Source organism: Streptomyces sp. NPDC079167, assembly GCF_040686735.1.
Lineage (GTDB): Bacteria > Actinomycetota > Actinomycetes > Streptomycetales > Streptomycetaceae > Streptomyces.
The window spans coordinates 165,037-222,707 of sequence record NZ_JBFBLO010000011.1; the positions used below are offsets into that span (position 1 = coordinate 165,037).

Annotated in this window: 44 protein-coding genes (2 of these 44 only partly in view); 22 read left to right on the forward strand and 22 right to left on the reverse strand. The window is 71.5% G+C overall.

What is annotated here, in order from left to right; translation table 11 throughout:
- Nucleotides 1–337, reverse strand: partial view of a metalloregulator ArsR/SmtB family transcription factor gene (locus tag AB0P41_RS23930; RefSeq protein ID WP_356710979.1) — the 5' portion only. The gene continues 47 nt to the left of window position 1, outside the view; only the first 337 of its 384 coding nucleotides appear in the window; the start codon lies at nucleotides 335–337; the stop codon falls past the left edge of the window.
- Nucleotides 338–433: 96 nt separating this feature from the next.
- Between AB0P41_RS23930 and AB0P41_RS23935 the strand changes: the two genes are divergently transcribed.
- The 4 genes from AB0P41_RS23935 to AB0P41_RS23950 all read left to right on the forward strand — a co-directional run bounded on the left by AB0P41_RS23935 (nucleotide 434) and on the right by AB0P41_RS23950 (nucleotide 5,894).
- Nucleotides 434–2,461, forward strand: coding sequence for a heavy metal translocating P-type ATPase (locus AB0P41_RS23935; protein WP_365934050.1), 2,028 nt, complete (start codon nucleotides 434–436; stop codon nucleotides 2,459–2,461).
- 144 nt (nucleotides 2,462–2,605) lie between these two features.
- Nucleotides 2,606–4,060: a basic amino acid/polyamine antiporter gene (locus AB0P41_RS23940; RefSeq protein ID WP_365934051.1), complete on the forward strand. Its 1,455-nt coding sequence runs from the start codon at nucleotides 2,606–2,608 to the stop codon at nucleotides 4,058–4,060.
- 79 nt (nucleotides 4,061–4,139) lie between these two features.
- Entirely contained in the window at nucleotides 4,140–5,405 is a 1,266-nt protein-coding gene (locus tag AB0P41_RS23945; RefSeq protein WP_365934053.1) for an arginine deiminase, read from the forward strand.
- A gap of 108 nt (nucleotides 5,406–5,513) precedes the next feature.
- Nucleotides 5,514–5,894: a DoxX family protein gene (locus AB0P41_RS23950; protein WP_356710986.1), complete on the forward strand. Its 381-nt coding sequence runs from the start codon at nucleotides 5,514–5,516 to the stop codon at nucleotides 5,892–5,894.
- A gap of 63 nt (nucleotides 5,895–5,957) precedes the next feature.
- Here the strand turns inward: AB0P41_RS23950 and AB0P41_RS23955 are convergent, their stop codons facing one another.
- Both AB0P41_RS23955 and AB0P41_RS23960 read right to left on the reverse strand, forming a co-directional pair.
- The gene (locus tag AB0P41_RS23955; protein WP_356710988.1) at nucleotides 5,958–6,848 is read right to left on the reverse strand and encodes an endo alpha-1,4 polygalactosaminidase; all 891 of its coding nucleotides are present in this window, start codon (nucleotides 6,846–6,848) and stop codon (nucleotides 5,958–5,960) included.
- Between the two features lie 115 nt (nucleotides 6,849–6,963).
- Nucleotides 6,964–7,371, reverse strand: a complete 408-nt coding sequence (locus AB0P41_RS23960) for a helix-turn-helix domain-containing protein (protein ID WP_356710990.1) — start codon at nucleotides 7,369–7,371, stop codon at nucleotides 6,964–6,966.
- A 98-nt stretch (nucleotides 7,372–7,469) separates the two neighbouring features.
- Between AB0P41_RS23960 and AB0P41_RS23965 the strand changes: the two genes are divergently transcribed.
- Nucleotides 7,470–8,339: an alpha/beta fold hydrolase gene (locus tag AB0P41_RS23965; protein WP_365934056.1), complete on the forward strand. Its 870-nt coding sequence runs from the start codon at nucleotides 7,470–7,472 to the stop codon at nucleotides 8,337–8,339.
- Here the strand turns inward: AB0P41_RS23965 and AB0P41_RS23970 are convergent.
- From AB0P41_RS23970 to AB0P41_RS23980, 3 genes are all read right to left on the reverse strand, one after another.
- Complete coding sequence (locus AB0P41_RS23970; protein ID WP_365934220.1) at nucleotides 8,332–9,327, reverse strand: adenosine kinase; 996 nt, start codon at nucleotides 9,325–9,327, stop codon at nucleotides 8,332–8,334. The two genes, AB0P41_RS23965 and AB0P41_RS23970, sit on opposite strands and share 8 nt — an antisense overlap.
- A gap of 116 nt (nucleotides 9,328–9,443) precedes the next feature.
- Nucleotides 9,444–10,823 (reverse strand): alpha-amylase family protein, encoded by a 1,380-nt coding sequence (locus AB0P41_RS23975; protein WP_365934058.1) that lies wholly within the window; start codon nucleotides 10,821–10,823, stop codon nucleotides 9,444–9,446.
- A gap of 196 nt (nucleotides 10,824–11,019) precedes the next feature.
- Entirely contained in the window at nucleotides 11,020–11,781 is a 762-nt protein-coding gene (locus AB0P41_RS23980; RefSeq protein WP_365934060.1) for an IclR family transcriptional regulator, read from the reverse strand.
- A gap of 250 nt (nucleotides 11,782–12,031) precedes the next feature.
- Between AB0P41_RS23980 and argB the strand changes: the two genes are divergently transcribed.
- A complete protein-coding gene (gene argB / locus AB0P41_RS23985) occupies nucleotides 12,032–12,922 on the forward strand; it encodes an acetylglutamate kinase (RefSeq protein ID WP_365934062.1) in 891 nt (296 codons plus the stop codon).
- A 10-nt stretch (nucleotides 12,923–12,932) separates the two neighbouring features.
- On the opposite strand, the gene AB0P41_RS23990 is transcribed toward argB, so the two are convergent.
- Nucleotides 12,933–13,427 (reverse strand): GNAT family N-acetyltransferase, encoded by a 495-nt coding sequence (locus AB0P41_RS23990; protein WP_365934063.1) that lies wholly within the window; start codon nucleotides 13,425–13,427, stop codon nucleotides 12,933–12,935.
- A 181-nt stretch (nucleotides 13,428–13,608) separates the two neighbouring features.
- Here AB0P41_RS23990 and AB0P41_RS23995 point away from each other — a divergent pair, with 181 nt between their 5' ends.
- Entirely contained in the window at nucleotides 13,609–14,754 is a 1,146-nt protein-coding gene (locus AB0P41_RS23995) for an alpha/beta hydrolase-fold protein (RefSeq protein ID WP_365934065.1), read from the forward strand.
- Between the two features lie 3 nt (nucleotides 14,755–14,757).
- On the opposite strand, the gene AB0P41_RS24000 is transcribed toward AB0P41_RS23995, so the two are convergent.
- The 7 genes from AB0P41_RS24000 to AB0P41_RS24030 all read right to left on the reverse strand — a co-directional run bounded on the left by AB0P41_RS24000 (nucleotide 14,758) and on the right by AB0P41_RS24030 (nucleotide 33,459).
- Nucleotides 14,758–16,458 carry an ABC transporter ATP-binding protein gene (locus AB0P41_RS24000; RefSeq protein ID WP_356711005.1) on the reverse strand — a complete coding sequence of 567 codons (1,701 nt, stop codon included), beginning with the start codon at nucleotides 16,456–16,458 and terminating at the stop codon, nucleotides 14,758–14,760.
- Nucleotides 16,445–27,400 carry an amino acid adenylation domain-containing protein gene (locus AB0P41_RS24005; RefSeq protein WP_365934066.1) on the reverse strand — a complete coding sequence of 3,652 codons (10,956 nt, stop codon included), beginning with the start codon at nucleotides 27,398–27,400 and terminating at the stop codon, nucleotides 16,445–16,447. Before AB0P41_RS24005 ends, AB0P41_RS24000 begins: the two co-directional genes overlap by 14 nt.
- Nucleotides 27,401–27,458: 58 nt before the next feature.
- Entirely contained in the window at nucleotides 27,459–29,249 is a 1,791-nt protein-coding gene (locus tag AB0P41_RS24010) for an ABC transporter ATP-binding protein (protein WP_356711009.1), read from the reverse strand.
- Between the two features lie 43 nt (nucleotides 29,250–29,292).
- Nucleotides 29,293–30,345, reverse strand: a complete 1,053-nt coding sequence (locus AB0P41_RS24015) for an iron-siderophore ABC transporter substrate-binding protein (protein WP_356711011.1) — start codon at nucleotides 30,343–30,345, stop codon at nucleotides 29,293–29,295.
- 116 nt (nucleotides 30,346–30,461) lie between these two features.
- Entirely contained in the window at nucleotides 30,462–31,301 is an 840-nt protein-coding gene (locus tag AB0P41_RS24020; RefSeq protein ID WP_356711013.1) for an ABC transporter ATP-binding protein, read from the reverse strand.
- A 41-nt stretch (nucleotides 31,302–31,342) separates the two neighbouring features.
- Nucleotides 31,343–32,404: an iron chelate uptake ABC transporter family permease subunit gene (locus AB0P41_RS24025; RefSeq protein ID WP_365934067.1), complete on the reverse strand. Its 1,062-nt coding sequence runs from the start codon at nucleotides 32,402–32,404 to the stop codon at nucleotides 31,343–31,345.
- Nucleotides 32,401–33,459 (reverse strand): iron ABC transporter permease, encoded by a 1,059-nt coding sequence (locus tag AB0P41_RS24030; protein WP_356711017.1) that lies wholly within the window; start codon nucleotides 33,457–33,459, stop codon nucleotides 32,401–32,403. Before AB0P41_RS24030 ends, AB0P41_RS24025 begins: the two co-directional genes overlap by 4 nt.
- A gap of 230 nt (nucleotides 33,460–33,689) precedes the next feature.
- Between AB0P41_RS24030 and AB0P41_RS24035 the strand changes: the two genes are divergently transcribed.
- The 6 genes from AB0P41_RS24035 to AB0P41_RS24060 all read left to right on the forward strand — a co-directional run bounded on the left by AB0P41_RS24035 (nucleotide 33,690) and on the right by AB0P41_RS24060 (nucleotide 40,714).
- Nucleotides 33,690–34,037, forward strand: coding sequence for a VOC family protein (locus AB0P41_RS24035; protein WP_356711019.1), 348 nt, complete (start codon nucleotides 33,690–33,692; stop codon nucleotides 34,035–34,037).
- Between the two features lie 176 nt (nucleotides 34,038–34,213).
- Nucleotides 34,214–35,668: a glycosyltransferase gene (locus tag AB0P41_RS24040; protein WP_365934069.1), complete on the forward strand. Its 1,455-nt coding sequence runs from the start codon at nucleotides 34,214–34,216 to the stop codon at nucleotides 35,666–35,668.
- A 6-nt stretch (nucleotides 35,669–35,674) separates the two neighbouring features.
- The gene (locus tag AB0P41_RS24045; protein ID WP_365934071.1) at nucleotides 35,675–37,207 is read left to right on the forward strand and encodes a DUF6056 family protein; all 1,533 of its coding nucleotides are present in this window, start codon (nucleotides 35,675–35,677) and stop codon (nucleotides 37,205–37,207) included.
- An 83-nt stretch (nucleotides 37,208–37,290) separates the two neighbouring features.
- Nucleotides 37,291–38,238: a DUF1648 domain-containing protein gene (locus AB0P41_RS24050; RefSeq protein WP_365934073.1), complete on the forward strand. Its 948-nt coding sequence runs from the start codon at nucleotides 37,291–37,293 to the stop codon at nucleotides 38,236–38,238.
- Nucleotide 38,239: 1 nt separating this feature from the next.
- Nucleotides 38,240–38,635, forward strand: a complete 396-nt coding sequence (locus tag AB0P41_RS24055) for a GntR family transcriptional regulator (RefSeq protein ID WP_356711027.1) — start codon at nucleotides 38,240–38,242, stop codon at nucleotides 38,633–38,635.
- 201 nt (nucleotides 38,636–38,836) lie between these two features.
- Nucleotides 38,837–40,714, forward strand: coding sequence for a CocE/NonD family hydrolase (locus tag AB0P41_RS24060; protein ID WP_365934075.1), 1,878 nt, complete (start codon nucleotides 38,837–38,839; stop codon nucleotides 40,712–40,714).
- A gap of 158 nt (nucleotides 40,715–40,872) precedes the next feature.
- Here AB0P41_RS24060 and AB0P41_RS24065 read toward each other — a convergent pair whose 3' ends face one another.
- A complete protein-coding gene (locus AB0P41_RS24065; RefSeq protein ID WP_356711031.1) occupies nucleotides 40,873–41,976 on the reverse strand; it encodes an AI-2E family transporter in 1,104 nt (367 codons plus the stop codon).
- Nucleotides 41,977–42,116: 140 nt separating this feature from the next.
- Nucleotides 42,117–42,686 (reverse strand): TetR/AcrR family transcriptional regulator, encoded by a 570-nt coding sequence (locus AB0P41_RS24070; RefSeq protein ID WP_356711033.1) that lies wholly within the window; start codon nucleotides 42,684–42,686, stop codon nucleotides 42,117–42,119.
- Nucleotides 42,687–42,797: 111 nt separating this feature from the next.
- On the opposite strand from AB0P41_RS24070, the gene AB0P41_RS24075 reads away from it, so the two are divergent.
- Complete coding sequence (locus AB0P41_RS24075) at nucleotides 42,798–43,709, forward strand: NmrA family NAD(P)-binding protein (RefSeq protein WP_365934077.1); 912 nt, start codon at nucleotides 42,798–42,800, stop codon at nucleotides 43,707–43,709.
- Between the two features lie 47 nt (nucleotides 43,710–43,756).
- On the opposite strand, the gene AB0P41_RS24080 is transcribed toward AB0P41_RS24075, so the two are convergent.
- Nucleotides 43,757–44,953, reverse strand: coding sequence for a macrolide family glycosyltransferase (locus AB0P41_RS24080; protein WP_365934079.1), 1,197 nt, complete (start codon nucleotides 44,951–44,953; stop codon nucleotides 43,757–43,759).
- Nucleotides 44,954–45,037: 84 nt separating this feature from the next.
- Nucleotides 45,038–45,691: a CatB-related O-acetyltransferase gene (locus AB0P41_RS24085; protein WP_365934081.1), complete on the reverse strand. Its 654-nt coding sequence runs from the start codon at nucleotides 45,689–45,691 to the stop codon at nucleotides 45,038–45,040.
- 107 nt (nucleotides 45,692–45,798) lie between these two features.
- On the opposite strand from AB0P41_RS24085, the gene AB0P41_RS24090 reads away from it, so the two are divergent.
- From AB0P41_RS24090 to AB0P41_RS24100, 3 genes are all read left to right on the forward strand, one after another.
- Nucleotides 45,799–46,416, forward strand: a complete 618-nt coding sequence (locus tag AB0P41_RS24090) for a TetR/AcrR family transcriptional regulator (protein ID WP_365934083.1) — start codon at nucleotides 45,799–45,801, stop codon at nucleotides 46,414–46,416.
- A gap of 178 nt (nucleotides 46,417–46,594) precedes the next feature.
- On the forward strand, nucleotides 46,595–48,127 hold the full coding sequence (locus tag AB0P41_RS24095; RefSeq protein ID WP_356711044.1) for an FAD-dependent oxidoreductase: 1,533 nt from the start codon (nucleotides 46,595–46,597) through the stop codon (nucleotides 48,125–48,127).
- Between the two features lie 167 nt (nucleotides 48,128–48,294).
- Nucleotides 48,295–48,669 (forward strand): VOC family protein, encoded by a 375-nt coding sequence (locus AB0P41_RS24100; RefSeq protein ID WP_356711046.1) that lies wholly within the window; start codon nucleotides 48,295–48,297, stop codon nucleotides 48,667–48,669.
- A 143-nt stretch (nucleotides 48,670–48,812) separates the two neighbouring features.
- Here AB0P41_RS24100 and AB0P41_RS24105 read toward each other — a convergent pair whose 3' ends face one another.
- A complete protein-coding gene (locus AB0P41_RS24105; protein WP_365934085.1) occupies nucleotides 48,813–49,616 on the reverse strand; it encodes an SDR family NAD(P)-dependent oxidoreductase in 804 nt (267 codons plus the stop codon).
- A 395-nt stretch (nucleotides 49,617–50,011) separates the two neighbouring features.
- Here AB0P41_RS24105 and AB0P41_RS24110 point away from each other — a divergent pair, with 395 nt between their 5' ends.
- Together AB0P41_RS24110 and AB0P41_RS24115 are read left to right on the forward strand one after the other, a co-directional pair.
- On the forward strand, nucleotides 50,012–51,154 hold the full coding sequence (locus AB0P41_RS24110; RefSeq protein ID WP_365934087.1) for an aromatic acid exporter family protein: 1,143 nt from the start codon (nucleotides 50,012–50,014) through the stop codon (nucleotides 51,152–51,154).
- A gap of 620 nt (nucleotides 51,155–51,774) precedes the next feature.
- Complete coding sequence (locus AB0P41_RS24115; protein WP_365934089.1) at nucleotides 51,775–53,052, forward strand: alpha-L-fucosidase; 1,278 nt, start codon at nucleotides 51,775–51,777, stop codon at nucleotides 53,050–53,052.
- A 43-nt stretch (nucleotides 53,053–53,095) separates the two neighbouring features.
- On the opposite strand, the gene AB0P41_RS24120 is transcribed toward AB0P41_RS24115, so the two are convergent.
- On the reverse strand, nucleotides 53,096–54,061 hold the full coding sequence (locus AB0P41_RS24120; protein WP_365934091.1) for a pirin family protein: 966 nt from the start codon (nucleotides 54,059–54,061) through the stop codon (nucleotides 53,096–53,098).
- Nucleotides 54,062–54,181: 120 nt separating this feature from the next.
- Here AB0P41_RS24120 and AB0P41_RS24125 point away from each other — a divergent pair, with 120 nt between their 5' ends.
- A complete protein-coding gene (locus tag AB0P41_RS24125) occupies nucleotides 54,182–54,559 on the forward strand; it encodes a tetratricopeptide repeat protein (protein ID WP_356711056.1) in 378 nt (125 codons plus the stop codon).
- A gap of 155 nt (nucleotides 54,560–54,714) precedes the next feature.
- Here AB0P41_RS24125 and AB0P41_RS24130 read toward each other — a convergent pair whose 3' ends face one another.
- Together AB0P41_RS24130 and AB0P41_RS24135 are read right to left on the reverse strand one after the other, a co-directional pair.
- Nucleotides 54,715–55,389, reverse strand: coding sequence for a 4'-phosphopantetheinyl transferase superfamily protein (locus AB0P41_RS24130; protein WP_365934094.1), 675 nt, complete (start codon nucleotides 55,387–55,389; stop codon nucleotides 54,715–54,717).
- Nucleotides 55,386–56,291 (reverse strand): metallophosphoesterase, encoded by a 906-nt coding sequence (locus tag AB0P41_RS24135; protein WP_365934095.1) that lies wholly within the window; start codon nucleotides 56,289–56,291, stop codon nucleotides 55,386–55,388. The genes AB0P41_RS24130 and AB0P41_RS24135 overlap by 4 nt, the downstream gene beginning before the upstream one ends.
- Nucleotides 56,292–56,444: 153 nt before the next feature.
- Between AB0P41_RS24135 and AB0P41_RS24140 the strand changes: the two genes are divergently transcribed.
- Both AB0P41_RS24140 and AB0P41_RS24145 read left to right on the forward strand, forming a co-directional pair.
- Nucleotides 56,445–57,332, forward strand: coding sequence for an SDR family oxidoreductase (locus tag AB0P41_RS24140; protein WP_365934096.1), 888 nt, complete (start codon nucleotides 56,445–56,447; stop codon nucleotides 57,330–57,332).
- Nucleotides 57,333–57,371: 39 nt separating this feature from the next.
- On the forward strand, nucleotides 57,372–57,671 hold the 5' end (the start) of the coding sequence (locus AB0P41_RS24145) for an ornithine decarboxylase (RefSeq protein WP_365934098.1). It continues 1,188 nt past the right edge of the window; the window shows 300 of its 1,488 coding nt (coding positions 1–300); its start codon is at nucleotides 57,372–57,374; its stop codon lies off the right edge, out of view.

Here is a 57,671-nt window from a genome sequence, read left to right on the forward strand (position 1 = left end):
CGAGACGCAGGTGTTCGACGTGGTAGAGGGCCTGGTCGAGGAGTTCGGCGACGTGGTGGTCGTACAGCGCGTACACGATGGAGCGCCCCTGGCGCTCGCCGGCGACCAGTCCGAGGTTCCGCAGGAGACGGAGCTGGTGGGAGCAGGCGGAAGGTTCCATCTCCACCGCCTCGGCGAGATCACCGACGGCGCAGGGGCCTTCCTGGAGACGCGCCAGGATGCGCAGCCGGGAGGGGGTCGCCAGCGCCTGGAGCGTCGCGGCGACACCCGCCGCCCCTACGGCGTCCAGGCGCTCGCGGGTGGTGGCGGTCGTCTGCTCGTCGCGTCCGTGGCCCATGCCGACCATTCTACGGACGACACATGAAGACCTGTTCATATATTCCTGTACGGTGAGGACGTCGTCGTTCCGCCGCCCATGAGGGGTCGTTCCGTCATGCCCGCTGATGTCCTCCCGCGCCCCTCACGGGACGCCGTCGCCCGCGTCGGCGCGGTCCCCCGGCGCCGCACCCGCGTCCTCGCACTGACCGAGGCCCGCTGGGCAGGGGCGGCCCTGGTGCTCTTCCTGCTCGCGCTCCCCCTGGAGCACTCCGGCGCCCCGGGCTGGACATGGGGCCCGCTGTACGCCCTGGTGTACGCCGCGGGCGGGTGGGAGCCGGCCCTGTCGGGACTGCGGGAGCTGCGGGAGAAGGTCCTGGACGTGGACCTCCTGATGATCGTGGCCGCGCTCGGAGCCGCCTCGATCGGACAGGTGATGGACGGGGCCCTGCTGATCGTCATCTTCGCGACCTCCGGTGCGCTGGAGGCCCTGGCCACCGCACGCACCCAGGACGCGGTCCGAGGACTCCTGGACCTGGCTCCGGCCACCGCCTCCCGCGTCACCGGTGACGGTGGCGAGGAGAGCGTCGCCACGGAGGAACTCGTGGTCGGCGACGTCATCCGGATCCGGCCCGGGGAGCGCGTCGGGGCCGACGGGCGGGTCATCGACGGGGCGAGCGAGGTGGACCAGGCCACGATCACCGGCGAGCCGCTGCCCACCGCGAAGGAGCCCGGGGACGAGGTGTTCGCCGGGACGCTGAACGGCACGGGCACGCTGAAGGTCGCCGTCGAGCGGGACGCGTCCGAATCGGTGATCGCACGGATCGTGGCGATGACCGAGGAGGCGTCCCGGACGAAGGCCCCCACCCAGCTGTTCATCGAGAAGGTCGAGCAGCGCTACTCGCTCGGCATGGTGGCCGCCACCCTGGCCGTCTTCCTCGTACCCCTCGCATTCGGCGACGACGTGACGGGCAGTCTGCTGCGCGCCATGACGTTCATGATCGTGGCCTCCCCCTGCGCCGTGGTCCTGGCGACCATGCCGCCCCTGCTCTCCGCCATGGCCAACGCGGGGCGCCACGGCGTCCTGGTCAAGTCCGCCGTCGTCATGGAGCGCCTCGGGCAGAGCGACGCGGTGGCCCTGGACAAGACCGGCACCCTCACGGAAGGCAATCCGCGTGTAACCGGCGTCCATCCGCTGCCCGGGTCCGGGCTGACCGCGGACGCGCTGCTGACCCTGGCCGCCGCGGCCGAGCATCCCAGCGAGCACCCACTGGCCCGGGCCGTCGTGAACGCCGCCCAGGAGCGCCGGCTGCCCCTGCCCGCCGCCTCGGACTTCACGTCGGCACCGGGGACCGGCGTCGAGGCCGAAGTCGGCGGACACCGGATCGCGGCCGGCTCCCCCGCCCGCCTCCTGCGCGGCTCCTCCGCGCCCGAGGCGGCCGGCGCTGCCGCCTCGGCCGCCGCCCTGGAGGAGACGGGATGCACGGCGGTGCTCGTCCTGCGTGACGGTCTGCCGGTCGGCGCGCTCGGGATCGCCGACCGTATCCGGAGCGACGCCTCCGCGACGGTCGCCGCTCTGGCCCGGCTGACCGACAACTCCCCGGTGCTGCTGACCGGTGACCATCCGCGCTCCGCCGCCCGGCTGGCCGCCGAGGCCGGCATCACCGATGTCCGTGCGGGGCTGCTCCCCCAGGACAAGGCTGCGGCCGTCCGAGAGCTGGAGCGGGCCGGGCGCAAGGTGCTGGTCGTGGGCGACGGCGTCAACGACGCGCCCGCGCTGGCCGCCGCCCACGTCGGAATCGCGATGGGGCGCGCGGGCTCCGACCTCGCACTGGAGACGGCGGACGCCGTCATCATCCGTGACGAACTGGCGACCGTGCCCACGGTGGTGGCGCTGTCCCGGGCGACCCGCCGACTCGTCACGCAGAATCTGGTCATCGCCGGAGTGTTCATCTCCGGCCTGGTCATCTGGGATCTCGTCGGCCATCTGCCGCTCCCGCTGGGCGTCCTGGGGCACGAGGGCTCCACCGTCATCGTGGGGCTGAACGGTCTCCGGCTGCTGCGCGACTCGGCCTGGCGCCGCGCTGCCGGTCACGCCGGTGTGACGTCGTCGCACGAGGCCCGGCCGGCCGCCGCCATCGCCTGATACGCCGTCAGCCATGTCGTACCGCGCGAACGCCGGGCCGCCCGGCCGCGCCGCCCGACCCGCCGTCAGCCAGGCACCTTATCGGGCGTAAGGTCCTGTTTGCCGTTAAAGTTCCCTCGTATCTGCACCACATGAGGGGACAAGATGACCAGCTCCCGAACAGGGACCGACGTCCCCGAAGGCCCCACCACCGCGGTGAAGATGACGCTGCTCACGCTCACCACCATGGTGGTGGGCTCGATGGTGGGCGCCGGGGTGTTCTCCCTCCCGTCACGCTTCGCGCAGGAGACGGGTGTCGCCGGGGCGCTGATCGCCTGGGCGATCGCCGGCACGGGCATGCTGATGCTCGCGTTCGTCTTCCAGACGCTGGCCGTGCGCCGCCCGGACCTCGACGCCGGTGTCTACGCCTACGCCAAGGCGGGATTCGGCGAGTACCTCGGCTTCTTCTCCGCCTTCGGCTACTGGGCCAGTGCCTGCGTCGGCAACGTGACGTACTGGGTGCTGATCACGTCGACGATCGGAGCCGTCTGGCCGGCCCTGGGCGACGGCGACACCGTGCCGGCCGTCATCGTGTCCACCGCCGGTCTGTGGGCCTTCTACCTCCTCATCCGCCGGGGTGTGAAGGAGGCCGCGGCCATCAACAGGGTGGTGACCGTGGCCAAGGTGGTCCCGATCATCGTCTTCGTCATCCTCGCCCTGTTCTTCTTCGACGCGAAGGTCTTCGCCGACAACTTCGGCGGAGCGGACTACGCGGGCTCCCTGTTCGACCAGGTGCGCGGCACCATGCTGGCCACGGTGTTCGTCTTCCTCGGGGTGGAGGGTGCCAGCGTCTACTCGCGTCACGCGAAGCGCCGGGAGGACATCGGGCGGGCCACCGTCCTGGGGTTCCTCAGCGTCTTCGCCGTCTTCGCGTCCGTCACCATCGTGTCGTACGGCATCTTGCCGATGGCCGACATCGCCGAGCTCCGCCAGCCGTCCATGGCAGCGGTCCTGGAGGAGGCGGTCGGGACCTGGGGGCAGGTCTTCGTGAGCGTGGGCCTGATCGTGTCCGTGCTCGGCGCCTATCTCGCCTGGACCCTGATGGCCGCCGAAGTCCTCTTCGTCGCCGCCAAGGACGACGACATGCCGCGCTTCCTGCGCCGCTCCAACCCCGCCGACGTGCCGGTGCCGGCGCTGCTGATGACGACCCTGCTGTCCCAGGTCGTCCTGATCATCACCCTCTTCTCGGACGACGCGTTCAACTTCGCCCTCGATCTGACCAGTGCTCTGTCCCTGATCCCGTTCCTCCTCGCCGCCGCGTTCGCCGTCAAGATCATGGTGCGCCCGGACGACCTGACCAAGGGTTCGAGCCAGAGGCGCTACCTGGTCGTGAGCATCGTGGCGACGCTCTACACCGCCTTCCTCCTGTTCGCGGCCGGGCTGAAATTCGTCCTGGTCTCGTTCATCGTCTACGCCCCCGCCACGATCCTGTTCGCGATGGCCCGCAGGGAACAGGGCCGCCGGGTCTTCTCCCCCGCCGAGCTCGTCATCTGCGCGGTCTCGGTCGCCGGGGCCGTGATCGGTGTGGCCGCACTGGCCTCCGGCTGGATCAGCCTCTGAAAGGCCCCGCCCCGTCCTTCCCGCACCTGCCCGGTCTCCACGAGCGGGCACAGTGGCCCCCGACCGAAAGGCAGCCCCCATGACGAACACTTCCGCCGTGGACCCCGGCCTCGCGCACGGCGTCCATTCCGAGGTCGGCAGGCTGCGCAAGGTGCTGGTCTGCGCACCTGGCCTCGCGCACCGCCGGCTCACCCCGAGCAACGCCGACGACCTGCTGTTCGACGACGTGATGTGGGTGGACAACGCACAGCGTGACCACGCCGACTTCGTCGGCAAGCTCCAGCAGGCCGGCGTCGAGGTGGTGGAGCTGCACGACCTGCTGGCCGCGACACTCTCGGACCCCGCGGCCAAGGCGTGGCTGCTCGACCGCAAGATCACCGCGAACGAGGTCGGCCCGGGGCTCGTCGACCCGACCCGCGCCTTCCTGGAGTCACTGGAGCCGCACGGGCTCGCGGAGTATCTGATCGGCGGCATGGCCACGGCGGACCTGCCCGACGCGTACCGGTCCGGCTACCTCGCGCTGGCCCGGGAGTCGGCCGGGGCACGCGAGTACCTGATGCCGCCGCTGCCGAACACCCTCTACACCCGCGACACCACCTGCTGGCTGTACGGAGGGGTGACGCTCAACCCCCTGTACTGGCCCGCGCGTCACGACGAGACGCTGCTGATGAAGGCGGTCTACCGCTTCCACCCGGACTTCTCGGGTGCCGAGGTCTGGTGGGGCGATCCCGAGGTCGACTGGGGCCGGGCCACCTTCGAGGGCGGTGACATCATGCCCGTCGGTAACGGTGTCGTCCTCATGGGCATGAGCGAACGCACCTCACGACAGGCGATCACCCAGGTCGCGGCCTCCCTGTTCAGCCAAGGGGCCGCCGAGCACGTCGTGGTGGCCGCCATGCCGAAACTGAGGGCGGCCATGCACCTGGACACCGTCTTCACCTTCGCCGACCGCGACATCGTCACCGTCTATCCGAAGATCATGGACGCGGTCCACACCTTCTCCCTCCGGCCGAGCGACCGCGCACCCGGCGTCGAGGTCATCGACGAGGGATCGCGTCCGTTCACCGATGTGGTCGCCAGGAGCCTGGGCCTGCCCGCCCTGCGGGTGATCGGGACGGGCGGCGACGTGTACGCCTCCGAGCGCCAGCAGTGGGACAGCGGCAACAACGCCGTCGCGCTCGAACCGGGTGTCGTCTTCACCTACGACCGCAACACCCAGACCAACGATCTGCTGAGGGCTGCGGGGGTCGAGGTCATCACCATCGTCGGTGGGGAGCTGGGCCGCGGCCGGGGAGGCGGGCACTGCATGACCTGCCCGCTCATCCGCGAGCCGGTGGACTTCTGAGCACCGGGCCGGCTCGTCGGCCATCGCCTGGCGGGGCCTGCCCGGCCCGGCGGCCCTTACCGTGGAGTAACCTTCGGGTCCTGCCGCCGGACAGCCTCAGGAGCCCTCATGGCACGCGCCTCCCGCACCCCGTCGCCCCTGCTGCTCGCCGGCCTCCTGGCCGCGGCCGGGGTCGCGCACTTCGCCGTTCCCGAGCCGTTCGACGCGATCGTGCCGCGAGCCCTGCCCGGAAGGCCCAGGAGCTGGACCCGGGCCAGTGGAGCCGTGGAGCTGGTCCTGGCGGCGGGGCTGGCCGTGCCTCGCACCCGGCGCCTCAGCGCCCGTGCCTCCGCGCTCCTCTTCGTCGGCGTGTTCCCCGCCAACGTCCGGATGGCGTACGACTGGCGCGACCGCCCGGCTCCGGCGCGGGCTCTCGCCTACGGCCGGCTCCCGCTCCAGGTCCCGCTCTACCTGTGGGCCCGCGCCGCGGGCCGCCCGGCGACCGGCTGACAGCGGGCGGCCCGTCCGCTGCGGACGGTCTCTCCGCCCGGCCGCCCGCCGTTCGCCCGGCGCTCAGCAGGTCCGGTAGACGTGCCCCTTCTCCCCCGCGGGGAGCACATCGAGGTCACGCAGGACGAGGGAGACCCTGTCGGCCCACACCGAGCAGCTCTCGTCGAAGCTCACATCACCCTCGCCCTCGTACTCGATCGCGAAGACACGGTCGTCGTACGCGTCGGCGTAGGCACCGCATTCGCCGAACTGGGCGCATTCCTCCGTCACCGCGAAGTCGAAGCCGATCGCGTCGTGCCGGTCGAGCAGGTCGGTGGTGTTCTTCTGCCCGATCGCGAGGCCGGCGCTGTGCGCCCGCGCCGCCAGCGCTTCGGCGAAGGCGGCGTTGTGATCCGCCGTCAGCTTGCCCTTCGAGCGCTCGAAGGAGTCGAGGTTGTCCGGCTCCACCGCCTGGAAGCCGCTTTCCGCGCAGCCGTCGATCCAGGTGCCGACGATCTCCGCGAGCTCGGCCCGCCTGGCCTCCGTCGAGGTGTCCAGAAGCACCTCGTCCCAGCCCTCGTCGATGACCGGTTCTCCGTCGTCGTCACGCAGCAGCAGGTCGGGGTGCGTGTCCTGCCACCACTCCAGCGCGCCGGGCTGCGTCTGGAAGGCGTTGACGTAGCAGACGTTGTACAGGCCGGGGGCCGGCTCGTCCTCACGGTCGCGCGATACCGCCCGCACCCCGTCGGAAGGCGTGTAGCCCCCGCCGATCTGATAATCGAACTCCATGCCGGCGGTCGGCAGGACCACGTCGGCGGCCTCTGTCAGCTGCCCGGATCCGGCGCCGGTGGGTGAGCCGCCGGCGGCGGAGCATCCCATCAGCACACACGCTCCGAGGGCGGAGACAAGGGCCCTTGCCACAACGGAGGCCGCGTGCCTGCGACGGAAGAGCGGGGAAAGGGTACGACCGGCCACACGTGTCTCCAGGTGTCGGGGATCCGAAGGAGGATCCGGAGGAGGATCCATCCATCCTCCGTCACCGCTCCTTCCGGCCGTGCACCGGGCAGCGGTGACCGCGGCGGGCCGCTCCTCAGGAATCGGCGGCGCACTCGTCCGCCAGCTGCTGGGCCCGGTCGATCTCGGCCATGTGTTCCTCGGCCCACTGACGGACAGCGGCCAGGGGGGCCTCCAGTGACTGGCCGAGGTCGGTCAGGCCGTAGTACACGCGTGGCGGAACGCTGGACTCCACCCGCCGACTGACGAGGCCGTCACGGCAGAGGGCCTGCAGCGTGACAGAGAGCATCTTCTGCGAGACGCCGGCCATGCGCCGCTGCAGCTCGGCGAAGCGCACCTCATCAGGGGATGCCTCCGCGAGCACCTTGACGGCCATCGAGGTCCACTTGCCGCCGATCCGGTCGAGAAGCCGACGGGTCGGGCACAGCGGGTCGAACAGATCTCCGCGGGCGCCTACGGGCGGACGCGTGGTCCGAGGGGTCACCTGGAGCTCACCACCTGGGATGAAAGTGCGGTCTTGGCTGCTCCAGCGTAGTTACCTATCGTTCTGTTGTCACCATTGGTAACCAAGGGAGAGCCACCGTGCCCGTCGCTCAGAACCCCACACAGCCCGGCCCGGTGCCGGGAACCGAACTGCGTCGTGTCTCCGTCAACGGCGTGGAACTCAATGTGGCGACCGCCGGCTCGGGGCCCGCCGTCCTGCTGCTCCACGGGTTCCCCCACACGTGGCGGCTGTGGACCGACGTGATGGGCGGCCTCGCCGGACAGCACCGGGTGATCGCCCCCGACCTCCGGGGCCTCGGGGCGAGTTCGCGCGCCGCTGACGGTTACGACGCCGGGACTCTCGCCGGGGACTTCCTGGCGCTCCTGGACGCGTGCGGCGAGAGGTCCGCGGCCGTGATCGGTATCGACGCCGGCACCCCGCCCGCCTTCCTGATGGCCATGCGCAGCCCCGAGCGCGTCAGGCGGCTGGTGCTCATGGAGTCGCTGCTGGGCCCGCTCCCCGGTGCGGAGGGGTTCCTGGCGGGAGGGGCGCCGTGGTGGTTCGGCTTCCACTCGGCGCCGGGCCTCGGGGAGACCGTACTGCCGGGCAACGAGGCCGCGTACATCGACTGGTTCCTCGATCAGGGCACCCTGGGCGCAGGGATCGCGCCGGAGATCCGGGACGCCTTCGTCAGCGCGTACACCGGCCCCGAGGCCCTGCGGTGCGCGTTCGCCCACTACCGCGCCATGCCCACGAGCGGCGCGCAGATCCGGGAGGCCGTGGAGGCCGGACGGCTGTCGGTGCCCACCATGGCCGTCGGCGCCCGGCCGGTGGGGCGTGCGCTGGAACAGCAGTTGCGCCCGGTCGCCGACGATCTCACCGGTCATGTCGTCGACGACTGCGGTCACATGATTCCGCTGCACCGGCCCGGGGCACTCCTTGACCTGGTGCGCCCGTTCCTCACCTGAGACCGCCGGGGAGCGCCGTCGGCGTCGAAGTGGCTGCCGGCGTGGTCGCTCCCGTGATCTTCCGGTCGCCCGCCCCGCCGGCCCTCTCCACCTCGGCGACCCGGGCGAGAAGCTCCTCCAGGCCGATGGCCTCGGTGCGCGTCGAGGGGACGGTGCAGGCGTGGGCGCCGGCCACGGTCCCGTACAGGGCGCAGCGCCGGGGGTGTTCGCCGTTCAGCAGGCCGAGGAGGAACCCGGAGGCGAAGGCGTCACCGGCGCCGTTGGAGTCCACCACCGGAGCGGGCGGAGTGACGGCGGGGGTGTGCGTCAACTCGCCGTCGTACAGCAGGTACGACCCGTCGGCCCCTGCGGTCGCGACCACGGTCCGGGCCCTGCCCCGGCCGGCGATGTCACGCATGGTGCGCTCCGGGTCGGTCAGGGCGGTGGTGGACAGGAACACGTGGTCCGCCTGGAGGGCGAACGGCTCGTGGTAGGTGTCGGCGCCGTCCCAGTTGTGCAGATCGGTCGAGACGCTCACCCCGGCCTCGCGGAGCACCGGCAGCGTGAAGACGCACGGATGCGTGATGACGACGTGGGCGTGGCGGGCCGCGGCGACGAGTTCACGGACCGTCGCCTCCTCGAACCGGTCCGATTCCTGCGAGCGGGCGGCGTCGTACAGGGAGAGCCGCCGTCCGTCCGGGCCGACGAGGTTGACGGCGCGTTTGGTTCCGCCCGGCAGGGGTGCCTCGGTGAGCGGGATGCCCCGGTCCCGGTGGAGGGCGCGGACCAGGTCTCCCTCGTGGTCGTCGCCGATGACGTCGAGGTGGTGGGTACGCAGGCCGAGGGCGTGCAGACCGAGGGCGACGAAGTCTCCGCTCTGTCCCGCGCGGGTCTCGATGGCCGGCCGGATCATGTAACTGTCCGCGAAGGGGAGCGGGAGTTCGGGGACATGGACGATGGTGTCCACGCCGGCGCCGCCCAGGACGAGAACGTCGGTCTGCTGGTGCATGTGGGTGGTCGTGCCTCTCGCTTCGGGGGGTCTGCTCATGGTGGTGTCGTTCGGCCCGCGACGCGCAGGACGGAGCGTGCTCCGTCCTGCGCGTCGCCGGTCCTTGATGCGCCAGGTCAGCCCGCCTGGGCTCCGGTGTGCAGCGCCAGCGCCCCGCGGGCCGGCACCGTCGCCCGGACGGTGCCGTCGTCGCCGACCGTGACGGTGTTGCCGTCGCAGTCGGCGGGCGAGGCGGCGGCGACGTTGCAGTACGTGCCGCCGGGCAGAGAGGTCGTGAAGGTCTTCTCCAGGGCGCCGTCCGCGTTGTTGAGAGCGACGAACCCCTTGTCCCCGCGGCCGAACGCGATCGCGCTGCCGCCGTTGTCCCACCAGTCGGTCCGCTCGGCGGAACCCACCTCGTTGCGGAAGCCGACCATGCCGGTGACGGCCTGCTGGGTGTGGGTGTCCGTCCAGCCGTCGCCGCCGCTCGGCGGGCCGGCGTCCTTGTCCGACCACTCGTATCCGGAGTAGACGTTCGGTGAACCGTACGGTGAGGCGAGCATGAAGACGTTGGCGAGGGTGTAGACGGCGCCGTCCTTGTAGGTCAGCGTCGAGCCGTTGCGCTCGGTGTCCCAGTTGTCGACGAACGTACGGGCGGAGTCGCTGCTCAGCTTGCCTTCGGCGACGGACTTCAACTGGGCGATGCCGCCTCCCTGGAAGGCGCTCTTGAGGTGGCCTCCGTAACGGAATTCGTCGACGTCGCCGATTCCGGCGTACTCCTCGGGCTGCACGGCTTCCCCGCCGCCGTGGATGACCTCGGAGACCCAGAATCCGGGATCGCTCATCTTCGCCTTGATGGCTGCGACGTCGTCGGCCGCCATGTGCTTCGCCGCGTCGACGCGGAAGCCGTCGACACCCATCGACCGCAGGTGGTCGAGGTACGCGGCGATGGCGGAGCGGACCTCCTCCTTGCCGGTGTCGAGGTCGGACAGGCCCACCAGTTCGCAGCTCTGCACGTCGCTGCGGCTGGTGTAGTCCTTGATGGCGGTACGGCAGGCGTGGAAGTCGCCATCCTCGAAGTAGCCGGGGTAGCCGTACTTCGTGTAGGCCGTTCCTCCCGTGCCCGTCCCGGCCCCGGCGGCCATGTGATTGACGACGGCGTCGGCGACGACCTCGACCCCGGCGGTGTGACAGGCCTCCACCATGGCGGCGAACGCGTCGCGGTCTCCCAGACGGCCCGCGATCCTGTAGCTGACCGGTTGGTACGAGGTCCACCACTGGTCACCCTGGATGTGCTCGGTGGCAGGTGACACCTGTACGTAGCCGTAACCGGCGGGGCCGAGCTGGTCGGTGCAGGCGGACGCCACATCCGCGTACGGCCGTTCGAACATGGTGACGGTGACGGTCTTCTCGCCGGGCGGTGTCGCCTGCGACTGCCAGGGGGCGAGCAGGGTGAGACCGGCGACGGTCATCACTCCGGCCAGCGTTCCGCCGATCAGGCGGAATCGGTGCTGCATGTGCGGCTCCTTCGACGACAGGGCACAGCTGTGCCCTCGAAGACAGCCACGCGCCAGGCTGCCGTGGGGGGAACGTGTCGGAGCCTGCCGCCCGGCCCGTGCCGCCGTCAAGGATTTCTGCAAGGTCTTTCAGATTCTTGCGCAAGACGAACGGGTCGCCGCCTTCCGTCAGTTCGCGCCCCGGAAGGCGGCCGGGTCAGCAGGGCGGTGGCGGCAGCAGCCCCGCCGCACGCCGCAGCTCCAGGGCGTGCCGCGCCAGCTCCGGTTCGCCGCCGCGGTCCGCCGGCATGGACGCCATCAGCGCGAGCCGGTCGCGCCAGCTGCTGCCCGCCAGCAGCACGGCGACCGCGTTCATCCCCGGCACCCACTCCCCGGCACTGTCGGCACGTCCGAGGACGCGGATACCGGCCAGCTCGGCGAGCAGGGCGTCACGGGAGATCGGAGTCCGGCCGGCGACGCCGGGAAGCCGCTCCTCCGGGTAGAGGGCGCAGACCTGTTCGGTGGTCAGCTGGGCGAGGAGCACCTTGCCCGCCGATGTGGCGTGTGCGGGGTGGGCGCGGCCGGTCTCCAGGACGGCACGCACGGGGTGCGGTGATTCCCGGCCATCCGTGATGATCACCTGGTCGCCGATCAGGGCGGCCGTACTGATCGTCTCCCCGGTGGCGGCGGCGGCCGCGTCCAGCACCACCTGCAACCGCGCCCGGACCCCGGGGTCGTAACCGGCCGGGCGGCCCAGGGCGACCAGTTCGGGTCCTGCGGAGTAGCCGCGGCCCGAGGTGTCACGGGTGGCGAAGCCTCGCGACTCGAGAGTACTGAGCACCCGGTGCGCGGTGGAGCGGGCCACTTCCAGCTCTCTGGCGGCGTCGGTGACCGACAGGGTGTCGTGGGTGAGGAAGAGACGCATCAGACGCAGACCTGTGTCCAATGACTCGATGATGTAGCTCCTGGGGTCGGCCACGGAATCCTCTCGGTCGTGTCACAGGGGCCGTGTTCGTGGTGCGGCGCCCTGGCACCCATGATTCCGGGCCGCGCCGACGGCGGCGCAACCGCGGTCGACGGACGGCCCGCTCAGTCCCCCACCGCGGAGCCCTGCGCCCCCGCGCCGCCCGACCGCAAGGACGCGCCCCCCAAGGTTTCTTAGGTTAGGCTAAGTTACCTTCCCTGGGACCGCCCAGGGATCCTGTGTCATCGACGGAGGCAGCTGACCCATGGACGTGGTCGTCGTCAAGTTCGGCGGCAACGCCATGGTGGACGCGGACCTCCAACGCTCCTTCGCACGCGACGTGGTGGAGCTGTGGCGCGCGGGGCTGCGCCCCGTGGTCGTGCACGGGGGCGGGCCGCAGATAAACGCGATGCTGGAGCGCCTCGGTCTGGAGACGCGTTTCGAGGCCGGCCTGCGGGTGACCACGCCGGAGACCATGCAGGTGGTGCGCATGGTGCTGACGGGCGGGGTCCAGCGGGAGCTCGTGGGCCACATCAACGCCCATGGCCCCTTCGCCGTCGGCATGACGGGCGAGGACGCGCACACCATGACGGCGGTCCGGCGGCCGGCATGGGTGGCCGGCCGGCCCGTGGACATCGGACTCGTCGGCGACGTCGTCGACGTGAACCCGGGCATGCTGCGCACCCTCCTGGGCCAGGGACACATCCCCGTGGTCTCTCCCGTCGCTCGCGGCGAGGGCGGGCACGTCTACAACGTCAACGCCGATCTGGCGGCGTCGGCCCTGGCGGTCGCCCTCGACGCCGAGCGGCTGGTGATACTCACCGATGTGGAAGGGCTCTACGCGAACTGGCCGGAGAGCTCCGAGGTGATCGAGCGGGTGACCGCCGACGCCCTGCAGGAACTGCTGCCGGGGCTGGCGAGCGGAATGCTGCCCAAGATGGAAGGCTGCCTGCGGGCCGTCCGCGGTGGTGTGCGCAGGGCCCACGTGCTCGACGGCCGCGTGCCGCACGCGGTGCTGCGGGGCGCGCTCGACGAGACCGGCCCCGGGACCACGGTCGTACCCGGCGGGGCCGGGCCCAGGGCCACGGTCGGGGCCGGCGCCAGGCGTCCGCCCCGGGCCGCACACCCCTCCCCGGCCGCCGCCGACCGGAGTTGACGTCCCGCGCTCACCGAGTGAGCGCGAGAATCCGCGCGTTGCGCCGGGGGTCCAGCGACCGCACCCACGACACGGGCGCGGGACGCGCGGTCGCGGGCGTGAACCCGTGGCGCAGGAAGAGGGCGCCGTCGCCGGTCGTCGCCGTGTACAGGGCTTCGAGGCCCTGGTCACGGGACCGGGCCAGGGCGGCACGCAGGAGCCGGGCCCCCACTCCGCGCCCCTGCCGGTGCCCGGCCACGCAGAAGTTGTACAGCACGCCCGCGGGGCCCGGATCCCCCTCCTCGTCCGGATAGACCCGCAGGCCGACGCAGCCTTCGAGGGAGCCTCCGGGTCCCTCCGCCACCAGGAAGTCCGCCGCGCGTGCCGTGTAGAGCGTGAGCGGCCGCTCGCGCAAGGCCCCCGAGCGGACGAACGGCCGGGCCAGGTCCGCGAGTGCGGCCGCGTCCGCCTCAAGAGCGGGACGCAGACGGGGCGGCGTCGCACGCAGCTCATGCGGCAAGGGCACGGATCGCGGCGTGACCGTGGTCAAAGCCGCTCCTCACCCGGTCGCGGACGGATTGCTCGGCAGGACATGGATGGACCGTTCGGAGAGTGGCGGGGGATGGAATCGAAGACGGTGATTAGGTTAGGCTCACCTAATCATTGCGAGCTCATCGCTGCAACTCCCCTCTTCCAAGGAGACGTTCATGCCCCTCAGCGGCTCCGGCGTGCCGGCCAGGAACGAACCCACGTCCCTGCTCGCGGCCGGCTCGGAGGACGCGTTCGGCGTGTTCGGGCTGCCCGGCAGCCCCGGCTCCGACACGTTCTGGGCGGGCGCGCGGTCGCCCTCCTCGGTGCCCGGCGACGACGGCGGCTGGGTGACGTTGTTCCTGTGGCGCGGGTCGCCCGCGACCATCGACTTCGAGAGCTGGTCGAAGCCCGTCCCCCTGCGACGGTGGGGCGAGACCGACTGCTGGTACGCCGAGGTGCGCATGCCCCCGCAGCTGCGGGTGACCTACCGGTTCTTCGCGGACGACGTGGCGTACGCCGATCCGCTGAACCCGGTCGGGGCGGGCGGTGACCGCTCCGTCGCCGCGACGCCGGACGCCCCTCACCACCCGCACTGGCCCGCCGTCGGAGCCGACGACGTCCTGCCTGTGCCGAAGGCCCGTATCCGCTGGGCAGGCGGCCGGCTCGGCGGACGCCGCACCGTGCGGGTCCATCCGGTGGGCGGCGGCGGGCCGGTGGTCCTGCTGCTCGACGGCGACGACTGGCTGTATCTCCACCCCGCCATGACCGCGTTCGACTCGGCCTTCGCAGCCGGTGAGATGCCGGCTGTCACCCTGGTCTTCCTGCCCGCCAAGGACAGGGCGGCCGAGTTCCCGTGCAGGCCCGAGCTGTGGGAGGCGGTCCGGGACGAACTGCCGCCGCTGGTGGCGGAGTCCGGTGTGCCCGCCGACTGGGACCGGCTGGTGGTCGCCGGACAGAGCCTCGGCGGGCTGAGCGCCATGTACGCGGCGCTGGAGTTCCCCGGTCTGGTGTCCCGCGTCGCCTGTCAGTCCCCGTCGTTCTGGTGGGCGCCGGGGGCCCTGGACCGGACGGACCTCATGGAGGGCCCGGTGGGCGGCGCCATCGCCGCGCGGCTGCGGGAGCGCCCCGACCTCTCCGGGCTGAGGATCGCGTTCGACGTGGGGGAACACGAGACGCGGATGCTCCCCCACTGCGAGCTCGCCGAGACGCTGACCGAGCAGGCCGGTGCGGCCGTGCGCGTCTCACGATCGGCGTCGGGGCACGACCGGGCGGGCTGGCGGCACGCGCTCGTCAGGGATGTCGCCTGGGCGCTCGCCCCGTAGCGGTCACCGGGCCACGGCCCTGCAGTAGGCCTCGTCGGTGGCGAGCAGGCGGCGATGGGTGTCGTCCGCCGTGACGGCGCCGTCGTCCAGGACGAGCACACGGTCGGCGACGTCCAGGAGAGCGGGGCTGCTGGTGATCACGACGGTGGTGCGGCCCTTCCGCAGCTTGGCGACGTTACGCGCGATCAGCTGTTCGGTGACCGCGTCGACCGCTGTCGTCGGGTCGTGCAGAACCAGCACGTCGGAATCGGCGGCGAGGGCACGGGCCAGGGACAGCCTCTGGCGCTGCCCCCCGGAGAGGTTCGCGCCACGGTCACGTACCCCGTGGTCGAGCCCCTCGCGGTGCAGGGCGACGACGTCGGTCAGGAGCGACGCCTCCACGGCCTCCTGGACCATACGGCTGGTGCCCGACGGGTCGATGTTCGTGCGGAGGCTGCCCGCGAAGATCTCACCGTCGTACGGGTTCACCAGCATGTGCTCGCGCAGCGCCTCGACGGACAGCTCCGCGATCTCCCGTCCGCCGACCCGCACCGCTCCCCCGTACGCGTGGGGCGGGACGTTCGCCCCCAGGACCGAGGCCAGATCGGCGGCCGCGCGCGGCTGGTAGGGGGCGATGGCGACGAACTCCCCCGCGCGCACCCGGAATGTGAGCCCGTGCAGAGAGCCGTGGCGGACACCGTCGACCTCGAGGTCCCCGCCGGTGGCGGGAGTGCCCCGGCCAGGGTCCGTCAGCGGCGGCGCGGCGAGCACCAGAGCCATCCGTTCGGCCGAGGCGCGCGCCATCATCACGTACTTCGGCATCTCCGAGAACATCTTCAGCGGCTCCATCACGAACTGTGCCAGCCCCACGGCCATGACGAGTTCCCCGATGGTGATGCGGCCTCCGTACGCCAGCCAGCCCGCCGTCAGGGTGACTGCCGCGGCGAGAACCGCGTTGAGGGCGAGCGCGGTGCCCGCGTACACACCGTTGACCTTGGCCACCGTGATCGCCTGGCGCCTCGCCTCCGTACTGACCTTCCGGTAGGACCGGAACGCCGCGTGGTTGCCGCCGAAGCCGTGCAGCGGGCGCAGGCCGGTGATCAGGTCGGCGACCTTGGCACCCGCCCGGGCCACCCGGGCCTGCTGTTCGCGGGTGCTCGCTCCGATCCGCCTGGACATGACGCTCAGGACCGACAGGATCGCGACCGTTCCCACGACCACCAGCAGACCGAGCCGGACGTCCGCCAGGCCGAGCGCGACCGAGGCGACCACCACCGCGACCAGCGAACTGACCAGCAGCGGCACCACCTCCACGATGTCGGCCGTCTGGTCGGCGTCCTCGGTGGCGATGGTCAGCACCTCACCGGACTTCAGACCGACGTCCCTGGCCACCGGCTGGAGACCGCAGGCCGCCACCCGCACGCGCCAGCGGTGGGCCTCGGTCGTGTTCGCCTTCTGCAGGACACGCATCCCGAACCGCCACGACAGCGAGACGGTCGTGATGATCACGGCCAGTGCGGCGATCGACAGGCCGAGCGAGCCGGGGCTCCGGTCCTGCATCGTGTGCTCGACGATCAGGCCGAGCGCGATGGGGAAGGCTGTCTCACCCGCCTGGTACAGGCCCATGAGGACGGTGCCGCGGACCACCGCGCCGGCGTTGCGGCGCAGAGCGGTCCGGAGGATGTCGGCGCCCGGGCGGGGGCGGCGCACGTCAGGTGTTGTCATCAAGGTGGCGGGCAATCGCTTCCGGGGTTCGAAGGGTGAGCAGATCACGGATCGTGATCACAGGACCGTACTCCCGGCGGAGCAGCCCGATCAGCCGCACCGCCAGCATGGAGTGCCCGCCCAGGGAGACGAAGTCGCTCACCGCGCTGACCTCGTCGTCGTCCAGGTCCAGCGCCTCGGCGAAGAACTCGCAGACCAGTGTCTCCGTCTCCGTCTCCGGCCCGCGCTCGCCTCCCGTGGTCAGCACGCCCAGCGGCCTGGCCTCCGGCAGGGCCTTGGTGTCGGCCTTGCCGTTCACGGTCAGCGGGATGGTGTCGACCTGGGCGTAGTGCGTGGGGCGCAGGAAGTCCGGCAGCCCCGCGCCGACCTCGGCGGCGACCTCGGCCAGACCGGAGCCGCTCAGCACGAGGTAGGCGGCCAGCCGGTGGGCGCCGTCGACCTGCGGGTCCGGCTGCGCGACCGCGGCGGCGAACCGCACCGCCGGGTGGGCCGCGAACGCGGCCTCGACCTCACCCGGTTCGACGCGATGGCCCCGGATCTTGACCTGCTGGTCGGTCCGGCCGAGGTACATCAGGTTCCCGTCGGGCCGTCGGCAGACCAGGTCCCCGGTGCGGTACATGCGCTCGCCGGGTGCTCCGAACGGGCACGCGACGAACCGGTCCGCGGTCTGGGCGGGCTGCCCGAGATATCCGCGCGCGATGCCGATGCCGGCCACGTACAGCTCACCCGGCACTCCGTCCGGCAGCGGCCGCAGCCACGGGTCCAGGACGTACACGTCGGTGTTGTCGATCGCCACGCCCACCACCGGGTCCTGGCACTCGAAGGTGCCGACGCCCAGGGTGTTGATGGTGTACTCGGTGGGTCCGTACAGGTTGTAGCCGGCCGTCCCCTCGGTCTCCGCGAGCCGCTGCCACAGGGTGGGGGTGACGGCCTCCCCGCCGAGCAGCACCAGCGCCGGGCGCCGGGCGGGGTCGTCGAGCAGGCCTTCGGCGACCAGTTGCTGTGCGTAGGTCGGGGTGACGTTGATGACGTCGATGCCGTGCTCGGCGCAGTACTCGGCCAGCCGGGGCGCGTCGCGGCGGAGTTCCTCGTCGCAGATGTGCACCTCGTGGCCGTCGGCGAGCCACAGCAGCTCCTCCCAGGACATGTCGAACGCGAACGAGACGGTGTGCGCGATCCGGAAGGTGCGGTGCCCGTGCTCGGCGAGCACCGGTCCGAAGATGCGACGCTGATGGTTGATCAGCATGTTGGTGAGCCCTGCGTACTCGGTCACCACTCCCTTGGGCTTCCCGGTCGATCCGGAGGTGTAGATCGTGTACGCGGGGTGCCGCAGGCGGTCCGGGTCGTCCGGCGCGAACGTCACGTACGGCTCCGACTCGGGCAGGGGCCGGTCGAGTTCGATCAGGTCACCGGTCAGCCGCGGCGACACGGCGCTGACCGTGAGGATCACGTCCGGGCGGGCGGCGTCGACGATCGCGGCGATCCGTTCGTCCGGGTGGTCCAGCTCGAGCGGCACGTAGGCGGCACCGGTCCGCAGGACGGCGAAGAGGGCCACGATCGAGTCGAGGGAGCGCGGGACGGCGAGGCCCACCGTCGTCTCCGGGCCGATGCCCCGCCGGGCAAGTACCCCGGCCACCGCACGGCTGCGGTCGCGGAGCCGGGCGAACGTCATGGCCGAGCCGTGGGCGACGAGGGCGACCCGCTGCGGATCCCGGCCCGCCGCCCGGTCGAAGCGGTCGACGACGGTGTCCGTGCCGATATCGGTGCGTCCGGCGGGCTCGGGTCCGGTGCCGGGGCCGGGCAGCGCGCCGATCGGTCCGGTCCGCCGTGCCAGGTCGGTGAGCAGGCGCAGGTAGTCGTCGAGGAGGCGCCGGGCTCTCCCGGTGTCCTCGTCCCGGTGCTCCAGTTTGACCGTGAGCCGCTCCCCGGGTGTGACGACCCAGGTGAACGGATAGTGCGTCGAGTCGTCGGCCTTCACCGACGTGATGCCGTGCCGGGCGTTCATCGCGGCGAACGCGTCCATGTCCAGGAAGTTCTGGAGCACGAACAGGTTGTCGAACAGGTCCCCGTGCCCACTGGCCCGCTGGATCTCCCCGAGCCCCAGGTGCTCGTGCTCCATCGCCTCGACCCTGGCCGCCTGGACGCGCGCGAGGTACTGCTGGACCGTGTCCTGGGGGCGTGCCCGGGTCCACATGGGAACGGTGTTGAGGAGCACGCCCACGATGCCGGAGAGCCCCTCGCCCTCCCGGCCGGAGACGGTGACGCCGAACACCGCGTCGCTCCGGCCCGTGTGCGCGCCCAGCAGGAGGCCGAACGCCCCGGTCAGCATCGTGTTCAGTGTGACGCCGTGCGCCTTCGCCGACTCCCGGACGAGGTCCGACTCCCCGGCGGACAGCGTGTGCACGAGGGCGTGCGGCAGGGTGTCCGGGAGGGACGGGTCCGGGCCGGCGAGGAGCGTCGGACCGGTCAGGCCGGCCAGGTGCCCCGCCCAGAAGCGCTCCGGGACGCCGGGGTCCCGGGCGGCGAGGGCCCGGGCGTGGTCCTCGAAGCTCGGCGTCGCCGGGGCCTTGTCCGGTTCCTCACCCGCGAGGACGGCCCGGTAGGCGTCGAACAGGTCCCGCAGCAGGATCTCCCGGGACCAGCCGTCCCACAGCAGCAGGTGGTAGCTGAGCAGCAGGCCGTCGCGCCCGCCGGGCAGACGTACGACCGTCATGCGGATCAGCGGTGGCTCGCCGGGGTCGAAGCCCGTGTCGCGGTCCCGTGCGCGCAGGGTTTCGACGTCCGCCTCGGTCAGCAGCTCGGCCGTTCGGACGTCGACCCGCCGGCCCGCGGCGAGTACCTGGACGGGGTTGCCGTCGTCGTCGGTGGTGAAGCCTGCGCCCACGACGGGATGCCGCGCGATGACGTACGCCATCGCCTCGGACAGCGCGTCGGTGTCCAGGCGCCGGTCGAAGCCGAAGTAGCTCTGCGCGACGTAGTGTCCGGCCTGACCACCCATCTGGGCCTGGAAGTAGAGACCTCGTTGGAGGGGGGTGACCGGTGCCGTGCGCTCGGCCGTGGCGGAGGCGTCCGCGAGGCGTTCGAGCGCGTCCAGCCAGTGCCCGGTCAGTTCGTCGGGAATGCCGTCGGCGAGGGTGAAGTCCGCGTGCAGGCTTCCGGTCGCGTCGTCGGTCCAGGCGTTGACCTCGACGGCGTACGGGCTGCCCTGGCCCCCGCCGGTGATGTGCGGTGCCTGGGACTCGCTCCCCCGGCCGAGGTAGTTGAACAGCACCTGCGGGCGGCTCCTCAGCAGGGGGGCCGTCTGTGGGTTGAGGTACCGGAGCTGGCCGTAGGCGACGTGCCCGCGCTCGTCCGGCTGGCGTGCGACGACCTCGCGGGCCGCGGCCACGGGGTCGGTGTGCGCGGTCAGCCGTACCGGGGCGATGGAGGTGAACCAGCCGACCGTGCGGGTGTAGTCGTGGTGGTCCAGGGCCGGCACCCGGCCGTGCCGTTCCAGATCGACGGCGAGGTCGGTGGGCGTCCGCTGTACGTGTGTGAGTGCGGCCCGGAGCGCGCCGCACAGCAACTCGGTGAGGCCGGCCCCGAGTGCGGCGGGCGCGGTGCGCGTCACCCGGTCGCTCGTCCCGGGCGCGAGGACGACCGTCGTGTGCCGCAGCCGCTCGGCGGCGGGCAGCAGCGGGGGCGCCTGGAGCGTGGTGATCCAGTGGCCCAGACCGTCGGTGACCTGGGCGGACCCGGCGTTCAAGGCTTCGGCGTACTCGGCGTAGGGGGTGGTCGGCGGGGGCAGCGTCGCCCCGCGCATGACGGTGTCCAGGTCGTCCAGCAGGACCAGCCAGGACACCGCGTCGACGGCGAGGTGGTGGACGGTGACCACCAGGGTCCGGCTCGGTTCCAGCCACGAGAACGCGATGACCTCGCCGGACTCGGGATCGAGGCGCCCGGCGGCCTCCTCCGCCGCTGTCGTCGCGTCCGTGGTGTCCGCCCGGACGACGGTGACGTCGCGGGCGGGCTCGGTACGCAGCGACCACACGCCGTGCTCCACGCGGAGGCGCAGCCTGAGGGCCGGGTGGGCGGCCACGACCGCGTCCGCCGCCGCCTGTGCCTCGGCGAACCCGGTGCCTTCGGCCGCCTCGACCGTCCTGGCCTGGGCGAACCGGGCGAGCGAGCCGCCCAGTTCACGCTGGCGCAGGATGACCGGTGTGGGGGGCAGCGGGCCGTCCGCACGGTGGGCGGGTGCGGATGCCGCGGCCGGCTGTGTACGCGTTCCGAGGTGCTCGGCGAGCGCGCGGGGTGTCCGCAGGAGGAACACGTCCCGTGGCGCGATCGACAGGCCGAGCGCCCTCGCCCGGTTGATCACGGTGATGGCGACGATGCTGTCGCCCCCGGCGGAGAAGAAGTCGGTGTCCGCGTCCACGGACCGGGAGCCGGGCAGCGCCTCCGCGAAGATCTCCACCAGCGCGGCGAGCGCGGAACCGGTCGTGGTGGGCGCGGAACCGGTCGTGGTGGGCGCGGAACCGGTCGTGGTGGGCGCGGAACCGGTCGTGGTGGGCGCGGGGACGTCCTCCGCGGCGCGTTCGGCCAGGGCCTTCCGGTCCAGCTTGCCGTTGACCGTGAGCGGCAGGGCGTCGGCCCGGAGGACCCGGCCCGGCACCATGTGCGCGGGCAGTTTCGCGGACAGGCGGCCGGCGAGGTCACCCGGCACCTCACCCACCACGTGGGCGACCAGGTGGTCACCGCTGCCGGCCACGGTGACGGCCGCGTCGACCACTCCGTCGAGCTGCCTGACGGCTGCCTCCACCTCGCCGAGCTCGATACGGAAGCCCTTGAGCTGCACCTGGTCGTCGGCGCGCCCGGTGAACTCCAGCTCCCCGTCGAGCGTGCGGCGGGCCAGGTCGCCCGTGTGGTACATGCGGGAGCCGTCGTCCGCGAAGGGGTTCGCCACGAACCTGCCCGCCGTCAGACCCGGTCGGCCCAGATAGCCGAGCGACACCTGGTCACCGGCCACGTAGATGGCACCCACCCGGCCCGGCGGCACGGGGCGGAGCCGGTCGTCGAGGAGGTAGCTGGTCAGCCCGGGGACCGGACCGCCGATGGGGCTGACGTCCTCGTCGAGGTCCTCGTCGGTGAGCACCCGGTGGGTGACGTGGACCGTGGTCTCGGTGATGCCGTACATGTTGACCAGCTCGGGCGATCCGGTGCCGTACCGCTCCACCCAGCCACGCAGCCGTGCGGGATCGAGCGCTTCGCCGCCGAAGATGATCCGGCGCAGGGCGGGCAGGGGCTCGGCCGCCTGCCGGTCCGCCTCGACGAACCGGTAGAAGGCCGACGGGGTCTGGTTGAGCACGGTCACTCCGCGCTCGCGGACCAGCCGGTGGAAGTCCACCGGGGACCGGGTCAGCCCGTAGTCGGGCACCACCAGCTCACCGCCGTGCGCCAGTGCGCCCCACAGCTCCCAGACCGCGAAGTCGAAGGAGTACGAGTGGAACTGGACCCACACGTCCCGGGGGCCGAAGTCCATGGCGGGGCGGGTGTTCGCGAGCAGCGTCACCACGCCGGAGTGGGGGACGACGACACCCTTGGGGCTGCCGGTCGATCCGGACGTGTAGATCACGTACGCGGGGTCGTGCCATCCGGCCCGGGCGGTGACGGGGGCGGGCTCGCGCTCCTCCGGCAGCTCCTCCCCCAGCACGATGACGCGGGGCGGCACACCCGGTCCCCGGCTCAGCAGCTCCGTGAAGCGGTCCCGCTGCTCACGGTCCACGAGGACGACGTGCGGAGCGGCGTCGGTGAGGACGTACTCCAGCCGTTCGTCCGGGTAGGCCAGGTCCAGTGGTACGTACGCACCGCCCGCGGTGACGACCGCCACCAGGGCGACGACCTGCTCCACGGAGCGCGGTAGGGCCACGGCGACTCGCGTACCCGGCGCGACGCCTGCAGCGCGCAGGACCGAGGCCAGCGCGTTCTTGGCGCCGGCCAGTTCGCCGTACGTCACGGACCTCGTTCCGCCGTCGAGTGCGCAGTGGGTGACCGCGGTGGACTCCGGCGCCCTGCTCGCGGCGGCGTCGAACAGCTGGCCGAGGGTGGTGGGGGTGACCCGTGGGGGACGCCGGTGTTCATCGGGCGCCGGCTCGTCGACCAGGGCGTCCGGCCGGGTGAGCAGGCCGGTGAGCGTCCTGGTGAAGGTGCGAAGGATCGTCCGGGCGCTCTCCTCGCGGAGCAGCGCCCTGTCGTGGATCAGGTTGAAGCGGGGGCGCCCGGCGGAGGTACGTTCCACGACCAGGGTCAGCGGGTAGTGGGGGGCGCCCTCGTTGGCGATGCCGGTGATGACCAGCTCGTCGCCGGGCCGCCGCAGTGTCCCGACGTCGGTCGCCACGTCGAAGACCACCAGGGTGTCGAACAGGGCGCCGCCGCCGGCCTGGCGGCCGATCCTCGCCGGCGAGACGTACTGGTGTGCCAGCACGGCCGCCTGGTGCTCCCGCACCGAGGCGAGCAGGTCGCGGGCCGTGCTGTCCCGGCCCCAACGGGCGCGCAGCGGGATCGTGTTGATGAACAGGCCGACCATGTCCTCGATGCCGGGCACCTCGGCGTCGCGACCGGACACCGTGGAGCCGAAGACCACGTCCCTGCTCCGCAGGATGCCGCCGAGTGTCACGGCCCAGGCGCTGTGCACCGCCACACTCAGGGGGATGCCCGCCGACCGTACCGCCGCGTCGATGTCGTCCTCGGGCTCCACGGCGGTGTCGGCGAAGCGGTCGGAGGGGGTGTGCCCCTCGGCGACCAGGGAGGGGCCGGGCAGGCCGGCGAGCTGGTCGCGCCAGACCCGGTCGCTCTCGTCTCCGTCGGCCATGGCGATCCGCCGTGTGTGGTCGGCGAAGCCGCCGAGCGGGTACCGGGCCCCCGGCGCGTGGTACTCGGCCAGCAGCGCCCGGAGCATGGGCGGCACCGACCAGCCGTCCGCGACGATGTGGTGGACGGTCTGCACCAGCACGTTCCTGCCGGAGCCCGCGCGGATGAGGGTGTACCGCATCAGCGGACCCGTGGACAGGTCGAAACCGGCACGCCGGTCCCGCTCGGCGTGGGCGCGGATCTCGGCGTCGGTGATGCCGGGGCGGTCCAGTGTGGTGAAGGGGGCCTCCAGACCGCTCTCCAGCACGGAGACCACCCGGCCGTCGGCGAGGGCTACGAACCGTGCGGCCAGATTCGGGTACAGGGTGAGCAGACGGGTCGCCGCCGATGCCAGCCGGTCCGCGTCCACCTCGCCTGCGAGGGTGAGCAGTTGCTGCTCCACGTAGCTGCTCGCGCTGTCGTCGTCGAAGACCGAGTGGAAGTAGAGGCCCTCCTGGAGCGGGGTCAGGGGCAGGATGTCCCGCAGCGCCGGGCCGTCCAGGGCGTCGACGTCGGCCTGGGTGAGCTGCACGGGGGCGAAGTCGCCGGGAGAGTGGCCACCCTGGTCGAGGGCGGCGAGCCCGGTCAGGGCCTCGCGAAGGTAGGCGCCGATGGTGGCGGTGTCGTCGTCGGTGAACACCCCGTCGGGCCAGGAGATCGTGGTCACCAGCTCGTACTCGCCGTTCGAGGCGGGTTCGGCGACCGCGTTGAACTCCAGGGCGCGTGGCAGGCGCATCCTCGGGTCGCGCCTCTCCCCCAACTGCCCTGCGGCCCCGGCGAACCGCCAGTCACCGGAGGAGCCCGAGTCGAGACGGCCCAGATAGTTGAACAGCACCTGCGGTGCCGGGGTGTCGAGACCGGTGTCGGTGAGGTAGCGCAGGACGCCGTACGGGAGCCCGTTGCCGGGGACCCGGCCGAGGTCGTCCTTCACCGCCTTGAGTGCGGCGGCCAGATACGCGGGGGCGGTCGGGTCGGTCGCCGCACCGGGGTCGACGACCACCGGGAACAGGGTGGTGAACCAGCCCACGGTCCGGGAGAGGTCCGGCTCGAAGCCGGCGGTCTCCGCCACGGACCGGCCTTCGCGGCCGTGCCCCTCCAGTTCGATGTGCGCGAACGACTGGTCCTGCCCGAGGTCGCGACGCCACCGGGCGAGGGCGACGGCGAGGGCCGTGAGCAGTACGTCGTTGACGCCGGCGTGGAACCTCGCGGGTATCTCCCCCAGCAGCGCGGCCGTGGTGCCGGCTCCGACCGAGACGGTACGGATCCGCTCCCGGGCGACGGTGTCGGTCCCGGTCAGCGGCCGCCAACCCAGCGGTCCGTCCGGTCCCGGGAGCGGACGCCGGAAGGCGGCGCGGTCCCGTTCGAAACCGGCACCCGCCAGCAGTTGCGTCCAGCGCCGGAACGAGGTGCCCACCGGAGGCAGCTCGACGGGCACTCCGGCGGTGAACTGCCCCCAGGCGGTGGCCAGGTCCTCCATGAGGATCCGCCAGGACACGCCGTCGACGACCACGTGGTGGACGGCCACGACCAGTTGCCGTGCCTCCCGGCGCCAGACGGCGCGCAGCATCGCGCCGCGGTCCGGGTCGAGCCCCTCCGCCGCGAGCGCCGCACAGGCGTCCGCCGGCAGGCCGCTCTCCTGCCATCCCACGACGGCTCCGTCCGCCTCCGGGATGTCGAAACCCCAGCGGTCGCCGCGCACCAGCCGGGCGCGCAGCATGTCGTGGCGCCGGACCACGGCGGTGAGGATCGTGTCGAGGGCGTCGGCGGTGAGGTCCGCCGGGGTGTTCAGCACGACCGACTGGACGAAGCCGTCGATCGCGTCCGTCGTCCGGCCGAGCCACTGCACGACGGGGGAACCGACGACGGGTCCGGTCGCCTCGTCCCCGCCCTCCGCGGAGGAGATGTCCTCGGTGCTGACGACCGCCGCCAGCGCGCCCACGACGCTGTGGGTGAAGATCTGCCCGGCCGTCACGTGCAGGCCGGCGGCGCGCAGCGCGCTCAGCAGCGAGATCGCCAGGATGCTGTCCCCTCCGAGCCGGAAGAAGTCCTGGTCGACGCCGACCTCGTCGAGGCCCAGGACCGACGCGACCGCCGCGCACACCAGACGCTCGTTCCCGGTGGCGGGCGCCACGACCGGGCCGGCGCCGGTGACGGGGTCCGGCAACGCGGCCCGGTCGACCTTGCCGTTCGCGGTGAGCGGGAACGCCTCCAGGACGACGACATGGGCGGGCACCATGTACTCCACCATGTGCTGTTCGGCCCACAACCTGACCTCGTCGGCGTGCAGTTCCTCGCTGCCGGTGGAAGGGATGACGTAGGCCACCAGATAGGTGCCGCCGGCCGTGTTCTTCTTCGCGACGACGCAGGTGTGCCGGACGGAGGGGTGTTCCGCGAGGCCCAGCTCGACGTCCTCGATCTCCAGCCGCATGCCGCGGATCTTGATCTGGTTGTCGGCCCGGCCGAGGAAGTCCAGAGATCCGTCCGGGGCGTACCGCGCGAGGTCACCGGTGCGGTACAGCCGGGATCCGTCCGAGGCGAAGGGGTTCGCGACGAAGCGGGACGCGGTCAGGCCGGGTGCGTTGACGTATCCGCGTCCCAGCAGGATTCCTCCGGCGTACAGTTCGCCGCCGACCCCGACCGGGACCGGGCGCAGCTCGTCGTCGAGCACGTACAGCTGCGTGTTGGGGTTCGCCCTGCCGATCGATGTGGAGAGGCGCGCGGCCTCGCCGCGGTAGATGACGTGCGAGACGCCGATCGTCGTCTCGGCCGGGCCGTACCCGTGGTACATGGGGATGCCGAGCCGGGCGCGGAACCGTTCGTAGAGCTCCGGGGTCAGCACCTCGCCGCCGCACCACACGTGCCGCAGGCTGTCCAGCTGCCCGGAGCCGCCTTCCATCTCCAGCAGCACGTCGAGCATGGACGAGACCAGATAGGTGAAGGTGACGCGCTGTTCGGCCAGCACGCTCAGCAGATGGTGGGGGTCGCGTTCGCCGCCGGGCCGCAGGACCACGAGTCTGCCGCCGCACACCAGGGGCAGGAAGATCTCGTTGATGGAGATGTCGAAGGACAGCGGCGCCTTGAAGAGTGACGCGTCGTCGGGGCCGAAGCCCAGGATCTCTCCGGACTGCCACAGGAGGCGCTCGCTGATCGCCTCGTGCCGGATCATGGCCCCCTTGGGCCGGCCTGTGGAACCGGAGGTGAAGATGACGTACGCCAGCGCGGCGCCGGGGATGACGGCCTCGGGCCCCTCGGAGGGGCCGGGTCCGAAGCGCCAGTCCCCGTGGGAGACGGCCACGGCCGCGGGCTCGCCCGCCGGGGGCTCACCGGAGTCGTTGAGCTGCAGCACGACCCGGGCGTCCTCGATGACGACGGCCCGGCGCTCGGCCGGCCACTGCGGGTCGAGCGGGACGAACGCGCACCCGGCCTGGAGTACGCCGAGCAGCGCGATCACCATGTCGGCCGAGCGGTCCAGCGAGATGCCGACGACCTGCTCGGGGGTGAGCCCGCGTTCGACCAGGTGGTGGGCCAGCCGGCCCGCGAGCTCGGCCGTCTCTCGGTACGTCAGTGAACGGTGCTCGTCGACGATCGCGACGGCGTCCGGTCTCGTCCGTGCCTGCTCGCGGAACATCTCGACGGCGGTCGGGCGGGCCCGGTCGGCGGCGGTGTCGTTCCACTCGGCCAGGGCCTTTGTCCTCGCCGCCCGGCCGACGGGGCCGATGGTGCCGAGGGGCCGGTCGGGGAAGTCGGCCAGGTCGTCCAGCGCGAGCTGGGCGTCGGCGGGCGCGACGCCTTCGGGGGCGCGGACGCTCCGGCCGTGGGCGTCGGCCTCCCGGCCGGCCGGTGCCGAGCCTGCCTCGTCGACCCACCGCAGGACGTCGGGGAAGAGAGTGCCCGGGGTGAGATCGATTCCGTCGGGGCTGTGGCCCGTCGCCCAGTACGACAGAGCGATGGCGCACGCCTCGGCGATGGTGCCGTCGGAGTAGTCACCGGTCCGCCGGCGTACGCCGTCCAGGCTCGTCGGGGAGAGCGACACGGGGCGAGCTGTGGGATCCGTCATCGAAGACCCATCGTCCTTCCAGCGTATGAAAGCGGGACCAACTCAACTCGGGGATGGTTCAACTGCCCTCGCGCCAGGCCCGCCACAGTCGTGCGTACCCTCCGCCCAGGGCCACGAGCTCCTCATGGGTCCCCTGCTCCACAACGCGCCCCTCGTCCAGCACGGCGATCCGGTCCGCGGCCATCGCCTGGGTCAGCCGGTGCGCCACGAACAGCGTGGTCCTGCCCGCGCAGGCGGCCCGTACGGACCTCTCCAGCTCGGCGGCGCCCTCGCTGCCCGCTTCCGCGGTCGACTCGTCGAGCACGACGACCGGTGCCCGGTTCAGCACCAGCCGTGCCAGGGCGATCTGGGCGACCTTCGTGACGTCCAGGCGCTCGCCGCCCTCGCCGACCGTGGTGTCCAGGCCGTCGGGGAGCGCGGAGACCCAGTGTCCGGCGCCGACGGTGCGCAGGGCGTCCATCAGTTCTCCGTCGGTGGCCCGGGGCGCGGCCAGCCGCAGGTCCTCGGCGAGCGGGCCGGAGAACACGTGCGTCTCCTGCGTCAGGATGCTGACCAGTGCGCGCGCTCCCGCCTCGTCCATGCCGGCTAGGTCGTACGGCCCGACGCGCACCGAGCCCGCCTGCGGGCTTCCGATGCCGGCGATCAGGGCGGCGAGCGTCGACTTGCCCGCTCCCGTGGCCCCCACGAGGGCGAGGGAACCGCCTGCCGGGATCGTCAGGCTGACGTCGCGCAGGACCGGCTCCTCGGCACCGGGATAGGTGAAGGTCAGGCCCTCCACCGTCACCGGGTGGTCCGCGGCATCCGCCGGCACCACGGAGGCGTCGCCCACCAGCCGGTCCTCGGTGGACTCCCCCAGCACCCCGACCAGCCTGGTGAGGCTCGCGCCCGACTTCTGCGCCTCGTCGAAGGTGAACATGATGGCGCCCAGCGGCGTGAACAGCCGGTGGAACATCAGCGGCGCCGCCGACACCTCGCCCAGGCTCGCGGCGTCGGCCTCCAGGAGGACGTACCCCACCACGAGGATCAGGACGAGCCCGATGAACTCGGCACGGTTCTCCCGGCCGACGAACCGGCCGAAGATCCGGAAGACGTCGATGCCGAGATCGCGTACGCGCCACGACTTGACGGTGACCTTCTCGCGGAAGGCACCCTCCAGGCGGTACGCCCGCACGGTGTCGATACCGTTCAGTCCGCTGATCAGCGCCTGGGCACGGTCGGCCTGCGCCGCCCTCTGCTGCTGGTACAGCGGGGCGGACCGGGGCAGATACCAGCGCAGTGCCAGCGCGTACGCGGGCAGGGCGCCGGCGCCCGCCAGACCGAGCCTCCAGTCGAGCCCGAACATCCCGACCGTGGCGATGGCGACCAGCACGCCGGCCGAGAACACCGTGGGGACGGCCGTACGGATGCCCCTGGACAGCACGGCCACGTCGTCGCCGACCCGGGACAGCACGTCGCCCCTGCCGACCTGCTCGACCCGGGCGCTGGGCATCCCCAGCACCGCCCGGACGGCGGCTTCCCGCAGCCGCGCGAGAAGATCCGCGCCCAGCCGACCGATCAGATACGTCGACACGGCGGTGGCCGCTGCGCCGAGCAGCGCTGCGGCTCCCATGAGGACCCCGATCGTCACCAGGACCGAGCGTCCGTCGCCCTCGACCACGCCGTCGACCACCCGGCCGAGCAGGAGCACCGGGAGCACCTGGAGCGCCGCCCCGGTCACCGTGGTGAGCACGGTGGCGGCCGTCAGCCACGGCACTTCGCGGCAGCGCGCGGCGACCCAGCGGGTGGACTCGCCGCCGGCCGCCGTGCGCAGGGTGGCCGCCGGGGCGACGCGAGTGGTGGCGGCGCTCACCCCGCCACCGGTCCGGGGCGGCGACGGGGCCGGGCGGTGGGTGTCACCGGCCGGCCGACTTGACGAGTTCGTCGATCGCGTACGGCAGGGAGAGCAGGGTTCCCTGGGAGAGGGCCGCGCCGACCGCCGGGCCCTCGCTGTCCAGGAGGTAGGAGACCTTGCCGTCCTTGACCGCGGACAGGTTGTTGAACAGCTCGAACTTCTTCAGCGCCTCGGTGTCCGCCTCGTCGTTGATGACGAAGATGCGGTCGACGTCGATCAGGTCGACGCGCTCGGGCGAGAGCGCGGTGGAGAACTGGCCGTCGGCGACCTTGTCGATCTGGGTCGCGCCCTTGTAGCCGATGCCCGTCAGCAGTCGTCCGCGTACGTCGGTGGTGGTGAACGCCGAGATCGAGTCCTTGTACCAGGAGACCGCGACGGCGGTCTCCTTCCCGAACTCCGGGTTCGCCTCGCGTGCCGTGTCGAGCTTGTCCTGGATGCCCTTGACCAGCTCGGTGCCTTCGTCCTCCTTGCCGAGCGCCTTGGCGATGTGGACGGCGTTGTCCTGCCACGGAGCGCTGAACAGTTCCTTCTCGCCCTTGGTGCGGCCGACCGTCGGAGCGATCTTGGAGAGTTTGCCGTAGGCGGCCTCGTCGATCTCGGAGTAGACCGCGATGATCAGGTCGGGCCGGAGGGCGGCGATCTTCTCGTAGTTGGGGCCCGCGTCGCCGTTCTTCATGACGACCTCGGGGCGGGCGTCGCCCCACTTGTCCTTCACCCAGGGCCACTGGGTGTTGATGTCGGGGGACGCCCCCGCCGGGTTCGGGTACTGGTCGACCATCCCGACCGGCTTGATGCCGAAGGCCAGGACGGCCTGGTCGTCCGTGTAGCCGACGGTGACGACCCGCTCAGGAGCCTTGTCGATCTTCGTGGAACCGAAGGCGTGCTCCACCGTCACCGGGAACGCGCCACCTGCCGCGGCCGGGGCCTTGTCGCTCGTCCCTTCCTCCGAGTCGGAACCGCATCCCGCGAGGAGGCCGACGCCGAGCGTCACGGCGGTGAGGGTCGCCGCCAGCCGCCGCCATGGCTCCTGCAACGTCGATCTGTGGAAGAGCATTTGAAGATCCCCTGCTTTCGCGCTGTCCGCTACACCCCATGTGAGGGCAGGCAAACCTTATCCATATCGAGTGAGGTTAGCCTAGCCTAACTGGAAATATTTCCTTGCGGAGAACCTCAGTTGAGCTGCACGTGCGTGCGTCCGATGGGCACGATGAGCGGGCGGTCCCCCACCGGGTCGTCGATCACCCTGGCCCGCAGCCCGAAGGCCTCCTGCAGCAGATCGGCCGTGATCACGTCACGCGGGTGCCCCTGCGCCAGGATCGCCCCCTCCCGCATGACGACCAGATTGTCGCTGTAACGGGTCGCCAGATTGAGGTCGTGCAGCACCATGACCACCGTGCGGCCCGACTCGTGCAGGTCGTCCACCAGATCGAGCACGTCGATCGCGTGGGCGAGGTCCAGGTACGTCGTCGGCTCGTCCAGCAGCAGCAGGTCGGTGCCCTGAGCCAGCGTCATCGATATCCACACGCGCTGCCGCTGCCCGCCGGACAACGAGTCGACGGGGCGGTCCGCCAGTTCGGAGACCCCGGTCATGGCCAGCGCGCGCTCCACGACGGAGGCGTCGTCGGACGACCACTGCCGCAGCCAGCTCTGGTGCGGATGGCGCCCCCTGGCCACCAGGTCGGCCACCGTGAGTCCTTCCGGCGCGACCGGGGCCTGCGGCAGAAGGCCGAGCTTCCTCGCCACGTCCCTGGTCCTGAGCTTGACGATGTCCTCGCCGTCCAGCACGACCGCACCCGCGGTCGGCTTGAGCAGCCGCGTCAGGGTGCGCAACAGGGTCGACTTCCCGCAGCCGTTGGGGCCGATGATCGTGGTGATCAGTCCGGGCGGGACCGTCACGTCGAGACCGTCGATGACGGTCCGGCCGCCGTAGCCGACCGTGATGTTCCTCGCCGCCAGCCGCGCTACGGCGCCGGCGTCCGAATCGGTCCTCGTGATGTGCTCAGCGCCCACAGGTCCCCCCGTTGCCCGGTTCGTACGGTCGTGTTCGTCGGTCATCTGCGGTTCGCCCGCACCAGCAGATATACAAGGAAGGGCCCGCCGATCGCGGCCGTGACCACGCCGACCGGGAGGGTGACCGGCAGCGCCGAGCGGGCGGCCAGGTCCGAGCCTATGAGCAGCAAGGCGCCCACCAGGCCGGAGGCGGCCAGTGGAGGTGTGGGGCATCTGGCCAGGCGCATGGCGACCTGCGGCGCCACCAGCGCCACGAAGGGGACCGGCCCGGCGGCGCTCACCGCGGCGGCGGCCAGCAGCACCGCGCACAGGAGCAGGACCGCCCGCACCCTCGAGAAGCGGACGCCGAGCCCCGCGGCGACCTCGTCACCGAGGTGCAGGGGCTTGAACTGGAACGCGACGGCCGCGACGACCGCCATGAGGACGAGCGTGCACCAGAAGACCACCCGGACCTCGTCCCAGGACCGGTTGTCCAGCGACCCGACCAGCCACGCCTGTGCCCGCGCCACGTCCCTGATGTCCGCCGCGGTCAGGAGCCAGGTGGTGATCGCCTCCGTCATGGCGGTCACCGAGATGCCGATGAGGATGAGCCGGAAGCCGTCGATCCCGCGCCGCCACGCCAGGAAGTAGACCAGCAGCCCCGTACAGAGGCCGCCCGCCATCGCCGCCGCCGACAGGCCCACGGTGCTCACGACCGCGGCGGCGGCCCCGCCCGACACGGTCACGAGGAACACCGCGACGGCACTGGCTCCCCCCGTGATCCCCAGAATGTCGGGGCTGGCCAGTGGGTTACGGGCCACGGACTGTGTGATCGCCCCCGACACCCCCAGAGCGAGTCCCACGAGGAGCCCCGCCAGAGCGCGCGGCATCCGCAGATCCATGATCACGAACTCGTCCACCTGCTCGCCCCGGCCCAGGATCGTGGCGATCACCCGGGAAAGGCCGATGGGGAAGTCACCGACCCCGATGGACAGGCAGAACACCAGGAAGGTGGCCGCCGCCAGGAGCAGGGTGACGCCCACCATCCAGGGCCGCCAGACGAACGACACCTGGCCGAGCCGCACGCCGGGCGTCATCCGCTGTTCCACATCGGTCCCGTTCATGCGCTCCTGAACTTTCCTCGCCACACGAGAACCGCGAAGAACGGGGCTCCGAGAAGGGCGACGACGATACCCGCGTCCAACTCGCCCGGCCGCACCACCACGCGTCCCACGATGTCGCAGACCAGAAGGACGACCGCTCCGAGGAGACCCGCGTACGGCACCAGCCAGCGGTAGTCGGGGCCGGTCAGATACCGGGCGACGTGGGCCACCATCAGCCCGAGAAACGCGATGGGGCCGCATGCCGCCGTCGCCGCTCCCGCGAGCAGGGTGATGGCGACGATGCCGACGGTCCGGCTCAGCGCGATGTTCACGCCAAGTCCCCGCGCCACGTCGTCCCCCAGGTTGAGCAGGTTGAGGGAGGGCAGCGTGGTCAGGGCCAGCACCACGCCCACCACTACGAACGCCGTGACCGGCCAGATCACTTCGAAGCCGACGCCGGCCACGGAGCCCGCGTTCCAGAACCGCAGCGCGTTCAGCGACTTCAGGTCCGAGAGCGCGACCGCCGTGGTCATCGCCGCGAGGAACACCGTGACCCCCTGGCCCGCCAACGCCAGTGTCAGTGGATTGCCCGCCCCCCGGCCGATGCTGGACAGCCCGAACACGACGACACCGGCGACGCCGGCGCCGAGGAAGGCGAACCAGACGTACTGGAACGGGTCGGCGAAGCCGAAGACGGCGATCACGGTCACCACGGCGAACGAGGCCCCGGAGTTCACGCCCAACAGCCCCGTGTCCGCGATCGGATTGCGGGTGTACCCCTGGATCAGCGCCCCGCCGACGCCCAGCGCGACGCCGGCGACGATCGCGAGCACCGTCCGGGGGACCCGCACGGTCCGCACGATCAGCCTGATCTCGGTGAGGCGCTGGTCGGGGTCGGGCGCCGCGAACAGCCCGTGCCACACCTCGGCGGGGCTCAACGACCTGGCCCCGACGGCCAGCGACGCGGCGACGCCGATCACGAGGACCGCCACCAGAGCGCCCACGCCCACAACTCGTCTTCGGCGGGCCTCTGTTGTGCCCCTGGGAGCGGGCCGCTCCACTGCAGTGGTGCTCATGGCGACGTACGATATCCCTTTGATCTACATGGGACGCATCGGCAGTTGGGCCCCTGGCGCGGGCGGACCGGGCCGCCGTGATTAGGTGAGCCTAAGCTCATCTCGGGGAGCTGTCGATAGGGCCACCGCGCCCCCGTCCACCGTCGCAGCCCGCGAGGGGGGGTGCGGCCCGGCGCCCTTCCGGACAGAATCGGAGGACCATCCGCCTTCGTCCGTCAGCAGGAGTCCCTGTGTCCATCCGCCGCGTCATGCCGGACATCCGTTCAGACGCCATGGAGGAGAGCCGTGATTTCTACGGACTCCTGGGGTTCGAGGAGGTCATGAACCTCGGGTGGGTCATGACGCTCGCCTCTCCTTCCAACCCCACGGCGCAGATCACCTTCATGAGCCAGGACGAGACGGCGCCGGTGGTGCCCGACGTGAGCGTGGAGGTGGACGACGTGGACGCGGCCTACGCCGTGATGCGGGCGAACGGGGCCGAAGTCGTGCACCCCCTCCAGGACGAGGAGTGGGGGGTGCGCCGGTTCTTCGTCCGTGACCCCAACGGCCGCGTCGTCAACGTGGTGGGCCACCGATGACCGGGCCGCAGGGCGTCCCGTACCTCGCCTGACCGTGCGCCGTTCGTGCGAAAGAGGCCCACGGCTCGCGCGTCCAACGCGTGAAGAGGAGGACTTTCTCACCGGATGCGCGACTGTTGCGGGGCGGAGCGTGCCGAACCCGCCGCTCCGGGTCCCCGCACGTCCGGAGGTGTCGCGTGACCGGCCTTCAGCTGTCGGTCGTCGTGCCCTGCTTCAACGAGGCCGAGGGCATCGGTTCCTTCCACGCGGCGCTGACCGCCGTTCTGGAAGGGCTGGAGGAGACCTTCGAGATCTGCTACGTGGACGACGGCAGCGACGACCGCACACGGATGCTGCTCAACGCGTTCGCCACCCGGGACGAGCGGACCCGCTACACGGCGTTCAGCCGGAACTTCGGCAAGGAGGCCGCCATGCTCGCCGGGCTCCGCATGTCGCGGGGCGCCGCCGTGGTGATCATGGACGCCGACCTCCAGCACCCGCCCGAGCTCATCCCCCGCATGCTCGAACTGCACCGGCACGGTTACGACCAGGTCATCCCGCGTCGTGACCGCTCGGGTGAGGGCATGCTCCGCAGCACGCTCAGCCACGCCTACTACGCGGTCGTACGCCGCTGTGTGGACGTGGAGCTCCTCGACGGGACGGGAGACTTCCGGCTGCTCTCCCGTCGGGCGGTGGAGAGCGTCCTGTCCATGCCGGAGAGCAACCGCTTCTCGAAGGGGATCTTCTCCTGGATCGGCTTCGACACCGTCAGCTTCCGCTACCGGAACAGCGAACGCGTGGCAGGCCGGTCGAAATGGGGCAGCCGACGGCTGCTGAACTACGGCATCGACGGCCTCCTGTCCTTCAACAACCGCCCGCTCCGCCTGGCCATCTACACCGGGTTCTGGGTCTTCCTCTCGGCTCTGGCCTACGCGGTGTGGACGGTCATGACCGTGGTGCTGCACGGCGCGGACACACCGGGCTACGCCACGCTGCTCACCGCGGTGGTGGCCCTCAGCGGTATCCAGCTGGTGACCCTCGGGGTCATCGGCGAGTACGTGGGGCGCATCTACCACGAGGCGAAGCACCGGCCCCCCTATGTGGTGCGGGAGACCGACGAGAGCTGCCCGGCGCCGTCGGACCGCCCTCCGCCCCCGGTGACCGCGGTCGTCTCCCCGCAGGCCCGCACCGTGCGCCAGTTCGGCAGTTTCGTCCTGGTGGGATGCGTGAACACCGTTGTGTATCTCGGTGTCTACGCCGTCCTGAACCGATGGATTCCCTACCTGGTCGCTCACGTCCTCGGATACGCGGTCAGCATCGTGTGCTCGTTCCTGCTCAACTCCTACGTCACCTGCCGGACGAAGCCGACCTGGCGGGCCTTCGTGCGCTACCCCGTGTCGAGCCTGGTGAATCTCGTGGCTTCCGGCGCTCTGCTCTACGGGGCGGTCAGCGGCCTCGGCATGGGCAAGAACCTGGCCGCGCTCGTCGCCGGTGTCCTCGTCACCCCGGTCTCCTTCCTGCTGGCCCGGTGGGCGATCATGTCGGGCCGCCGCGAGGCCCCCGCCGCGACCGGACCGTCCGCGCGGCAGCCCGAACCGCCCGTGGGCGCGCCGGTCGCCGAGCTCCCCGTCCGCGCCTCCGAGGACCGGTGAGCGCGGATGTCCGAGAGCACACCGGAGTCCGCGGCCCCTGACCGGCCGGACGCCACGCCGCACGACCCGAGGGGTCTGTCGCCCGGGCGTCCGCGGCACGGCTCCCGGCCAGGCCCCCGGGCCTCTCTGTGGCTGACCGCCCTCTGCCTCCCGCCGCTGGCCCTGCTCGCGGCGGCAGCGTGGTTCGGGCTGTCGGTCCGGCCCGGCGCGGACGACTGGTGCTTCCTGCCCACCGTGCGGGACCACGGCGTCACGGGTCTCATCGGCCGGTTCTACTTCGACGACAACGGCCGGGTCGCCAACGCCGTACTGGTCGGCGCCTACGCGAAGTTCCAGGTCGCGGGACACCAGTGGTTCGGTCCGGTCACCGGTGTGCTGACACTGGTGGTGCTGTGGGCCGCGGTGGTCCTCGCGCTGCGGCGTCTCCGGCTCACCGCGCCGCGCGGACTGCCGCTGCTGGTCGCGGCCATGGCGACCGCGCTCTTCCTGTTCGTCACGCCCAACACGTACAAGACGTTCTACTGGCCGGCCGCGTCCGTCTCGCACACGATGCCACCGGTGCTGGCCTGCGCCGCGCTGCTCCCGTTCCTGGCGGCCCGTTCGCCCCGTGGCAGGTGTACGGCGCTCGCCGTGGCCCTCGTCGCCGGCCTGGTCATCGGCACGCTCTCCGAGGAGACCGCGATCGTCGTGGTGGTGCTGCTGGTCACCGTCCTCCTCCTCAGCGGCCGCGCCGCCGGTCCCGTCCGGCGCTTCCTCCGCCTCTGGTGCGCGGCGGGCATCACCGGGGTCGCCGCCGGAGGCCTCGTCCTGATCACCTCCCCCGGCTCGACCGCCCGGCGTGACCGGTTCGGGGCGGGTACGACGTCCATGGTCGCGCCGGAGTCGCTCGTCGCCTCGCTGCGCGGATTCGCCGAGATCACGCTGACCGTGGCCACCACATGGCAGTACGTCGGGGCGGTGGCGGTGGGAGTGCTCCTGGGGCTGCTGTGGCGGCGCCCGGACGGGAGCCCGCCCGGCCCGCCCGCTCACCGGCTTCCGACGGCCTGTGCCGCGGTGGCCGCGCTTCTCGTGTCCGGCTTCCTCTGCACGGTCGTGACCTACCCGGTGTTCCAGGACCGGGTGAGCGATCCGAGCGCCAACCGGCTCTGGAACGACTACCTGCTGGTCTACGTGGCCCTGCTCGTCGCTGCCGGTGCCCTCCTCGGGTCGGCGGCCCGGCAGCGCACGCGGAGGACCGGCCCCCTTCAGGCGGCGTGCGCGGTGCTCTGCCTCCTGGTCTGTTTCGGGCCGGCCGTTGCGCTGCTCGACCTCGACACGAACATGCGTGCGCGGGCCGAGGAGTGGGACGCCCAGGACCGGCGGCTGCGCGAGGGGGCGAGCGCCGGCGCCACGGTCCTCCCGTACGAGCGACTCGTGATCAGCCAGATGCTGGAGCCCTTCAGCCGAAGAGGGCGCGCGTACTGGCCCGGAGGGTGCGTCGCCGACTACTACCGGCTCGACCGCGTCACCGACGCCACACGGTCCCCCGGCCACGGGTAGGAGGGGCAGCGTTCCGGGCACGGCCCCGAATCCTGGTGTTATTGTTCTACTTCAATGCAAACAACTCCAGGGGGGAGAGTCAGATGGCCGCCATCAGGAGGGGTTTCCTGACAGCCGCGCCGTTCGGCGTCGCCACCGCCGCCTACGCCGGTGTCTTCATGGCCAACCGGGACCGGCTGCCCGGCCGGATCGCCACGCACTTCTCGGCCGGCGGCGGGGCGGACGACTACATGAGCCGGCCCGCAGCCCTGTGGACCGGGTGCGCCCTGATCGTCGGCGTCGGGCTGCTGTTCACCGTCATGACCTTGGCCTCCAGGGACAGCGCGGCGTCGAGGCTGAGTGCCGCCGTCGGATCCGGCACGGCGTTCATGGTCGGCTATCCACTGGTCGTCACCGTCCTCGTCAACACGGACGTACAGGACCCGGCCGGGGTGCACCTGCCCCTGTGGCACATCGCCGTACTGCTCGCGGGGGGCTTGGCCACAGGGGCCCTGGTCTGGCTGCTGCTGAACGCGGGACCGCGCCCGGAGCCCGCGCCACCCGCTCCCGCGCTGTCTCTCGCCAGGGGCGAGGCCGCCGCCTGGAGCCGCACCATGATGTCCCGCGCCCTGCTGACGGCGGCCGGGGCGGTCGCACTCGGCGGCCTGTGCGCCCTGGTGTTCGGCTCCCTGGGGACGGCCCTGCCGCTGCTCGCGCTCGGCCTGATGTGCGCCGCGTTCACCTGTGTCCGGGTCAGCGTCGACCGGCGGGGCGTCACGGTCGCCTCGACGGTCCTGCCCCGGCCCCGGCTCGCCCTGCCGCTCGGCAGCATCGTCGGCGCCGACAGCGTCGAGGTCGACGCCGTGGGCGAGTTCGGCGGCTGGGGTTACCGGATACGACCGAACCGGAGAGGCGTCCTGTTGCGTTCGGGCGAGGCTCTCTCGGTCCGTACGGCCGGGGGGCGCGAATACGTGGTCACGGTCGACGACTCGGCCACCGCTGCCGCGCTGCTCAACGGTCTGACGGACCGGCACGCAAGGGAGCGCGGCTAGCATGTTGTTCCGGGTACTCCCCGGCTCGCCCGTGCCGCTGGGCGAGCAGATCGCCGCCTGCGTGCGCGGGGCGATCGCGGACGGCACGGCGGCCCCTGGTGAGCGGCTGCCGCCCGCCCGTGAGGTCGCCGCGTCGCTGGGCGTCAACGTGCACACCGTGCTCCGCGGCTATCAGCGGCTGCGTGACGAGAGCCTGATCGAACTGCGCCGCGGCCGGGGCGCGGTGATCACCGCGGCGCCCGGAGCCGCAGGCCGGGCCCGGCTCACCGACGCTGTGCTCGGCGTCATCAAACAGTCGCGCGAACTCGGCCTCACGGAGGAGGAGTTCCTGGCCCTGGTCCACCACGGCCTGGCGAGTGCGCCCGTTCCCGCGCCGCCCGGTCCGGAGGATCGGTAACACGGGTGACACACGTGCCTGTTGAAGCTTTCTCGGAGCGATCATAGACTTCACCGCCGTCGGCTCCGGTTCGCGTCCGCGACTGTGATCCAGCTCCGCGGATGTGCGCGTGCAACGCTGCGCTCCTCACGGCGGGCCCGGGGGCCGCTGCTCGGCCTGCACCACTGCGACACCCCGTACCCACCAAGCCGGGAGAAGCATGTGAGAGCACGTCGTACGGCCGGACGGGCCGCCTCAGCACTCGTCACCACCCTCGCGCTGACCGGCGTCCTCGCCGGCCCCGCAGCCGCCTCCGGGCCGGCCGCGGCACAGGAGCGGACGGGGCCGGCCGCCACGGCGGCCGGCCCCGTCACACATCAGGAGAACGACCGTGTCCCCGAGGGATCCCTCTGGACGCAGCACTACTTCCCGTCCTCGGACCGCTCGGGCACGGAGCTGCACGCCGACGTGCTGCTGCCCGAGGGGCTGCCGAAGAAGGCGAAGGTGCCCGTCATCCTGTCGGTCGGCCCGTACTTCGGGCACTCCGGCCAGTCGGGCGCCGAGGGCTGGACCCGTACGGGCCCCTCCGACCGGTTCCGGGACTTCATCGAGGGCACCGACCTGTTCGACGAGGGTTACGCCTTCGTCATGGTCGACCTGCGCGGCTTCGGCGGCTCCACCGGCTGCCTCGACTGGGGCGGCCCCGGTGAGCAGGCGGACGTGAAGGCCGCGATCGACTGGGCGGCGAAACAGCCCTGGTCCACGGGTGCGGTGGGGCTGTACGGCAAGTCGTACGACGCCGTGACCGGTCTGATCGGCAACAACCTGGACCAGCGCGCGCTCAAGGCCGTCGTCGCCCAGGAGCCGGTCTGGGACATGTACCAGTACATCTACTCGAACGGCGTGCCCCGCCCGAACGTCACCGGCACCGCCAACGCCTACAACTCCATCGCCACGCTGCCGCAGCTGCCGGACGACGACCCGCGCTACCTGGCCAACTCCCGCTACGAGCAAGCCCATCCCGAGTGCCTGACGCGGAACGCGGCCGGCTACCGGATATACGACCAGGACGACGCCTTCTGGACCGCACGGGACCTGGCCAAGGGGGCCGAGGGCACCGACACCCCGCTCTTCGTCACCCAGGGCTTCGTCGAGAACAACACCAAGCCCGAAGAGATGCAGGAGTACCTGGACAACCACAAGGGCCCCGAGCGCGGCTGGGTCGGCCAGTGGGACCACGTACGCGGCGGGGACCGCACCGGCGACGGGCGCCTGGCCATGGGGCGTGAGGGCTGGTACGACGAGACGCTCGCCTTCTACGACCAGTACCTCAAGGGCATCAGGCCGGAGGTCCGCTACCCGGCCTACTCCGTCGAGGACTCCACCGGTGCCTGGCGGGCCCAGAGGACCTGGCCGGTCGTGGAGCGTTCCGTCACCCTCCCCCTGGGCGGCGGCTCGTACGTGGACGACGGCGGCCTCTCCTCCCTCGCCGGCCTGGCGACGTCCGGGCTGCCGCCCATCGAGGAGCGCGCGGAGCCGGCCGGTGAATGGGACATGGAGAACGCGCCCGCCACCGACCCGGCCGCACCGAGGGGTCTGGCCGAAGGACAAGCCCTGCTCCAGGAGGCGGGGAAGGTGACATCGAGCTTCTTCGTGTGGTCGGAGGCGCTCAGGAAGTCCGTACGGATCACCGGGACCCCGCAGATCTCCTTGAGGGCCGAGGGAGAGGGCAACGTCATGCTCAAGCTGTACGACGTCGCCCCGGACGGCACCGCCGTCATGTTCGACGAGCAGGTCTCGCTGCTCTCCACCGGCAGGCTCACCGTCGATCTCAAGGCGACCGACTGGACGCTGGCGGCCGGTCACGTCCTCGCGGTGGAGGTCGGCTCCATCCGGACCGGCTCGTGGCGCGACACCCCGTCCGGCGAGACGATCGACGTCAAGGACGCACGGCTCCGACTGGCCCTGGACGACCCGTCCGACGACGTCCCCACCGGCGGTGCCCGCTCGCCGTACCTGGACACCTACCTGAGCCAGTACACGGTGGACCTGCCGGCCGGTCCCGCCACGTTCAAGGTGGTTCCCGGCCGCCGCCTCTGACGCCCGGGCCGTCCTCTCCTGCCGGCGTGCGTCCGCGGTCGTACCGTCGACGCGTCGACCGGCAGGAGGCGGTGGCGCGACACGCGGGTGACACTGCCGAGCGCGGCGGCACAACCCGGCCCCGGCTCGTCCCGCTCATGGGGACGAGCCGGGAGCCTTCATGACGGGTCGCCGCCGGGTGACGCGTCCGGCACCGGCCGCTCCTCGCCGAGTTGCTCGCGCAGGTAGTTCCAGGCCACCGCGATCAGTGCGGCTGCCGGTACGGCGAGCAGGCTGCCCACGATGCCCGCGAGGCTGCCCCCCAGCGTCACGGCGAGCAGGATCACGGCGGCGTGCAGACCGAGCCCGCGGCTCTGGATCATGGGTTGGAACACGTTGCCCTCTAGCTGCTGCACCACGACGATGATCGCCAGCACGATCAGGGCGTCGGTGAGTCCGTTCGACACCAGGGCGATGAGAACGGCGACGAAACCGGCGAACAGGGCTCCCACGATCGGCACGAACGCGGCGACGAAGGTCAGGACCGCCAGCGGGAGCACGAGCGGCACCCCCACGATCCACAGGCCGAGGCCGATGAGGACCGCGTCGAGCAGGCCGACATAGGCCTGGGAGCGCACGAATTCGCCGAGGGTCTCCCAACTGCGGGCCGCCACGGCAGGAACGTCGGTGGCGAGCCTGCCGGGCAGTTGACGCTCGAGCCACGGAAGGAACCGGGGGCCGTCCTTGAGCATGAAGAACATCAGGAAGACGGCGAGGACGGCGGTCACCACACCGTTGACCACGGTGCCCACCCCCGTGACGACGGTTGTGACCATGCTGCCCACGCTGTCCTGGATGCGGGCGGTCGCGGAGTCGAACGCACCGGTGATCTGGTCGTCGCCGATGTTGAGCGGCGGCCCGGAGGCCCACTCGCGCAGCCGCTGGATACCTTCGACCACGCCGTCGGCCAGTTGGCCGGACTGGGAGGACACCGGTACCGCGATCAACGCCACGACCCCCGCGGCGACGAGGAGAAACAGCACCGTCACCACCGAGGCCGCGAGAGCCGGGGGCCACCCGCGTCGGCGCAGGAAGCGCGCTATGGGCCATGTCAGGGTGGTGAGCAGCAGACCGACTACGAGCGGCCAGACAACCGACCACATCCGCCCCAGCACCCATACCGCCACAGCGGTCATGGCAAGGACGATCAGCAACTCGCCTGAGACACGGGCCGAGACGCGGAGTGCGGCGCGGGTCTTGGTGGAGCTCAACGTGACAGACATGGGGGTCAGCCTATGGGCAGCCGGACCCCGCTCCGGGCCGCCCCCGCCCGGCTCCCCACCGCACGAGGCGTCGACCGTCCCGTCGAGCGATCACCCCGCTCGCCGGCGAACAGGGAGGCGTCTTCCCGAGCGGTCCGTGTTCAGTGTGCGGAGTCGCGGGGGCTGACTCCGTCGACCGCGAGCCGAAGGAGACGGTCGGCCTGTCCGGCGGCGTCGGGGTGCTGCTCGGTGGCCAGGGCGATGCCCACGGTCAGGGTGATGAGGTCGTGGAAGGTGACGGTCTCCTTGACCGAACCGTCACTGATGGCGTGGCGCAGCAGGGGTGTGCCCGCGGCTTCGAGGGCGGCGCCGCAGGAGTCGGGACGGGGGTGGGGGGAGGGGGGCTCGTAGGTGAGGGCGTCGGCGAGTCCGCGGGCGGAGACGGCGTACGTGAGCAGGTCATGGAGCCAGGTCAGGAGTGCCGCACGGCCGTCCTGGGCGTCCTCGAGTTTCCGCGCGCGTTCGCACAGGGCCTCGATGCGCTCATGGAAGACGGCTGTCAGCAGAGCCTGCCGGGTGGGGAAGTGACGGCGCACGGTGGCTGAGCCGACGCCTGCCGTGCGGGCGATCTGCTCGAGGGAGGCGTCGGCACCGCGTGTGGAGACCTCGGCTTCGGCCACTTCCAGGATGCGGGCGTAGTTGCGGCGTGCGTCTGAGCGCTGACCGGGCATGCTCTCCCTCGCTTGCTAAGTGGTGGCCCCCGCCATATCGTAACCGAAGCTAAACGGCGGGCCCCGCCGTTTAGCTGTCACCCGATCCATGACGCATCAGCAGGAGTGATCATGACCATCACCTCAGCCCCCGTTCTGGTTACCGGCGCCACCGGCCTCCAGGGCGGCGCGACGGCCCGTGCGCTGCTGTCCGCCGGCATTCCCGTCCGTGCTCTGGTGCGTGATCCGCACAAGGAGAGCGCGAAGGCCGTCGAGGCCCTGGGCGCCGAACTCGTCACCGGCGATCTGAACCACCGGGCCTCGCTGGACCCCGCCGTCCGCGGTGTCCGCTCGGTGTTCTCGGTGCAGATGCCGCCGATGAGCGAGGACGGCGTCGATTTCGCGGGGGAGCTGGCCCAGGCCACCAACCTGGTCCGCGCGGCCGGGGAGGCGGGGGTGCCTCAGTTCGTACAGTCCTCCACCAGCGGGGTGGGCGAACACACGCGGGCTCCCGGCTGGGACGAGGGCCGCTGGGCGCCCATGCAGCCGTACTTCGAGACGAAGCAGGCCGTCCTGGAACTGGTGCGCGGTGCGGGCTTCGACCGCTGGAGCGTGGTCAAGCCGGCGTTCTTCATGGAGAACCTGCCTCAACTGGCCCCTCACGGACCGGCCGGCGGCCTGGCCACGGTCGTGCGACCGGACTCGGAGCTGGCCCTGGTGGCGACTGCGGACATAGGCGTGGCCGCGGCGCACGCCATCAGCGATCCGGACCGCTTCCACGGGATCGAGCTGGAGCTGGCCGGCGACCGGCTCACCATGAAGGAGATCGCCCGGACCCTCTCGGAGGTGTGGGGGGTCGAGGTATCGGCACCCTCGATGAGCCTCGCTGAGGCACTCGCTGCCGGAATGCCCGCATGGGGGGCCGGGCACGAGTGGAGCGACGTCGTCGGACAGCCGGCCCGCCCGGAGTTCGCCCACGCGCTGGGCATCCCGGTGACGACGTTCGCGACGTGGGCATTTGCACACCTCACCACGGCATCCTGAACCCGGCGGGTGCTGTGGTCGCGACCGAGGCGGGGGAGCCCCGGGGCTCAGGGGGCAGGGCTCCCGGTCGCGGACAGCATGCTCTCGATGAGGCCGACGGCGCGTGAGGTCCCGCCCTCGGCCCGTGCGGCGGCGCGCAACTCCCTGGACCGGTCGATGCGTTCCGGGTCCCCGACGAGGTCGTCCAGTGCCGCGCGAAGGACCTCGGCGGTGGCGTCAGCGGTGTCCACGCGGCGGGCGACGCCGAGTTCCACGAGCCGGTCGGCGTTCATGAACTGCTCGGCGCCCTGCGGCACGGCGATCATGGGAACGCCTGCCAGGAGCCCTTCGCCGCAGCCGCCCATGCCGGCGTGGGTGACGAAGGCGTCCGCCTGTTCCAGGATCGCCCGCTGCGGGACCCAGGAGTGCACGTCGACATTGGACGGGATGACCCCCAGCTCCCCGGGGTCGGTGTGCTTGCCGATGTGGAGCACGACGTGCCAGCCGGGCAGATCACCGAAGGCCGCGAGGCACTGACGGTAGAACTGCGGCCGGCGGGTGTACGCGGAGCCGAGCGAGATCAGCAGCACATGACGCGCGGCCGCCGGGCGCGTCCAGCCGTCCGTGCTGCCAGGGGCGTCGAAGCAGGGGCCGACGAAGGTCACGGCCCTGGTGTCGACCCGATCGGCGTGCGGCTGCATCGCTCGCGGGATCAGGGCCAGGGCCCGTGCGGGCGGACCGGAGAAGGCGTCCACGTCCGTGGTGACGGCCCCGCAGCCGGCGAGCCACCGCGCGAACCTTTCCCGGTACGCGTCGGCGCCCGGCAACTTCCGTAGATGGGACGCGACCTCCTCCTCGTAGCCGTCCCATCCGACGAACGTCGGGGACAGTTGCAGGAGGGGGCGGCCCTGCGCCTCGGCGAGGGCGCGCGCCGCGTAGGCACCGATGTCGTAGAGATACAGGTCGGCCGGGTCGTGGTCGTAGGCGGCACGCAGCTGCGGGAGTGCCTGGACGGCGTCGTCGAGGAAGAGGCTCGCCGCGGCGATGGGGTCGTCGGGCCAGTTGTTGTCGGCGACCGGCAGCACGGAGGTGCAGGGCACCGGTTCGGCGCCCGCGGAACGGATCGGACCGGCCACCAGGGGATCGTTGGCGTAGGTGACCCGGTGGCCGCGGGCCACCAGTTCACGGATGATCGCGAGGCTCGGCAGGACATGGCTGACGATGGGTACGCCGACCATCGCGATATGGGCACGGGGGCGAGGCACGGCCGATCACTCGTTTCCAGGAGGCGGGGCGGCGGGGAAGGTGCTTGCCGGACGGGTGTGCCGGCACGACGACACGACGGGATGTCAGGGTCGGCCCACGAGCGCGGCGGCCTCCTCCAGTTCCGCGATCGACCCGGACATGATCGTCCGCACGTGCTCGGTGATGTGCCGTACGGGCCAGTCCCACCACGCCACGGCCAGAAGCCGGGCGACGTCGGCGGCGTCGTAGCGGGTACGGATCAGCCGGGCGGGGTTGCCGCCGACGATGCCGTAGTCGGGGACGTCGCCGGTGACCACGGCACCGGCGCCGATGATCGCGCCGTGGCCGATCCGTACGCCCGGCATGACCGTGGCTCCGTGGCCGAACCAGACGTCGTTCCCCACGACGGTGTCGCCGCGGCCCGGCAGTCCGGTGATCAGGTCGAAGTGCTCGGCCCAGGACCCGCCCATGGTGGGGAAGGGAAACGTGGACGGGCCGTCCATGCGGTGGTTGGCGCCGTTCATGAGGAACCGGGTGCCCGTGCCCAGCGCGCAGAACTTGCCGATGAGGAGCCGCTCCGGGCCGTAGTGGTACAGGACGTTGCGCGTCTCGAACGCGGTCGGGTCGTCCGGATCGTCGTAGTACGAGTAGTCGCCGACCTCGATCAGCGGCGACTTCACCAACGGCCTGAGCAGGACGACGCGCGGCTGCCCGGGCATCGGGTGGAGCACGGTGGGGTCGGCAGGAACGAGTGGCATCGGGACGGCGGTTCCTCTCGGGAGGGGCGGGACACTAGTGCGACATCTGTTGCGTTAGGATGCTGTCACAGCCACGGCACGCCGATCAACCGGATACGGGATTCCCGATGACAGAAGCACCGGCCACGAAGCCGGACCGCCGTCCGGGCGGCCGCACCGCCCGCATCCGCGCGCAGGTCCTCGACGCGGTGCGCGCCGAACTCGCCGAAGGCGGTCATGAGGGACTCACGATGGAGGGCGTCGCGGCCCGCGCGGGAGTGCACCGGACCACGGTCTACCGGCGCTGGCGCGACGTGGGCGGCCTGCTCGTCGATGTGATCGAGGCCGCCGGTGAGATCGACTGGCAGCCGCCGGACACCGGCTCCCTGCGAGGCGATCTGACGGCCCTCAACCAGGAGATCCAGGACTCCCTGACCGTGCGGCCGTCGTTCGCCGTCGCCCTGATGGCCGTCTCGTTCCACTCCGAGCAGGCCGCGAACGCGCAGAAGAAGCTGTGGGCGGACCGGTACGCCCAGTGCGAGGTTCTCATCGACCGCGCTGTCGAGCGGGGTGAACTTCCCTCGGGGCACACGGACGCGCGGAGCCTGCTGATCGCCGCCACGGCGCCGCTCTACCACCGACTTGTACTCCTGCGCGCCGATCCCGCTCCGGATCTGCCGGAGCAGGCCGCGACGACGGCGGTGCTGGCGGCTGCCGCCGGTGCGTTCGCCGGCCCACAGAAGTAGGCGGCTTCGTGCCGGTTCCAGTCCTCTCATCGTGTGTGTTCGCCCACCCGAATCGGCGCCGGACACGCTGTCGGCGGCAGCCGCCGGCCGCTGCACCGGACCACCACGTGTCAGGGCCGAGCAGGGGAACAATCGACCTCGCACGTCTCCTTTCGGCCGCTGAGGGAACACGTCGTCCATGACTACGCGATCTGAACTGCCTGGCACGGCTGAGTCGTACTGGATGGCCACGGCACCCGGCACCCGGTGGCCGGCCCTGGACACGGACACCACGGCGGACGTCGCCGTGATCGGAGCCGGCATGGCCGGCCTGAGTGTCGCCTGGGAACTGGCCCGGGCCGGGCGGAACGTGGTCGTGCTGGAGGCGGACCGCGTCGCCGCGGGGGTGACCGGCTACACGACGGCGAAACTCACCGCGGCCCACTCTCTCGTGTACGAGCACCTGCGCCGCACACGGGGACGGCAGGGCGCACGCCATTACGCGCTTTCCCAGCAAGGGGCGGTGGAGCGGGTCGCGGCCGTGGCGGCGGAACTCGGTGTCGACTGCGACTTCGAGCGGTCGTCCGCTCTGACTTTCACCACTGACCCGCGACAACGAGCCGCCTTCCGGGCCGAGGCCGATGCCGCCGCGGAGGCGGGCCTGGACGCCGGGCTCGTGACGGAGACGGACCTGCCGTTTCCCGTGGCCGCGGCTGTGCGCGTCACACACCAGGCGCAGTTCCACCCTCGTAAGTATCTCCTCGCCCTCGCGGACGACATCGCCGCGCGAGGCGGTGCCATCCACGAACGGACCAGGGTGACCGGCCTCACCGAGGGCAGCCCCTGCCGGCTGACCACGGAGCGGGGCGCGACGATCACGGCGAATGATGTCGTCGTGGCCACCCACTACCCGGTGTTCGACCGCGCGCTGCACTTCGCGCGCTTGTCACCGCGCCGTGAACTGGTCGTCGCCGCTCCCCTGCCCGCCTCCGACGCGCCGGAGCACATGTACATCACGGACGACATGGGGAAGCGATCCGTACGTTCCGCGCCGCTCGACGGGGAACGCAGGCTGCTCATCGTCACAGGCGAGACCTTCACGCCCGGCACGGACGACAGCGGTGAACGCTTCCTGCGGCTGGACGCATGGATGCACGAGCACTTCCCGGTCGGCGACACGGCGTACCGGTGGGCCGCCCAGGACAACGACGTGAGCGACGGCGTTCCGCTGGTCGGGCATTTCCATCCGGGCGCACGCCATGTCTACGTCGCGACGGGCTTCGGTGGCTGGGGAATGAGCGGGGGCGCCATGGCCGGACAGTTGCTGGCCTCGACGATCACCGGCACCGAGCCCGAGTGGGCGGGTCTCTACGACCCGCGTCGCCTGTGGAGCACCCTCCGTGAGGGCACGGCCCTGCTGAAGCAGCAGGCGGACGTCGCACGCCACTTCGTAGGGGACCGGCTGAAGACCACCCACGTCGACTCGGTCGCCGAGATCGCCCCCGGCTCGGGTGCGGTCGTCCGGGTCGAGGGGCGGCGCTGCGCCGTCTACCGGGACGAGGGCGGGGTGGCCCACGCGGTGTCCGCGCGTTGCACACATCTCGGCTGCCTGGTCGCCTTCAACGAGGCGGAAACCGCGTGGGAGTGCCCATGCCACGGTTCGCGGTTCGGCATCGACGGCGAAGTGCTTCACGGCCCGGCCCTGCGCCCACTGCCGCCGCGGATGATCTGAGCGTGCGACGCGGCCGCGTCGGTCGGGCGCCGTCGCCGGCACTCCCCGTTCCTCCGCCCCGCGGCGAGCCCGTCACCGGGGAACTGCCCGCCCACTCGCGTGGTCCGTCCCGGCGACGCCCGTTAGGCGGACGTGTGGACGTGACCGTCCGGGGCAAGGCTGGGTACATGACGACGACACTCGGAGCCTTTGTCCTCGGCACTCCCGACCCTCCCGCGCTGGCCGACTTCTACCGAGGCCTGCTCGGCTGGCAGGAAGTGGAGCGCACCCCGGAGTGGGTCCGTCTGAGGGCGTTGGACCAGGAGCGCCCGGGCCTCAGCTTCCAGTTGGAGACCGATCACACGCCTCCGGCGTGGCCGCAGCGCCCTGGCACCCAGCAGATGCAAGCGCATCTGGACCTCCAGGTGGACGACCTGGAGGCGGAGACCGAGCGGGCGTGTGCCCTGGGTGCGACACTGGAGAACCACCAGCCTCAGAAGGATGTGCGGGTCCTCCGCGACCCGCACGGCCATCCGTTCTGTCTCTTCCTTCCGGGAGCCTGACGCCGCTGACCTGGCCTCATGAGGCCGCACGCGCATGCGCGGGCGAGGGCGGGGAGGCATCCGCACGGCTGCTCATGACCCGAGCTCGCTCGACAGTCGTCGGCGGCCGGTACACGGATCTCGTGAGTCGCGGCTGCGGCAGCTCATCCGCGGCTGCCACGGGCCGCCGTGCGGACCGCCAGCTCCGCAGCCGACAGGTCTTCGAGCGGCGACACGTCCGGAAGGCCGGGCACGCACACCACTCGGCCGTCGTCCAGCGCGGCCAGCGATGCGTCGATCACCTGGTCCACGGGCATTCCTCCGTCCGCGTGAACGGACTGCTCACGTCCGCCGACGGGTGCCTCACCGCGTGAACGGTGGAACTCGGTGGCGGTGAGGCCGGGGCACAGCACTTGAATACGCAGGGACGACCCCGCCAGCTCGGCGGCGAGGGTCCGGGTGAAGGTGACCACGTATCCCTTGGTTCCCGCGTAGACCGCGCGCTCGGGCAGTGGCCGTGGCGGGAGAGAACCGGCGAATGCCAGCTGGGAGGCCACATTGACCACCGTGCCCCGGCCCTGTCGCAGCATGGCCGGGACCGCCGCCCGTGCCAGGGCGGTGACGGAGAGCACGTTGACGTTCATCACCTTGGCCATCAGCGCAGGATCGAGCTCAGCGAAGGGGCCGTACCCGTTGATCCCCGCGTTGTTCAGCAGGAACCCGATGTCGCCCTGCCCCGCACGGCTCGCCACGGTCGCCAGGCCGCCGGGATGTGACAGATCCGCCACCAGCGTCTCCACAGCCGTTCCGGTCCCACTTCGGAGCCGCACCGCCATGTCGTCGAGCCGCTCTTCCCTGCGGGCCACCAGGACGGTGTCCCAGCCCTGGGCGGCCAGCCGTGCCGCATACGCCGCCCCGATGCCCGAGGAAGCTCCCGTGACCAGTGCCTTGCCGCGCCGCGTGCCCATCGCCTCTCCTCTCCACGGCCTCGCGCCACAAGTGATCGCCGGGCAGAACACGCGGCCGTGGGGAGGCCCTCTGTCCGTGCGCGCCTGCTGACGAGTGAGACCTGCGAGGCCGGGCACCCGTGACCGGTGGGGCCCGACGAACGCACCCTACGCCGACCGGGTGCCGGAGCGTCCGCCCCGACCCCCTCCGAAGGATGGCACATGGCGCCGGACCGGCTCAGACATCACATACGCGGTGCGACCGGCACCTGGGTGGTGCCCGGAGCACCAGGATGCGTACAGCGGGCGGTTCGGCTCAGGCCGGCGGCAGGCTACGGAACTATGAGAGCCGAAGGACACGAGGGATGACTCCTGGCACGACGACCGGGCGAACCGTTACGGGAAGGCTCACCGGGTTGACCCAGTGGTGGCGGCGCGCCCTGTCCTACTCCGGAGACGAACGCGACACGCTCCTGGTGATCGGGAAGAGCGCCCTCGCCGCCACCCTGGCCTGGGTGATCTCGTACGACGTCCTCGACTCCCACTCGCCGGCGTTCGCCCCGTTCTCAGCGGTGCTGATCATGCAGGTGACCGTCTACCGCTCGGTTCTGCAGTCACTGCGCTACGTCGGCGCGGTGATCGCGGGCGTGCTCGTGCAGGGCGCCCTCGGTTTCCTCGCCGGCCCGGACCTGCTGACCTTCGTGCTCGTCGCCCTCATCGCCCTCGCCATAGGCCGCTGGCACGTCCTGGGCGTCCAGGGGCCGCAAGTCGCCACCGCCGCCTTCTTCGCCTTCTCGACCTACACCTCTTCGTCCACAGACGCCCAGCGCTTCCACCGGCTGGGAGAAATCGTCGTCCTCGTTCTCATCGGCTGCGCGATCGGCACCGTCGTCAACGTCCTCGTGGCCCCGCCGCTGCGCTATCGCAGCGCCGAGTACGGTATCCGCAACCTCGCCCACTCCCTCCACAGCCTTCTCGCCGACATGCATCCCGTCCTTGCCGAAGGCGTACCCGATCTGGACACCACCGGAGAGTGGCGAGCCCGCGCGGAACGCACCGAAGACGTGATCGGACAGGCCCGGTCACGACTCCGGACAGCCAAGGAAAGCGCTCTGCTCAATCCACGCCGTCTGCTGCGCCCCTACCGGAAACATCCTGGTTTCCAGGGCTACGAGGCTGTGCTCGGTGCCCTGGAACGCACGCTCTACCAGATGGCCTCCCTCACCCGCGGTCTCGACCGCACCCGCGAGGAGGACGAGGCCCATCGGCCGTTCCTCCAGCGTTACGCGGCGTTCCTGAAGTCCGTCGGCGCAATCGCGGAGGTGCTGACGACTCTGGACGAGACCACCTTGCGCCCGCAGGCGAAACGGCTGCAGCGCCTTGCCGACGAGGCCGAAGCACGCCGCGACGAGCTGGTCGAGGAAACCCGCCGGCTGTCCGTGTCCCTCACCGATCCCTCCGCCCTGTACGGCATCCTCGTCGTCGAGGCGACGCGGCTCATGGAGGAATTCCGGTACACCGGCGAAGTCCTCCTCGAAGCCGCGAGGGACACGGACTGAGGTGGATCCGCTGCCCTTGCGGCCCCGGCTGGGTCAGCATGGGTGCATGAGATTCGTAACGCTCAACACCTGGGGCATGCGCGGTGAGTGGAAGGAGCGTGAGACCCGGCTCCGTGCTCGCGTCGAGGAGCTCGCGCCGGACATCATGACACGGCAGGAGACGGTGCGGGCACCCGGTGTCCAACAGGCGCGGAGGCTGCTGGGTGACGAGTTCCACATCGTCGGGGGACAGGAGCGGGAGCACGGGCGAGCGGGCGCGCCCCCCGGGGGCAGGGGATCACTACGGCGTCCCGATGGCCTTTCGGGCGGACGTCTGAAGTCGGCCTCAACCTCACAGACCGCACGGGCGATTTCCCCTGCACGTGCCTCGTCACAGCAGCCGTGGCACGCGAACTGGAGGAGACGGTGACGGTCTCGCCCGGGCACGTGATCATCGCCGGCGACATGGACGCCGACGCCCATGCGGACAGCATCCGCATCCTCATGTCGTCAGCGCTCCTGCGTCATCGCGTGGGATACCGGGGCCCGAACGTTCGGGCCGTACCGCTGGGGGAAAATGGGACGACGGACGGTGTGCCGGCCCGGCGCGTCCGGGTCGGCGCCGAGAAAGGTGTTGCCCGATGCCCATGCAGTCCTGGTTCTCCGACGCGAAGCTCGGAATCTTCGTCCACTACGGCATCTACGCCGTCGAGGGGGTCCCCGAGTCCTGGGCCTTCTACACAGGACAGGTTTCGCACGAGCAGTACATGAAGCAGCTCGGCGGTTTCACAGCCGCGCGCTACGACCCGCGCGGCTGGGCGGCCCTGTTCGCGCGTGCCGGTGCGCGCTACGCAGTCCTGACGGCGCGTCACCATGACGGTGTGGCCCTGTGGGACACCGGATTCGGCGAGCTGGACGTCGTCCGGCACTCGCCCGCCGGACGTGATCTGGTCGGTCCGTACGCGACGGCGCTGCGCGAGCAAGGTCTCAAGGTCGGCCTGTACTACTCCCACTCCGACTGGAACCACCCCGACTACGCGAGCGTCCTGCACCCGCACCCCTCCCCCACCCACGCGGACGTGCTGACAAGCCGCTGGGTCGCGCCCCGGGGCGGGGTGGAGGACCCGGATGCCTGGGCCCGCTATCTCGCCTACCGTGACGGCCAGGTCGGCGAGCTCGTCGACCGGTACCGCCCGGATCTCCTCTGGTTCGACGGCGAGTGGGAACGTGCCGAGGAGCAGTGGGGCACGGACGCTCTCGCCGCCCGCGTTCTCGGAGCCAATCCGGACACGGTGTGCAACGCGCGGCTGATCGGCCACGGGGACTACGCCACCCCGGAACAGGGAGTACCGCTGCGCGCTCCGGACGGGCCGTGGGAGCTCTGCCTGACGGTGAACGACTCCTGGGGGTTCCAGCCCGGCGACACGAACCACAAGTCGGTGCGGCAACTGGTGCGGTACTTCGCGGAGACGATCGGGACGGGCGGCAATCTGCTGCTCGGGGTCGGCCCCCAGGAGGACGGCACCGTACCGGACGAGCAGGCGGCACGCCTCGAAGGGCTCGGCGCTTGGATCGCGGCGCACCGCGAAGCGGTGTACGGGACCGTCGCGGGCCTGCCGGCCGGGCACCACTACGGGCCGAGCACCCTGTCCGCCGACCGTCGCACCCTCTACCTGTTCTGCTTCGACCCGCCGCGCGAGTACGTAGCCGTGCGCGGGCTGCGCAGCCGCGTGAGGCGGGTGTCGGTGGTCGGCACCGGCGCGCCCCTGGCGCACCGCCTCGTCGGCGGTCTCCACGACGTGCCGGGCGTCGCCTGGATCGACGCGCCGGCCTCGCGGGACGTCGACGCGTACGCGACCGTGCTCGCGCTGGAACTCGACGGTGAACTCGACGTCTACCACGGTTCGGGCCGTACCTGAACCGCTGCCGCACTCTCTTACCCCCCGTGCTCATCAGCCCAGATCAGCGCACCCGTCCTCGCGGTTTCAGCGCCACCGGCGGTAGTGCGGGGGCGGGCAGTCGGCCGCCGTCGTAGCCCTGGACCTCACCGAAGCGGGAGCCCTCCGTCCACGCCTGCCGGGCCTCCTCGATCTCCTCGTGCGACCGCCCGATGAAGTTCCACCACATGACGATCTCCTCCTCGAACGGCTCACCGCCGAGGAGCATCAGCCCGGCTTCGGACTCGGCACGCAGCGGCAGTTCGGTGCGGCCGCAGCCCAGGTAGAGCATCGACCCCGGAGTGACCGGGACGCCGTCGACATGGGCCTCGCCGGACATCGACAGCACGGCGTACTCGAAGTCGGGGTCGAGCGGCAGCCGGGCCTCCGCGCCGGTGGTCAGGGCCAGGTCGGCTCCGAGGATGGGGGTGTAGGAGCGGCCGGGCGAGACGGCGCCGTCGAGTTCACCCAGGATCACGGTGGCGGTGACCCCCGGCGCCGTGACGGCGGGCAGGTCGATGTGGTGCTGGAAGTGCGGCTCGACATGCCGGTCGGCGGCGGGCAGGGCCACCCAGAGCTGGGCACCGTGCAGAAACCTGGCGTGCGGCTTCGGGCTCTCCTCGGAGTGGCTGATGGCCCTGCCGGAGGTCATCAGGCCCAGCTCCCGCGGCCGGATCTGCTGGAGGCTGCCCAGGCTGTCCCGGTGCAGCACCTCCCCCTCGTGCAGCCAGCTGACCGTCTGCAGTCCCATGTGGGGGTGCGGCGGCACCTGCATCCCGGGCTCGTCGGCGATGTCGTCGGGGCCGTAGTGATCCACGAACGCCCAGGCGCCGACCATGCGGCGTCCCAGGTTCGGCAGCAGTCTGCGCACCTCGGTGGATTCGCCGAGCTGGACACGGCGCGGGGTGAGGAGTTCACGTACGGGTTCGGCGACGACGAAGCCGCGTCCTCCGCAGACGGAGAGAGCGGCCTGGCGATCGAGATTGCTCATGGCGCACAACCTATTCCGGTACGGCCGTGGAGCGACGCTCCCCACGCGCAATATTTAGTGGAATGTTCAACCACTGATCGGTGTTGACGGGGCTGAAGACATCATGGTCGAGGAGGAGAAGTGGACGACACCTACTACGAGTTCGGCACGCCGGCCGACCGCTGGGACCGGGCCCGGCTGTTCTTCGATGCGAAGGAGTACCTGACCGCCGCCCGGATCCTCGGCGGGCTGGTGCGGGAGGTACCGGAGCAGGTGGCGCCGCGGCTGCTGCTGGCGCGCTCCTACTACCACTCGGCCAGGCTCGCCAAGGCCGAGGCCGAGCTGCGCGAGGTGCTGGAGCGCAGTCCTGTCGAGGACTATGCGCGGCTGATGCTCGGGCGCACCCTCGAACGTCAGGGCCGGCACGCCGAGGCCGCCCCCCACCTGCGGATGGCTCACGCGATGACCGGGGACCTCGGACCCGGACTTCTCGAGCGGGAGCAGCCGGACCAGGGATGACACGCACGTACCGCGCCGGGGGCGAGGCTTCACTCCCCCAGCCCCCGGCCGGGCCACCGTTTCGGCTTTCGGCACCCGGCCCGGCCATTCGGCCATCAGCGCCGCCTCAGCCGTACCGAGCCCGGAACCGCGCGACCGGCACAGCGGGGCGCCCGTCACCCGGAAGGGCTCTCCGGCAGCACGATCGCGGTCACCACGAAGCCGTCGTCGACCAGCCACCTGCCCTCGTACGACCTCGGCATCCCGGGCGCCGTCAGCAGAAGGTTCGCGACGAACGTGCCTTCGGTGGCGCTGTCCGCGCTCACGTGGAAGCTGATGTCCGCCTCGTCGAAGCCGAGTTCGATCCGGGTGGGCGGGAACCACGTCTTGAAGACGCTCTCCTTGGCGCTGAACAGCAGCCGGTCCCAGTGGATCGCCGGGCTGTCCGCCGTGTCCTGGAGCATCCTCGCCCGTTCCGAAGGCAGTGAGATCACCTCCCACACACCGGGCGGGAGGGGCTCGTCGGGTTCGGCGTCGATGCCGACAGCCCGTACGTCGGAGGCCCTTGCCAGGACCGCCGCGCGATAACCCACGCAGTGCGTCATGCTGCCGACGATTCCGTCCGGCCACAACGGCACCCCTCGGTGGCCGGTCAGCACCGGGGCCGGAGGCAGCCCCAGGACGGCCATGGCACGTCGTGCGCAGGCGCGGACGGCCGCGAACTCGTGCCGGCGCCGGTCCACGCTCGCGGCCACCAGCCGCGCCTCCTCCGGGTACAGGCTGCCCGGCGGGGCGTCCGTGTCGTAGGTGTCCGCGCACGCGACGTACGCGGGAAGGAGACGTTCGATCACGGGGTGTCGCCCCTCGCGGCCGTGGGCGCTTCTCCCTCGTACGGAAGGATCTGCCGCAGCAGGCCCCGCGGGTGGCCCCGCTTCCGCCACTCCCTGGGGTAGCCGATCGAGACCTCCTCGAACCGCACGCCGTCGTGCCAGGTCGTCCGGGGGATGTGGAGGTGCCCGTAGACGACGGCCGCGACGTTGAAGCGCCGGTGCCAGTCGGCGGTGAGCTCCGTTCCGCACCACTGGGCGAACTCCGGGTACCACATCACGGAGGTGGGTTCGCGCAGCAGAGGCCAGTGTCCGGCGATGACGAGCGGTACCTCCGGGTCGTGCGCGGCCAGCCGCTGCTCGGTCAGTGCCACCCGTGCCCGGCACCAGTCGTCGCGGGCCGGATAGGGGTCGGGGTGCAGCAGGTATTCGTCGGTACAGACCACGCCCGCCTCGTGGGCGCGGGCCAGGGACTCCTCCTTGGTCGTCGTCCCCGGGGCCCTGAAGGAGTAGTCGTAGAGAAGGAAGACAGGGGCCACCGCCACGGGCCCTCCGGCGCCCTGCCACAGGGGGTAGGGGTCCTCGGGGGTGGTCACGCCGAGCTCGCGGCACACCTGGACGAGGTGCTCGTAGCGCGCCCGGCCACGCAGGCGGACGGGGTCCTTGTCCACGGTCCACAGCTCGTGGTTCCCGGGAGTCCACACCACATGGGCGAACCGGCCCGCGAGCAGTTCCAGCGCGCGCTCGACCTCCTCCGCCTGTTCGGCCACATCACCCGCGACGATGAGCCAGTCCTCGTCGGAAGCCGGGTGCAGCCGGTCGGCGATGGGCCGGTTGTCGGCGATCCCGACGTGGAGATCGCTGACCGCGAGAAGCCGCCCGCCGCCTCCCGAGGGGAGAGGGGCCGGCTCGGTGGTGGAACTCATTGTTCGAATTTACCGTCTCCACGGTTCCGGCGGGGCCACTCCGCCCGACATGCCCGCTTTCCGTCCGGCCGGGATGATTGACCCGCTGCCTCCGGGGAACGCGGCGGCACAAGGCAGCACCTCCGCAGCCGTCGATGGAGAGAGGCAGACGCAGTGACCGACGCCGAACAGCCGCAGGACCCGACACAGCGCCATCCGCAGCCCGATTTCCCCCAGCAGGAACAGGAGCATCCGGGCCGGACCGGCGCGATGGATCCGACACCGGACCACGGGGAGGACTCGTACCAAGGCCATGGCCTCCTGCTCGACCGCAGGACGGTCATCACCGGTGGCGACTCCGGCATCGGCCGGGCTGTGGCCCTGGCCTTCGCGCGCGAAGGGGCGGACGTGCTGTTCACGTACCTGCCCGCCGAGAAGAGCGAGGCGGAGGAGACGTCCCGGCTCGTGGAGGAGGCCGGCCGCAGGGCGGTGGCCGTGGCGTGCGACATCCGGGACGAGAAGCAGTGCCGGGCCCTCATCGAGAAGGCCGTGTCCGAGTTCGGCCGGATCGACGTCCTGGTGAACAACGCCGCCTACCAGATGTCTCAGCCCGAGGGCATCGCCGCCATCTCGACCGAGCAGTTCGACCGTGTGGTGCGTACCAACCTGTACGGGATGTTCTGGCTGAGCAAGGCAGCGCTGCCGCACATCCCGGCCGGTGGCTCGATCATCAACACGACCTCGGTACAGGCCTACAAGCCCAGCCCCCATCTGCTGGACTACGCCATGACCAAGGGCGCCATCGTCACCTTTACCCAGGGGCTCGCCCAGATGCTGGCGTCCGACGGAATCCGCGTCAACGCCGTCGCCCCCGGACCGGTCTGGACGCCCCTCATCCCCGCGACCATGCCCGACACCACGGAGTTCGGGAAGCAGAGCCCTCTGGGGCGGCCCGCGCAGCCTGCCGAGATGGCGCCGGCCTATGTCTTCCTCGCCTCCTCGAACGCGTCGTTCATCACCGGCGAGATCATGAACGCGACCGGCGGCACGCCGCTGCCCTGACGGTGATTGCTCCGACGGAACCGAGGGAAGGCGTTGCCCATGCGTGCAAACCATCATGAAGCACCCGTTCTCGACGCACTGGCTGCCTACAAGGAGAAGGGCCGGCTGGCCTTCACCCCGCCGGGCCACAAGCAGGCACGCGGGGCCGATCCGGCCGTGCGGGCCGTTCTCGGAGACGCGGTGTTCTTCGGGGACGTGCTCGCGTCCGGGGGGCTGGACGACCGCCGCCAGAGCTCCAACGTCCTGCAGCGTGCCGAGCAGCTGATGGCCGACGCCGTGCACGCCGAGCACACCTTCTTCTCCACCTGCGGCAGCTCCCTGTCGGTGAAGGCCGCGATG

Bases quoted from the DNA above. Each gene is read 5' to 3' on its own strand.
- AB0P41_RS23935 (WP_365934050.1), top strand. From the start codon at position 434: ATGCCCGCTGATGTCCTCCCGCGCCCCTCACGGGACGCCGTCGCCCGC.
- AB0P41_RS23940 (WP_365934051.1), top strand. From the start codon at position 2,606: ATGACCAGCTCCCGAACAGGGACCGACGTCCCCGAAGGCCCCACCACC.
- AB0P41_RS23945 (WP_365934053.1), top strand. From the start codon at position 4,140: ATGACGAACACTTCCGCCGTGGACCCCGGCCTCGCGCACGGCGTCCAT.
- AB0P41_RS23950 (WP_356710986.1), top strand. From the start codon at position 5,514: ATGGCACGCGCCTCCCGCACCCCGTCGCCCCTGCTGCTCGCCGGCCTC.
- AB0P41_RS23970 (WP_365934220.1), bottom strand. From the start codon at position 9,327: ATGCACCAGCAGACCGACGTTCTCGTCCTGGGCGGCGCCGGCGTGGAC.
- AB0P41_RS23975 (WP_365934058.1), bottom strand. From the start codon at position 10,823: ATGCAGCACCGATTCCGCCTGATCGGCGGAACGCTGGCCGGAGTGATG.
- argB (WP_365934062.1), top strand. From the start codon at position 12,032: ATGGACGTGGTCGTCGTCAAGTTCGGCGGCAACGCCATGGTGGACGCG.
- AB0P41_RS23995 (WP_365934065.1), top strand. From the start codon at position 13,609: ATGCCCCTCAGCGGCTCCGGCGTGCCGGCCAGGAACGAACCCACGTCC.
- AB0P41_RS24000 (WP_356711005.1), bottom strand. From the start codon at position 16,458: ATGACAACACCTGACGTGCGCCGCCCCCGCCCGGGCGCCGACATCCTC.
- AB0P41_RS24005 (WP_365934066.1), bottom strand. From the start codon at position 27,400: ATGACGGATCCCACAGCTCGCCCCGTGTCGCTCTCCCCGACGAGCCTG.
- AB0P41_RS24015 (WP_356711011.1), bottom strand. From the start codon at position 30,345: ATGCTCTTCCACAGATCGACGTTGCAGGAGCCATGGCGGCGGCTGGCG.
- AB0P41_RS24025 (WP_365934067.1), bottom strand. From the start codon at position 32,404: ATGAACGGGACCGATGTGGAACAGCGGATGACGCCCGGCGTGCGGCTC.
- AB0P41_RS24030 (WP_356711017.1), bottom strand. From the start codon at position 33,459: ATGAGCACCACTGCAGTGGAGCGGCCCGCTCCCAGGGGCACAACAGAG.
- AB0P41_RS24045 (WP_365934071.1), top strand. From the start codon at position 35,675: ATGTCCGAGAGCACACCGGAGTCCGCGGCCCCTGACCGGCCGGACGCC.
- AB0P41_RS24050 (WP_365934073.1), top strand. From the start codon at position 37,291: ATGGCCGCCATCAGGAGGGGTTTCCTGACAGCCGCGCCGTTCGGCGTC.
- AB0P41_RS24055 (WP_356711027.1), top strand. From the start codon at position 38,240: ATGTTGTTCCGGGTACTCCCCGGCTCGCCCGTGCCGCTGGGCGAGCAG.
- AB0P41_RS24065 (WP_356711031.1), bottom strand. From the start codon at position 41,976: ATGTCTGTCACGTTGAGCTCCACCAAGACCCGCGCCGCACTCCGCGTC.
- AB0P41_RS24070 (WP_356711033.1), bottom strand. From the start codon at position 42,686: ATGCCCGGTCAGCGCTCAGACGCACGCCGCAACTACGCCCGCATCCTG.
- AB0P41_RS24075 (WP_365934077.1), top strand. From the start codon at position 42,798: ATGACCATCACCTCAGCCCCCGTTCTGGTTACCGGCGCCACCGGCCTC.
- AB0P41_RS24085 (WP_365934081.1), bottom strand. From the start codon at position 45,691: ATGCCACTCGTTCCTGCCGACCCCACCGTGCTCCACCCGATGCCCGGG.
- AB0P41_RS24090 (WP_365934083.1), top strand. From the start codon at position 45,799: ATGACAGAAGCACCGGCCACGAAGCCGGACCGCCGTCCGGGCGGCCGC.
- AB0P41_RS24095 (WP_356711044.1), top strand. From the start codon at position 46,595: ATGACTACGCGATCTGAACTGCCTGGCACGGCTGAGTCGTACTGGATG.
- AB0P41_RS24100 (WP_356711046.1), top strand. From the start codon at position 48,295: ATGACGACGACACTCGGAGCCTTTGTCCTCGGCACTCCCGACCCTCCC.
- AB0P41_RS24105 (WP_365934085.1), bottom strand. From the start codon at position 49,616: ATGGGCACGCGGCGCGGCAAGGCACTGGTCACGGGAGCTTCCTCGGGC.
- AB0P41_RS24115 (WP_365934089.1), top strand. From the start codon at position 51,775: ATGCCCATGCAGTCCTGGTTCTCCGACGCGAAGCTCGGAATCTTCGTC.
- AB0P41_RS24120 (WP_365934091.1), bottom strand. From the start codon at position 54,061: ATGAGCAATCTCGATCGCCAGGCCGCTCTCTCCGTCTGCGGAGGACGC.
- AB0P41_RS24135 (WP_365934095.1), bottom strand. From the start codon at position 56,291: ATGAGTTCCACCACCGAGCCGGCCCCTCTCCCCTCGGGAGGCGGCGGG.